Raw genomic sequence first — 57671 nt, forward strand, 5'->3', positions numbered from 1 at the left:
CGGACGCCGGAACCGGTCGTGATGCGCCGAGCCGCCTACGCGGTCGCCGTGCACACCGCTCGCGTGCTCACCGAGATCACCGGCGGGGTCTCCGGTCGGCGGGTCGCGCTGCTGGTCGGGGCCGGGAACAACGGCGGCGACGCGCTGTGGGCCGGTGCCTTCCTCCGCCGCCGCGGGGTCGGCGTCACCGCCGTGCTGCTCGCCCCGGAGAAGGCGCACGCCGCCGGGCTCGCCGCGCTGCGGCGCGCGGGCGGCCGGGCGGTGCCCGCCGAGGGCTCCAGCGCGGACACCTCCGGGATCGGCGCGGAGGCGGCGGACGCCGTCGAGCGGGCCGACGTCGTCGTCGACGGGATCGTCGGGCTGTCCGCGCGCGGACCGCTGCGGCCGACCGCGGCCGAGCTGGTGCGGCGGGTCGTGGTGCCGGTGGTGGCCGTCGACCTGCCCAGCGGTGTCGACCCGATGACCGGTGCCGTCGACGGGCCTGCCGTGTCGGCCGACCTCACCGTGACCTTCGGCGGCCGCAAGCCGTGCCACGTGCTGGGGGCGGGCGCGGTGCACTCGGGCGAGGTCGAGGTGGTCGACATCGGGCTCGACGACCACCTGCCGGAGCCCGAGCTGCACGTGCTGCGACCTGCCGAGATCGGCGCGGCCTGGCCGGTGCCGGGACCGGACGACGACAAGTACAGCCAGGGCGTGGTCGGCGTCGCGGCCGGTTCGGCGACCTACCCGGGGGCTGCGGTGCTGGCCAGCGGGGCCGCGGTGCAGGCGACCGCGGGCATGGTCCGCTACGCCGGTCCGGCGGCCGACGTGGTGCGCTCGCGCTGGCCGGAGGTGGTGGCCACCGGCGCGGTCGGCGACGCCGGGCGGGTGCAGGCGTGGGCGGTCGGCCCGGGGATCGGCCTCGGGGCGAGCGGGCGCGACGTCCTGCAGCACGTCCTGGAATCCGGGCGGCCGGTGTGCGCCGACGCCGATTCGATCACCCTGTTCGCCAACGACCCGACGCTCTGGGACGCGCGGGACCCCGACGCCCCGCTGGTCCTGACGCCGCACGCGGGCGAGTTCGCCCGGCTGGCCGGGCAGGAGCCGGGCCCGGACCGGGTCGGGGCGGCGCGCGAGGTCGCCGCGCGCTTCGACGCGGTGGTGCTGCTGAAGGGCAACACGACGATCATCGCCGCCCCCGACGGCCGCGTGCTGGTCAACGACTCCCAGCACGCCTGGCCCGCCACCGCGGGCTCCGGCGACGTCCTGACCGGCCTGATCGGCGCCCTCCTGGCCAGCGGCGTGGAACCCTGGCTGGCCTGCGGCTACGCCGCCCACGTGCACTCCCTGGCCGCCGACCTGGCGGCCCACGGCGCCTCCGACGACCCGGCCGACCCGGGAGCCCCGATCGGCGCGTCCGCCCTCCTCGCGGCGGTCCCGCTGGCGATCCGCAAGCTCCGCCGAGCCGCCCTGACCTGATCCGGCCCCCGGCAGCAGCCTCCACGTGCTGCCGCGAACGCTGATGCCACCCCCACAGTCCGTGGCCACCAGCCCCCGAACCGCGACCACAGCCGCCGGAGGGGTGGTGACGACTGCTGCCGATCTCGGTCGCCGCACGCTGCGGAGGGACTGCTGCTGGGGCGTCGGAGGGGTGGTGGGGACTGCAGTAATGAGTCCGTCCGCTCGCCGCGGAGGGACCGCTGCGACGGCCGTGCGAGGGGTGGTGACGACTGCAATTTCGATTGAAATTGCCCACGTCGCCACTGGAGGCTCCGTCGAGAACGATGGCAATTTCGATTGAAATTGCAGCACACCCAAGCCGACCACCCACCGCTTTGAACCCAAACCCGGCCCCGCACCCCAACGGCACCTCTCCTCGCCAACCCCACCCCGCTATCACCACCGCACCCCAGGTGCCGCCCGCGGCCCCCGGGCAGTACGCCGATGGGGGTGCGGGGCTGTGTGCGACGATGACCGTGCCATGAGTGACCAGCCCGCGCACCGCGCCGACCTGCGCATCGACGTCGGCGCGATCCGCCACAACGTGAGGGTGCTCTCGGCGCGTGCCCGCGAGTCGGGTGCCCGCACGATGACCATCGTGAAGTCCGACGGCTACGGTCACGGCGCGGTGACCGTGGCGCGCGCCGCGCTCGAATCCGGCGCCGACTGCCTCGGCGTCGCCTCCCTCGACGAGGCGCTGCAGCTGCGCGCCGCCGGTATCACCGCTCCGGTGTTCTGCTGGCTCTACGCCGTCGGGGACGACTTCGCGCCCGCGATCGCCGAGGACGTCGAGCTGTCCGCGTCGTCGCTGGCGGTCCTCCAGCGGATCGAGGCGGCCGCCGCCGCGCAGGACCGCACCGCGCGCGTGCACCTCAAGATCGACACCGGGCTGTCCCGCAGCGGCTGCCCGGCCGACCTCTGGCCCGCGCTGGTGGAAGCCGCTGCGAACGCCGAGGCAGACGGGCACGTCGAGGTCGTGGCGGTGTGGTCGCACCTGGCCTGCGCCGACGAGCTCGGCCACCCCTCCATCGACCAGCAGGCCGAGCGGTTCCGGCGCGCGCACGAGCAGGCGCGCGCGGCGGGCCTGGACCCGATCCGGCACCTGGCCAACTCGGCCGCCGTGCTCACCCGCCCCGACCTGCACTTCGAGCTGGTCCGCCCGGGCATCGCCGTCTACGGGCTGGACCCGGTGCCGCAGGACGGCGACCACGACCTGCGCCCCGCCATGACGTTCCGCTCCTCGGTGGCGCTGACCAAGCGGATCGCGGCGGGCGAGAGCGTCTCCTACGGCCACACCTGGACCGCGGACCGGTCCACCGGGCTGGCGCTGGTGCCGGTCGGTTACGCCGACGGCGTGCCGCGCACCCTGTCCGGCCGGATGTCGGTGTGGCTGGCGGGCAAGCGGCGCCCGGTGGTCGGCCGGGTCTGCATGGACCAGCTGGTGGTGGACTGCGGCGACGACGAGGTCCGCGAGGGCGACGAGGTGCTGCTGTTCGGTCCGGGCGACCGCGGCGAGCCGACGGCGGCGGAGTGGGCCGACACGATCGGCACCATCCACTACGAGATCGTCACCGGCATGTACCGCCCGCGGGTGACGCGCACCGTCGAGGACGACCTGGAGGCACCATGAGCCTCCGCCCGGCCGCAGATCCCGCGCGTTTCCCCTGCTCAAGTGTCGTGAGTGCTTTGCGGGGCTATAGCACCACGAAGTACTCACGAGCTGACGTGGCGGATCTCGTGCGGTCCGGCGCCGGGCGTTCGCGGCTGGGGGCGGCGTGAAACCGGTCTGGCAGGCGCTGGCCTGGACGAGCGGTGTGCTGGGTGCCGCGATCACCGGCGCCGCGGTCGGCGTCGTCGCGCACAGCACGAGAGTCGCCGCGAAGCGCAACCCGGACGACCCGCACGCCGACGAGCCGCTGGGGCGGCTCCGCCCGGACCGGCAGTCCACCGTGGCCGCCGACGACGGGGTTCCGCTGGCGGTGCAGGAGATCGAGCCCGCCGACGGCGGGGAGCCGGAGCTGACCGTCGTGCTGGTGCACGGGTTCGCGCTCGACTCCCGCTGCTGGCACTTCCAGCGCCGCGACCTGCCCGAGCTCACCGACCCGCGGGTCCGGGTGGTGCAGTACGACCAGCGCAGCCACGGCCGCTCCGGGCACTCCTCCAAGCGCAACAGCACCATCGAGCAGCTCGGCCGGGACCTCGACGCGGTGCTGCGCGCGATGGCGCCGAAGGGCCCGATCGCGCTGGTGGGGCACTCGATGGGCGGCATGACGATCATGGCGCTGGCCGAGCAGCGCCCGGAGCTGTTCCGCGACCGGGTGCGCGCGGTGGCGCTGATCGGGACCGCGGCCGATTCGGTCGGCGCGGCCGGGCTGCCCCGCACCTGGCTCTCGCGCGTCAACCCGGTGCCTCGCGGGCTGGCGCTGCTGTCCAGCGTCCAGCCCGACCTGGTGGAGCGCACCCGGCGGGTCGGCGACAAGATCACCTGGAGCCTGGTCCGCTCGCTGGCGTTCGGGGACCGCGCGATCTCGCCCGCGGTGGTGGACCTGGTGGCGGAGATGATCGGGGCCACCACGGTCGAGGTCGTCACCGACTTCCTGGAGACGATCGGCCTGCACGACCGCAAGACCGCGCTCGCCGCGCTGCGGACCTGCGAGGTGCTGGTGCTCAGCGGGGACGCCGACCGGGTCACCCCGTTCTCCCCGCACGCCGAGGTGCTGGCCGCCGAGCTGCCGGACGCGACGTTGGTGCGCGTCGAGGGCGCGGGTCACCCGGTGATGCTGGAGCGGCCGGAGTTGGTCACCGAGCAGTTGACCGCGCTGCTGCGCAGGGCGGTCGGGAAGTGAGTGCTGCGTTGCGGACTGCGGAGTTCCCGAAGGAATCCGACACGCTGGAGTTCGGCCGTCGGCTGGGCGCCGTGCTGCGCGCCGGCGACCTGGTGCTGCTGGACGGCCCGCTCGGCGCGGGCAAGACCGTGCTCGCGCGGGGGATCGCGGCGGGCATGGGCGTCACCGGCCGGGTCACCTCGCCGACGTTCGTGATCGCGCGGGTGCACCGGCCGGAGTCCGGGGACGGCCCGGTGCTGGTGCACGTCGACGCCTACCGGCTGGGCGGGCTGGACGAGATCGACGACCTGGACCTGGACACCGACCTCACCGAGGCCGCCGTGGTGGTGGAGTGGGGCGAGGGCCTGGCGGAGCGGCTCGCCGACAGCCACCTGCTGCTGCGGATCCGCCGCCGCCCCGACGACGTCCGCGAGATCACCCTGGAACCGCACGGGGAGTCCTGGGACGCGCGGCTGGCCGAACTGCTCGGCCGGTGAGCGAGTTCTTAGCCGGGATCCCCGGGCCCCTCGCGCTGATCGCCGCCGCGGCGGTGCTGTTCGCCGAATCAGGCTTGGTGGTCGGGGTGTTCCTGCCCGGTACCGGCACCGTCCTGGCGCTCGGCCTGCTGGCCGGGCAGGGCGTGGTCGAGGTGTGGCTGGCCGCGGTCTGCGCCTCCGCCGCGACGGCGCTGGGCTGCCAGCACAGCTTCTACCGGGGTCGCCGCGGCGGCCTGCTGCGCCGCGAGCTCGTGAAGCGGTTCGGGGAGGAGCGGCTCACCCGACTGGAGTCCTCATTGGACGGACGCGCTGAGGTGACGGTGGCGGTGTCGCAGTGCTTCGCGGCCGTCCGCACCCTGGTACCCCGACTCGCGGCGCGCACGGACATGACCCACCTCCGCTTCACCCTCTGCAACCTCCCGGTCGCCATCACCTGGGCGACGACCCTGGTCCTCCTCGGCGCCTGGTCCGGCGACGCCTACGAGCGCGTGGAAACCCTGGCGGGCCTGGCCGGGCTCCCCGTCCTGGCCGTCGCCGCGGCGGTGGCGCTGGGGATCTGGTGGCTCCGCCGCCGGAACCGCATCCGCGCCTGAGGTACCCGGTCGACGCCCGTGAGCGTTTCTGGGGCTATAGCACCACAAAACACTCACGGGCAGCTGAGCGTCACGGGATGCGGGTGGCGGTGCCGGTGACGCGGATGCGGTCGTGGTCCGGTGCGACCTCGACGTCGAGGACGCTGGGACGGCCCATGTCGTCGCCCTGGTGGATGCGGAACGTCGTCGGCGGGGTGATCAGGCCGAGGTGCTTGAGGTAGCCGCCGAAGGCCGCCGCGGCCGCGCCGGTCGCCGCGTCCTCCACCACGCCGCCCGGCGGGAACGGGTCGCGGGCGTGGAAGAGCACCGGGCTCTCGCGCCAGACCAGCTGCAGCGTCGTCCAGCCCTGGTCGGACATCAGCTTGCCGAGGCGGTCGAAGTCGTACGACAGCGCCGCAAGCTTGTCCCTCGTGGACACCGCGAGGACGAGGTGGTCGTTGCCGCCGAAGGCGATCCGGGGCGGCAGGGCCGGGTCGAGGTCGTCGCGGGACCAGCCGAGCGCGGCCAGGGCCTCGTCGAGGACCGCGGGCTCGACCTCGCGGATCGAGGTGGGGACGCTGGTCAGCGTCGCGGTGTGCCGCCCGGAGTCGTCGACCTGGGTGTCCACCGGCACCGGCCCGGCCTGCGTGTGCAGCTCGAACCTCCCGGCGCCGTCGCGTTCGGCGAGCGCGACGGCGGTGGCGATCGTCGCGTGCCCGCAGAAGGTGACCTCGGCCTTCGGGCTGAAGAACCGGATGTCGTGCTCGCGGTCGCCGCGGGGGAACAGGAACGCGGTCTCGGAGTACCCGAGGTCCGCGGCGATCGCCAGCATCTCCGCATCGGTCAGCCCGACGGCGTCGAGCACCACCCCCGCCGGGTTGCCGCCGCGCGGATCGCTGCTGAACGCGACCAACCGTGCTATTCCCGCCTCTCCGCGATTCTCAGTGGTGGTTGCGTTGGGGGTGTTGTCTTGCGTTGTGGGGGTTTCTTGTGGCTGGGTTGCGTCACGGTCCCCTGAGGTGCGGTTGGGTGGGACTGAGGTTGGCGCGCGGTCGTTCATGCCGCCTCCAGCGCAGGCACCCACCGGCTTATTCCCCGTGCCGCGATCATGGGCTGAAACCCCCTGAGATCGGGGAAATCTGGGACCGCGGCTCCGCTCCTTGGGGCGAGGGACCCGCGATTTCAATGGAAATCGGATGTCCGACTTCCATTGAAATCGCACCAACCCCGGTCGGACCAACCCCGGTCGGACCCACCCCGGTCGGAGGGCCGGGGTCGGAGGGGTGCGGTCGGAGGGGGTGCGTTGGGTGTCGGCAGGTGGTCTGGAGGTCCTGGCGAGCCGCAGTTTCACTTGAAACTGCAGTTTCCCCGCACGGGGGAGCACAGTTTCAAGTGAAACTGCAGGCGGGAACGGCCGGGGTCAGGCGGTGTTGCTGACTCGGAGCTCCTCGGAGAGGTCCTTGGCCAGGCGCTGCATCAGGGGGATGACCTCGTCCGTCGAGATGCGGGTCATGCGACCTTCCGGGCCGCTGATCGAGATCGCCGCGCCCGCCGGGGCTCCTGGGACCGCCACCGCGTAGCAGCGGACGCCGACCTCCTGCTCGCCGTCGTCGAGGGCGTAGCCCTGCTGGCGGATGCGGGCCAGCTCCTCCTGCATCGACTCGACGGTGGTGATGGTGCGCTCCGTCTGCGGGTGCATCGTCGTGCGGGACAGCAGCTGGGCCACGGTGTCCGGCGGCATGGTGGCCATCACCGCCTTGCCGACCGCCGTGGCGTGCGCGTCCACGCGGCGGCCGACCTCGGTGAACATCCGCATCGAGTGCTGCGAGGGCACCTGCGCGACGTAGACGATCTGCTCGCCGTCGAGGACCGCCATGTTGGAGGTCTCACCGGTCGCCTCGGTGAGCTCGGCCAGGTAGGGGCGGGCCCAGGAGCCGAGCGCGCGGCTGGCGGTCTCGCCGAGGCGGATCAGCCGGGGGCCGAGCGCGTAGCGGCGGGACGGCTGCTGCCGGGCGTAGCCGTTGCTCACCAGGGTGCGGATGATCCGGTGGATCGTCGGAAGCGGCAGGCCGGACTTCTCGGCCAGCTCGGACAGGGCGACCTCACCACCGGCGTCGGCCATGAGTTCGAGCAGCTCGAAGGTGCGTTCGACGGACTGCACCCCGCCGCCCTGGCTTGCCCGCTGCGGGCCAGTGGTCATCGCAGAACTCCCTCTTCGCCCCTTCGGCCTGCGCCGAAGTCTAGTCCGTGATGGGTGCTACAGCTCATGTTGCTTCGAACGCTATATGGAAACTAACATCCACGATGCAGAAAAACATTACGGGCGTACCGCAAGCGGAACGGCCGCCGCGCAGCCTCGGGTGCGCGACAGCCCGCCACGCGGCAAGGTGAGCCATCAGCCACCGTCTGGAACCCGGCAGCAGAAAGAGGTGGACTTCTCATGTCCGAAACGGCAGCAGGAGTGCAGGTGCTCGGCGGCGCCGTCGAGCGCGGGGACGAGATCCTCACCAAGGAAGCGCTCGAGTTCGTGGCCGGTCTGCAGCGCGCCTTCGGCGCTCGCCGCGACGAGCTGCTCGAGCGTCGCAAGCAGCGCCGCGCGGAGGCCGCCGCCAAGGGGCGGCTGGACTTCCTCGAGGAGACCCGGCACATCCGCGAGGGCGACTGGAAGGTGGCCGCGCCGCCGGCCGACATCGCCGACCGCCGCGTGGAGATCACCGGCCCGACCGACCGCAAGATGGCGATCAACGCGCTGAACTCCGGCGCCAAGGTCTGGCTGGCCGACCTCGAGGACGCCAACACCCCGCACTGGAGCAACGTCGTCTCCGGCCAGGTCAACCTCTACGACCTGGTGCGCAAGCAGATCGAGCTGACCACCCCGAAGAAGACCTACAAGCTGCGCGACGACATCAAGCACGCGGTGCCGCTGGTGCGCCCGCGCGGCTGGCACTTCGACGAGAAGCACATCCTCGTCGACGGCAAGCCCACCGTCGCCGCCTTCGTGGACTTCGGCCTGCACTTCTTCCACAACGCCAAGGAGCTGCTCAGCCGCGGCAGCGGGCCGTACTTCTACCTGCCGAAGATGGAGAGCCACCTCGAGGCGCGGCTCTGGAACGACGTCTTCACCCATGCGCAGAAGGAGCTCGGCATCCCGCACGGCTCGGTGCGCGCCACGGTGCTGATCGAGACCTTCCCGGCCGCGTTCGAGATGGAGGAGATCCTCTACGAGCTGCGCGACCACTCCGCGGGCCTCAACGCCGGTCGCTGGGACTACCTGTTCAGCGTCATCAAGACCTTCCGCGACTCCGACAAGTACATCCTGCCGGACCGCAACGCCGTCACCATGACCGCGCCGTTCATGCGCGCCTACACCGAGCTGCTGGTGCGCACCTGCCACAAGCGCGGCGCGTTCGCCATCGGCGGCATGGCCGCGTTCATCCCGACCAAGGACCCGGCCACCAACGAGAAGGCGATGGCCAAGGTCCACGACGACAAGAAGCGCGAGGCCGGTGACGGCTTCGACGGCTCCTGGGTCGCCCACCCCGGCCTGGTGCCGATCTGCTTCGAGGAGTTCGACGCGGTGCTGGGCGACAAGCCCAACCAGATCGACCGCACCCGCGACGATGTCGCGGTGACCGCCGACCAGCTGCTCGCGGTCGCCGAGACGCCGGGTGAGAAGACCATCGAGGGTCTGCGCGCCGCGGTCGACGTGGGTGTCCGCTACATCGTGTCCTGGCTGGGCGGCAACGGTGCGGCGGCGATCCACAACCTGATGGAGGACGCCGCGACCGCGGAGATCTCCCGGTCGCAGATCTGGCAGTGGCTGCACAACGACGTGGTGCTGGCCGGTGGCGAGCGGGTCACCGCGGACCTGGTGCGCGAGACGCTGGCCGACACCGAGAAGCAGCTGCGCGCGGAGGAGGGTTTCCCGGTCGAGAACCTGGGCCGGGCGGTCGAGCTGTTCGAGCAGGTGGCGGTGGCCGACGAGTTCGTCGACTTCCTGACGCTGCCCGCCTACGAGCAGATCGACTGATCGAACTGCGGCGACAGGGGCCGTGCGCCATCCGGGGGCGCGCGGCCCCGTCGCCGCAGCCGAGCTGGGCAGCCGGGGACGCCTCCCGGCTGCCGTACCGAAGGGAGCGCAAGTGGCCAGAACCTCGCTGGAGACCGCCGAGGTCAACCGTCGGCTCGCCCGGCTTTCCGCGGTGGACGAGCACATCGCCGCCACCTACCCGGGAGCGCGGGCGGTGCGGCAGCCGGTGCACACCTGCTACGTGCCGGCGAACAAGGTCGACGCCGACACGGTGCGGCTGTGGGAGCGGGAGGCGCTGGCCGCGCTCGACCGGGACGCGGCCCGGCCGGAGGACCTGACCGAGATCCTCGGCCTGGACGCCGAGATCGCCCGCGCCGTGCACCCCAGGGTGCGGGCCAAGCTGCAGAACTCCCCGGTGGAGGACCTGCGCATCGACTTCGAGGACGGCTACGGCCGCCCGGGCGACGAGGTGGAGGACGCCGACGCCGAGCGCACCGCCGGGGTGGTCGCGGGCTGGCTGCGCGAGGGCACCGCCCCGGCGAACTTCGGGCTGCGCGTGAAGTCCTTCGACACCCCGGAGCTGCGCGCCCGCTCGGTGCGCACGCTGGACGTCTTCCTCACCGCGCTGCTGCGCGAGCACGGCGGTCTGCCCGACGGGTTCCTGCTGACCTTCCCGAAGGTCGTCGACGTCGCGCAGGTCGAGGTGTTCGTCGAGTTCCTGGCGCTGCTGGAGCAGCAGCTGGGCCTGCCGGAGCGGGCGCTGGGCTTCGAGATCCAGGTGGAGACCACCCAGTCCATCGTGGACTCCGAGGGTCGCCTCGCGCTGCCGCGCTTCCTGCGCGCGGGCGCCGGTCGGGTCACCGGCCTGCACTTCGGCACCTACGACTACACCGCCAGCTGCGGCCTGACCGCCGCGCACCAGCACCTCGCGCACCGCGCCTGCGACTTCGCCCGCCACGTGATGCAGGTGTCGGCGGCGGGCACCGGGGTGTTCCTCTCCGACGGCTCGACGAACGTGCTGCCGGTCGGCGACCAGGTCCACCACGGCTGGCGCACCCACTACGAGCTCACCCGCCGCTCCCTGGAGCACGGCTTCTACCAGGGCTGGGACCTGCACCCGGCGCAGCTGGTGACCCGCTACGCGGCGGTGTTCGCGGCGTTCCGCGACTCGGCGCCCGCGGAGGCGGCCCGCCTGGCGGCCTACACCTCGGCCAGCGGCGGGGCGGTCCTGGACGAGCCCGCGACGGCCCGCGCGCTGGCGGCGTCCTTCGTCCGAGCCCTGGACAACGGCGGCATCGACGCGGCCGAGGTCGAGCAGATGACCGGCCTGCCGGAAGCGGAGATCCGCAAGCTCGGCAGGCTCTGACGACTCCGCGCGCACTCCCCGCTTGACCGGCGGGGAGTGCGCGCGAACGATCCCGGCATGACCGTTGTCCAGGTGGCGACCTGCCAGTTCCCGGTGAGCGCGGACATCCGGCACAACGCCCGGCACATCGCCCGGCAGCTGCGCGCGGCGGCACGGCGGGGCGCGGACGTGGCCCACTTCCCGGAGGGCGCGCTGTCCGGGTACGCGGGCGTCGACTTCGACGGCTTCGCCGGGTTCGACTGGGAACTGCTCCGCTCGGCCACCGCCGAGCTGATGGACCTGGCCCGCGAGCTGGGGATCTGGGTGGTGCTGGGCTCCGCGCACCAGCTCTCCGGCGACCGCAAGCCGCACAACAGCCTCTACGTGATCGACGCCGCCGGTACGCTCGTCGACCGCTACGACAAGCGGTTCTGCTCCGGGCCCCCGGACGGCTCCGCCGGCGATCTCGCGCACTACAGCCCCGGCGACCACCTCAGCACCTGGGAGATCAACGGGATCCGCTGCGGGGCGCTGATCTGCTACGACTACCGCTTCCCCGAGCTGTACCGGGAGTACCGGAAGCTGGGCGTGCAGCTGGTGTTCCACTCGTTCCACGCGGGCAACGTCCCGCCGGAGCGGGTGGCGGCGATCGAGTCCGCGATCGGACCGGAGCTCCGCGGCGTCAACCGCGCACCGACCCTCACCTTCCCCGGCGTCACGATGCACCCGTCGATGACGGCGGCCGCGGCCAGCAACCACGTGTGGATCAGCTGCCCGAACTCGTCGGCCGCGGAGAGCCTGTGGCCCGCGTTCTTCGTCCGCGCCGACGGCGTCACCACCGGGCGGCTGCGCCGGAACGCGCCCGGCGTGCTGATCTCCGAGGTGGACACCGGAGCGGACCTGTACGACTCGACCGCCGCGTGGCGCGACCGGGCGATCGCCGGTGTCCTGCACAGCGGCGAGGTCGTCGACGACGTCCGCTCGCGGGACCGGACCTCGCTGTGACCGTCCCACGTCGTGGGCCGGAGGTGGACAGGGCGTGTTCGGTGTGCGCCGATGGGGTCATGCGGATCAGGGGCGCTGTGTTGCAGGAGTGCGGTCGTCCGGGGCCTTGGGCCGAGTCCCGGCCGCTGGCGGTCGCGGAGCTGGAGCTCGACGAGCCCGGGCCGGGCGAGCTGCTGGTGCGGCTGGAGGCCGCCGGGGTGTGCCACTCGGATCTGTCCGTTGTGGACGGAAATCGGGTGCGGCCGGTGCCGATGCTGCTCGGGCACGAGGCCTGCGGGGTGGTCGCGAAGGCCGGGCCGGGTGTTGATCTCGCCGAGGGGCAGCGGGTGGTCCTGTACTTCGTGCCCCGGTGCGAGGAGTGCGACGCCTGCCGGGCCGGTGGGCGGGTGCTGTGCTCGCCGGGGTGGGCCGCCAACGGTGCGGGCACGCTGCTCTCCGGTGCCCGCCGGTTGCACTGGGACGGGCAGGACGTGCACCACCACTGCGGGGTTTCCGGGTTCGCCACGCACGCGGTGGTGGACCGGCACTCGGTGGTGCCGATCGGCGACGACGTTCCGCCGGACATCGGTGCGCTGCTCGGCTGCGCGGTGCTGACCGGCGGCGGCGCGGTGAAGAACGCCGGTCGGCTGGAACCCGGCGAGGACGTCACGGTCGTCGGCGTCGGCGGGGTCGGGATGGCCGCGGTGCTGGTCGCGCTGGCCTGCGGGGCCGGGCAGGTCACGGTGGTGGATCCGTTGCCGGGCAAGCGTTCTCGCGGACTGGAGCTGGGCGCGGCGAAGGCGCTGACGCCGGAGGAGGCGGTCGGCTCCGGGCACCGGAGCTCGCTGGTGGTCGAGGCCAGCGGCAACGCGCGGGCGTTCGAGACGGCTGTGTCGGTGACCGCCCCGGGCGGGCGCACCGTGTCGGTCGGGCTGGCCTCGCCGGAGGCGCGCAGCAGCATCTCGCCGCTGGCGCTGGTCAGCGAGACCCGCACGATCATCGGTTCGTTCCTGGGTTCCGGGCTGCCCGCGCAGGACATCCCCGAGTACGCCGACCTGTGGCGCGCCGGGAAGCTGCCGGTGGACCAGCTGGTGTCGGGCACGATCGACCTGGACGACATCAACCGCGCGATGGACGAGCTCGCCGCGGGCCGCGCGATGCGCCAGGTGATCCGCTTCTCGTGAGTGCGAAAACCGGCTCCAGGCGGTTTTCGCACTCACGACCCCTGCGCGACGGCGGAGCCCGAGTCTCGCGACCGCCGTCGATTACCCGCGAGGTAGTGCGCGGACCGCGCGGGACCGGCTAGCGTCGGAGCATCCGCACTCGCTCTTGGGGGATCACATGGCCGAGAAGTCCCACGCCGACATCGTCGCCGCGCTCGCCGACCGGCTGGGCGAGAACCAGGTCTTCGGCGAACCGGTGCAGCAGGGCGACACCACGCTGTTGCCGGTGGCGAGCATCCGCATCGGCGGCGGCAGCGGCGTGTCGGTGCGCCCGGCCGGGGCGTTCGCGGTCTCGGCGGACGGATCGGTGGCCTGGCACCCGGCGGTCAGCGTGAACCGCATCGTCTGGGGCGGTCAGCTCGCCCTGGCGGCGGTGCTCGTCGCCGTCGCGATCGCCTTCCGCCGCAAGCGCTGAGCAGCTCCGGTCGTGAGTGCGGAGACCGGCTGGAGCCGGTTTTCCCGCTCACGAGCCTCAGGCGGTGGTGGTGCGGGGGTCGACGCCGGACCAGGTGATCAGGTTCGCCGCCACCTCTTCCACCGTCGGGCGGGACTTCGGGTCCGGGGCGAGGCAGGCGTCGACGGTGCGGGACAGCGCCGCGGGCAGGCGGCGGTGGGTGCGCAGCGGTGCCGCGACCCGGTCGCGCTGCGGGTAGTAGCGGGTGCCGTTGGTGCTGTGCTCGCGGTGCGAGACGTCCGCCCACGGGGTGGTGCCGGACAGCGCCTCGTACAGCGTGATGCCCAGGCCCCAGGTGTCGGCCGCCGGGGTCATCTCCTCGCCCGCGGCCTGCTCCGGCGAGAGGTAGTCGAACGTGCCCGCCGAGCTCCGCTCGCCGATGCGGCAGCTCAGGCTGAGGTCGAGCAGCACCGCGCGGCCGCCCACCTCGACGATGTTGGACGGCTTCACGTCCAGGTGCACCCAGCCGCGGCGGTGCAGGTAGGTCAGCACCGAGCACAGCTGGATGCCCAGCACCGCCGCGTCGATCGGCCGCAGCCTGCCGTGCTCGTCGATCAGGTAGCTCAGCGTGTGCCCGGGCAGGGTTTCGGTGATCACCACCGGCCGCGCGGGCTCCGCGGTCTGCACGATCTCGTAGCCGCGCACCAGGTGCGGGTGCGTGAACTGGGTCAGCAGCACGCCCTCGTTGCGCAGCCAGCCCACCGCGCGCTGGTCGTCGGCGCGCTCCGGGCGGACCGTCTTCGCGACGCAGCGGCAGGACCGCTCCTCGCTCCAGACGTCGTAGACGTCCAGGCGGCTGCCGCGGCGCAGGTGGTCGACGACCTTGTACCCGGGCGCGAGGAGCTCACCCGGTGCCAGCGGCGCTTCCCCCGCACCCCACTCCTGGTCCGGTTCGCCGTAGTAGTACGAGCTCAACGAGTCGATCAACACCGGCGCTGCGATCAGCTGTGACTGCGGCGCCGGTAGTGGCCGCGGCTGCTGTCCCGGCGACGGCGGTAGTTGTCGCTGGAGTCCCGACGGCGCCGGTAGTCGTCGCTGCTGTCCCGACGGCGCCGGTGGTCGCTGCTGTCGTAGCGCCGACGCCGGTGGTCGTCGCTGGAGTACCGACGCCGGTGCCCGCTGCTGGAGTGGCTGCGGCTGTGGTGCTTGGCCGGGGACACCATCTTGAACAGCTTGGAGAGGTCCATCGCTCCCACGCTCCCGGATCGTTCGGCGGGCGCGTCGGCGCGCCCCTGTGATCATTGTTCCGGGATTCCGGCGCGGGGTCGAGGAGTTTTAGCCGTTTCGTGGGTACGAAGCGCTGCAGATCGCCAGTGCTATTAGCCGTTGCACGGCCCGTTCCCGGCGAGAACGCCGTGAACGGGCCGTTCTCAGCAGGTCACAGCGGCTGCTGGACCGCGGCCGCGGCGTCGACGATGCCGTAGCCGTACAGCGGGGTGAACAGTCCGCGAGCACCCACCACCGGCGTGCGGGCGGTGCGCATCAGCGCCTGCTCGATGCCGTCGGCGTTGCGGCCCTGCGCGCCGAGCAGCGCCGCGACGCCCGCGACGTGCGGGGCGGCCATCGACGTCCCGGCCAGCGAGTCGTAGTCGCTCTGCCCGCAGTCCGGCGAGCCCGTGCCGCGCGGGACCGGCGCCCAGACGTCGCCGTCGCAGCCCTGCAGCGAGGAACCGCCCGGGGCGGCAACGGCTTTGGTGTCCAGCTTGATGCCGAGGTTGGAGTACACCGAGTGCAGTTCGGCCGGGTCGGTCGCCGCGACGCACAGCGCGCCGGGCTCCCAGGACGGGGTGTCGCACAGCGGCGCGGTCTCGTTGCCCGCGGAGGCGACCACGACCACGCCCTTCTCCCGCGCGTAGGCGATGGCGTCCTTGGTCTCGGTGGTCAGCCCGAGCAGCGTCAGCACTTGCGAACCGGGTAAGGCGCCCAGGCTGAGGTTGATCACGTTCGCGCCGTTGTCCGCCGCCCAGCGGATGCCCGCGCCGATCTCCGCGAAGCTGCCGGAACCGCCCTCCAGCGCCTTGACCGGCATGATCCGCGCGTCCGGCGCGACCCCGGCGATGCCGGTGCCGTTGCCCGTCACCGCCGCCGCGATGCCCGCGACGTGCGTGCCGTGGACGTCGGCGGGCTGGCCGACCCCGTCGACCCCGCGCCAGTCGCCGTTGCCGCACGGCGCCGGGCGTTCGCCGCAGCCCGCGAAGGTGGCGCCCGGCACCAGCTTCGGCGCCAGCTCGGGGTGCCCGAGGTCGACGCCGGTGTCCACCACGGCGATGACCTGGCCCGCTCCGGTGCTGGTCGCCCAGGCCTCCGGCGCGCGGAGCTGCGCGAGCCCCCACTGCTTCTCGCTGAGCGGGTCACCGGCCTGCTGCGCGGTGGCGGTGCTCTGGGTGGCCAGGACGGACAACCCGACCAGTGCGGCGGTCATCAGGGCCCGAATCCGCATCGCGTCTCCCAACGTCGGCACATCGTTGGCCGGATCAACGAATGCCGACCGCGGCCCGATGCGTCCGAGGCGGAAGAACGGCCGTTCGGCGCAGCGAGTTCCGACGAGTGGAGCACGTCGCAGGTCGGGGCCCGTGAGTGCTTTCCGGTGCCATAGCCCCACGAAGTGCTCACGGACCCCGACCTGCACAAAGGCACCCCCGGCCTGGGACGGCCGGAGGTGCCTTCCGGGGGCGCTCAGCGCACGGACTCCGAGGAAAAGTCCTCCTTCGCGGACTTGCGCGGTTCCGGGACCGGGCCGGGGGCTTCGCCCGGGGCGGTGGCGATCACCGCGACCGTGTCGCCGCCCACCGTCGCCTCGGACTCCGCGGGCTTCTTGCGCCAGGCGTTGAACAGCAGGTTCAGCAGCAGGGCCGCGATGCAGCCGGTGCTGATGCCCGAGTCGAGCACGGTCCGCAGCGCGGACGGGAAGTGCTCGTAGAAGTGCGGCGCGACCACCGGGATCAGCCCGATGCCCAGCGCGCCGGCCACGATCAGCGAGTTGAACGGGTCGGCCAGGTCGGACTTGCCCAGCGTGCGGATGCCGCTGGTGGCCACCGAGCCGAACAGCACCAGCGCGGCGCCGCCGAGCACCGGCTGCGGCACCAGCGAGACGACCGCGCCGACGATCGGGAACAGGCCCAGCAGCACCAGCACACCACCGGCGGTCGCGACCACGTACCGGCTGCGCACCCGGGTCAGCGCCACCAGGCCGATGTTCTGCGCGAAGGCGCTGCAGGTGAACCCGCCGAACACGGCGCTGAGCGCGCTGCCCGCGCCGTCCGCGCGCAGGCCCGCCGCGATGGTCCGCTCGTCGGCGGGCCGGTCCACGATCTCGCCGAGCGCCACCATGTCCGCGGTGGTCTCCATCATCGCCACCAGCATCACGATGCAGATCGAGATGGTCGCGGTGAGGTCGAACATCGGCGCGCCCAGCGCGAACGGCACGGGCAGGTTGAACACCGGCGCCGACTCGAAGGTGGTGGTGTTGATCATCCCCATCGGCCAGGCGATCAGGGTGCCCGCGACCAGGCCGATGAGCAGCGCGATCCGGTTCCAGAAGCCCTTCAGGAAGCGGTTGAACAGCAGCACCAGGACGAACGTCACCGCGCCGAGCGCGATCTTCTCCGGTGCGGCGTAGTCGGGAGCGCTCGAATCGGTCCCGGCGATCCACTTGATGCCCACCGGCATCAGCGCCAGACCGATGAGCGTGATCACGGTCCCGTTGACCACCGGCGGGAAGAACCGCACCATGCGGGAGAAGTAGGGGGCGATCAGGAAGGCCAGCAGGCCCGCGATCAGCACCGACCCGTAGATCACCGACAGCGACTGCTGCTGACCCTGCTGCGCGACGATGGCCAGCATCGGCGCGACCGAGCCGAACGTGACGCCGTTGACGAACGGCAGCCGGGCCCCGATCTTCCAGATGCCCAGCGACTGCAGCATGGTGGCCAGACCCGCGGTGAACAGGCTCGCCCCGATCAGCAAGGTCATCTCGATCGGCGGCAGGCCCATCGCCTCGCCGACGATCAGCGGGGGCGCCACCACACCGGCGTACATCGCCGCGATGTGCTGGACGCCGTACGCCATCATGCGTACCGGGGGCATCACCTCGTCCACCGGGTGGACGTCGGTGGGTTTTCCGTTGCGGGTGCCGCGGTTGCGACGGGTCTTGAAGAGGGCCATGGGTGACTCCTGGGCCGCAGGATCAGATCAAGTCACTATCAATGCCGGGAATTTTCTTCTTGTTGCCGGGAAATCAACTTTCTTTCCACAGTGGATCTGCGGAGTTTCCGAGCGGCTGCCCGGAGTTCGGGTAGCAGCAAGGGCCACCAGGAATACCCCCGGTGGCCCCTCGGTGCAGGATCGGCGGTGATCCTTCAGAACCGGATTCCCCCTGCTGCCGGGGAATCCGGGTGTTCGCGTCCTCGATGCGGCTCTTCGCCCTTGAAGCGGTGCCCGCCGCCAGGGCGGGCACCGGCGCCGATCAGAACTGCGGGAGGCTGTACCAGGCCTGCGGGGCCTCGTCCACGTCGTCGCGCTTGACGACGCCCTCGATGAGGCCGTACGGGCGGTCCGCGGCGAAGAACACCTCGTTGTTGTTCTCCAGCCCGCAGTACTCCAGGTCCACCAGGAAGTGGTGCTTGTTCGGCAGCGACAGCCGGACCTCGGCGACCTCCGGGTGCTTCTCCATCGCGGCCTTGCCCATCTCGTACAGGCTCTGCTGCAGCGCGAGGCTGTGCGTGGTGGCGAAGGCCTCCAGCATGGTGGCCCGGATCGACTCGAAGCTCTTGCCCCAGTCCACGTCGGTGTGCAGGTAGCGCCAGCGGGCGGTCACCGCGGTGGCCAGGATCCGGTCGTTGGTCTCGGCCAGCGTCGTGTACTTGTCCTTGGGGTAGCCCCAGAACTCCGAGCCGGTGGACTTGAGCACGATCAGGTCCTTGAGTCCGGACACCACGTGCGCCTGGTCGCCGTCGATGGTGACCGCGGTGGTGCGCTTCTCGTCGGTGGAGCGGGCGAAGGAGTGGTCGTGGCCGGTGCCGCCGACCGGGATGCGCTCCCAGCTGTACTCGTCGATGAGGATGCGCGCCCCGGTGATGCCGTCCGCGGTGCCGACGAAGTGCCGGCCCAGCCGCAGCGCGAAGTCCTCGATCTCGCCGATCGGGGCTTCCTTGGCGAAGGCGTAGACCGTGTTCTTCTGCGTGTCGGTGGGCAGCACCTTGCTGTTGTCGCCGGTCAGGTGCGCCCCGTCGAGGTCGCCGCGCAGCGAGGAGCTGACGTTGAGGTCCTTGATGGTGTGCCGCGGGGTGTCCCGGTTGACCGACACGATGCGGACCTCGGCCTTGCCGTACTGGTTGGGGCCCATGACGATGCCCATGAGGTGATCAGCTCCCTCGGTAGGTGGAAAAGGCGAACGGGCTGAGCAGGATCGGAACGTGGTAGTGCTGCTCCGGATCGGCGATCCGGAAGGTGATCTGCACCTGCGGGTAGAACGAGGCGGTGCCCTGGCCCTCGAAGTACGCGCCGGTGTCGAAGGTGAGCCGGTAGTCCCCGGCGGCCAGCCGCTCCGGGCCCAGGTCCTTGATCCGGCCGTCGTCGTCGGTGCGCCCCTCGGCGAGGGGCTCCCACTCGGCCCCCTTCGCGGCCTCCAGCCGGATCGCGACGCCGACCGCGGGCTTGCCCCGCGCGGCGTCGAGCACGTGCGTGGTGACGGCACTCATCCTTCGATCACCTTTGCCAATCTCAGACGTGCGATCTTGCGGAGTTCGTCCTCGACGATCCGCAGCTCGGTCTCCGGCTCGTTGTCCAGGCGGGAGTGCAGGATCTCCAGCAGCTCCGCACCGCTGCGGCCGCTGGCGCAGACCAGGTAGACGTGCCCGAACCGGCGTTCGTAGGCCTCGTTGCCCTCGCGCAGCGCGCGGGCCAGCTCCGCGTCGTCGCCGACGCCGGCCTGCTCGCTGCGGGAGAACTTCGACGAGGTGTCGGAGCCCTGGACCCGGTCGCCGATGCGCGGGTGCGCGGCCAGCGCCTGGTCGATCTCCTCGCGGGTCAGCGCCGGGGCGGCGGCGTCCGCGGCCCGGTAGATCGCGTCGGCGTCGGCGAACGGGCGCTGGTCGGCGATGTCGGCGGCCCAGCGCGGGATGTCCAGGCAGGCGAGCAGCTGCTCGACGAGTTCCGCGCGGGGCAGGCCGTTGAGCCGGTCCGGTGTGGTGGTTGTTGACATCGCAAACTCTCACAGGATGTGTGCGGCCCCGAAGGTTCTCGGGGGAGGCGGCGGACGTGAGGTCCGAGCATGCCTGGGCTGTGCGGCGGCTGCTGGTCAGAGCTCCGGTGCGGCAAAAGCTACGACCGGGTTGAGCCGGGTGTCAACACTTTGTTGAAAAAACCTGGTGGCGCGTTGTGCGAACGGCACAACCGGAGCGCTTCGGGCGAGGTCGGCGCGGCAGGCCGCCCGGAGAGCAGAACACCCCGGCGCGCTCGCGGCGCGTCGGGGTGACGTGGTGGGGTCGCCGGGGTCCTGCGCTCGGTCCGGGGCTCTTGAGCTGGCGCTTTCGCGCGAAATCGCCGCCTCGCCCGCGTGCGGAACGCCGATCTCGCGCGAAAGCGGCGTCAGCTGCGGTCGGCCTGCTCCCGGTTGAGGTAGTTGTAGACCGTGAAGCGGCTGACGCCGAGCGCCTTGGCCACCGTCTCGACGGACTTGCGCATGTTGAACGCGCCGCGCTCCTCCAGCAGGCGGACCGCGCGCTGCTTGTCCGGGCGCGGCAGGTCCGGCAGGTGGCCGCCCAGCTCGGTCTCGACCGCGCGGATGATCCGGTCCAGGGCGCTGGTCAGCTCCTCGCCGGGCAGCCGCACGGCGATGGCGGGCGCGCCTTCCCAGTACAGGACGATGTCGCCGGGCTGGTGCTGGTCCGCCGGTACGGCGGTGCCGCCGACGTGCTCCAGCAGCGGGGCGATCGCGTTGGCGAGCGGATGCACGCTGACCAGCCTAAACCTCGTCGTCGTGGGTGCCGTCGACGGTCACCTGCAGGGTGATCCGGTTCGCACCCGTGTCCAGCGCGGTCTCGACCACCTTGGCCAGCGCGGGCAGCAGGGTCTCCCGGTCGCCGGTGATCGAGGTGCCCAGCGGGCCGAAGTCGGGCTCCAGCCCGGCGGCGCGCAGGCAGTCGCGGGCGGCCACGGCGTGCGCCGGTGGCTCGCCCTCGCCCTCGAAGGGCTCGGTGGTGAACTCAGCTCGCAGCATCATTGGCGGACCTCCCTGCCCGCACCGTAGTCGTCCCGGCGGCGGCGCGGTTCTCGGCTCTGCGGCGCGCTGTTCGTGACCCGCGGGTAACTCCGGGGGTGCCGTTGACCGGGTCGGGGGTTCTCGCTAATCTATCGCTGTACGAAACAAGACTTCCGCATCATGAAATCTCATGAGGCGAGATCTCCGAATCTTTCTCCCGAGGGGGTGCCCATGGATCCGAACCGGTACGAGGTCAACCTCTCGATCCTGTTCACCGAACTGGACGTGCTGGACCGACCCGCGGCGGCCAAGGCGGCCGGTTTCGACGCGGTGGAGTTCTGGTGGCCGTTCCCGGAAGCGGTGCCCGCCGACCGCGACGTGGACCGGTTCGTGCAGGCCATCGAGGACGCCGGGGTTTCCCTGGTCGGCCTGAACTTCTTCGCCGGGGACATGCCCGCGGGCGACCGCGGCGTGCTGTCCAACCCCGACCGGGCCGGTGAGTTCGCGGACAACGTGGACGTCGTCGTCGGCATCGGCGAGCGCCTCGGCTGCCGCGCCTTCAACGCCCTGTACGGCAACCGGATCGACGGCGTCGACCCGGCCGCGCAGGACCAGGTCGCCACGGAGAGCCTGGTCCGCGCCTCGAAGGCCGTGTCGCGCATCGGCGGTGCGGTGCTGATCGAGCCGGTCAGCGGCATGCCCGCGTACCCGCTGAAGACCGCCGCCGACGCCATCGCGGTGATCGACCGGGTGCGCGCCGCGGGCGGGGACGACAACCTGCGCCTGCTGTTCGACATCTACCACCTGGTGGTCAACGGGGACGACCCGGACGCGGCGCTCGACGCCTACGCCAAGTCGGTCGGCCACGTGCAGATCGCCGACGCCCCGGGCCGCAACGAACCGGGCACCGGCGAGATCGACTTCGACCGCTTCTTCAACCGCCTCGACGCCGCGGGCTACAACGGCTACGTCGGCCTCGAGTACAAGCCGAGCGGAGCCAGCGCCGACAGCTTCAGCTGGATCAAGCGCTGAGAATTACCGGTTGCCAGGCTCATTTTGCGTGGCGGTGCCGGTCGGAACCTCAGACGCCGCCTGACTGCGGGATCCCGTTCTGATGTATGCCCAATACACGGCGAACGGGCTGTCCTCGCCAGGTGACGTCTGAGAACCCGCGGCGGCGCGAGCGGCGAGGGTGGGCTAAGCGGCTGCGCCGCTTCAAAGACAAGAGATCAACGAACTGGCATTGAGCCAACGGAGGTAACTCCCATGAGCAAGGTCGGTTTCATCGGGCTCGGGATCATGGGCGGCCCGATGGCGGCCAACCTGGTCAAGGCCGGGCACGAGGTCGTCGGCTACAACCGCAGCCAGGCCAAGGTCGACAAGCTCGTCGCCGACGGCGGCAAGGCCGCGGCCAGCGTCGCCGAGGCCGTGCGCGACGCCGAGATCATCTTCACCATGCTGCCGGACTCGCCGGACGTCGAGGCCGTCGTGCTCGGCGAGGACGGCGTGCTGGCCAACGCCAAGTCGGGCGCGCTGCTCGTCGACTGCAGCACCATCCGCCCGGACGTCTCGCGGCGCGTGGCCGAAGCCGCCGCCGAGAAGGGCGTTCGCGCGCTGGACGCGCCGGTCAGCGGCGGTGAGCCCAAGGCCATCGACGGCACGCTGTCCATCATGGTCGGTGGCGAGGCGGACGCCTTCGCCGCGGCGCAGGACGTGCTGAACGCGGTCGGCACCACGATCGTCCACGTTGGACCGTCCGGTGCCGGGCAGACGGTGAAGGCCGCCAACCAGCTCATCGTGGCGGGCAACATCGGCCTGGTCGCCGAGGCGCTGGTGTTCCTGGAGGCGCACGGCGTGGACACCGAGGCCGGGATGAAGGTGCTCGGCGGCGGGCTGGCCGGCAGCACCGTGCTGGACGCCAAGAACGAGAAGATGCGCAACCGGGAGTTCGCGCCCGGCTTCCGCCTCGAGCTGCACCACAAGGACATGGGCATCGTGCAGGCGGCCGCGCGCGACGCGGGCCTGACGATCCCGCTCGGCTCGCTGGTCAGCCAGCTGGTCGCGGCGGCCGTCGCGCAGGGCGACGGCAAGCTCGACCACTCCGGTCTGCTCAAGCAGATCACGCAGCTCAACGGTCGCGACTGAGCACCGATCGTGAGTGCGGAAGCCGCCTGGAGCCGGTTTTCGCACTCACGACCCCGAGACCGCGGTGCTGCGCGGGAAACTCTCGTCTCCTGCGGCAGACCCCGCGCAGCACCGCCACTCACCCGCAGGGTGGTCAATTTCGCGAGAAATCGACATTCACCCGGGTGAACGTCGATTTCCCGCGAAATTGCGCGGACTCGCCCGACGGGCGATCGCGAAGAGCAAGACGGTCACGGGTCAGCGGTCCGAGCGCCGCCAAGCAACCAGAACCGCCGACCCGTTCCCAACAAGGTGCGCGCAGCACCCGAGAGGAAGTCTTACACCATGGCCAAAGTCCCTGTCATGCAGGCCGTCGTCGACGTGCTCAAGTCCGAGGGCGTGGACGTCACCTTCGGCTGCCCCGGCGCCGCGATCCTCCCGCTGTACGCGGCGATGGAGGACAGCGGCATCAAGCACCTGATCGTCCGCCACGAAGAGGGCGCCACCCACATGGCCGACGGCTGGGCCCGCACCAACGGCAACGTCGGCGTGGCCATCGGCACCTCCGGCCCGGCCGGGACCAACATGATCACCGGCCTCTACACCGCGATCGCCGACTCCATCCCGATCCTGTGCATCACCGGCCAGGCGGTCTCCAGCAAGCTGCACCAGGAGGCGTTCCAGGCGGTCGACATCGTCGACATCGCCAAGCCGGTCACCAAGTGGGCGGTGCAGGTCAAGGAGGCCGCGCAGGCGCCGTGGATCTTCCGCGAGGCGTTCCGCATCGCCCGCTCCGGCCGCCCCGGACCGGTGCTGATCGACCTGCCGCTGGACGTGCAGAAGCAGGAGATCGAGTGGGAACCGGCGCTGGACGCCCCGCTGCCGATCCCGGCCGTCGAGCCGCACCTGCCGCGGGTGGAGCGCGCGCTGGACATGCTGCTGGAGGCCGACCGGCCGCTGATCCTCGCCGGTGGCGGCGTGATCCTCGGCGACGCCCACGAGCAGGTGCGCGAGCTGGCCGAGCTGCTGGGCATCCCGGTGCAGATCACGCTGATGGGCAAGGGCTCCTTCCCGGAGGACCACGAGCTGTTCGCCGGCATGACCGGCATCCAGACCAGCCAGCGCTACGGCAACCAGTCGTTCCTGGAGTCCGACCTGGTGCTGGCGCTGGGCGCCCGCTTCGGCGACCGGCACACCGGTGCCCTCGACGTCTACCGCGGTGACCGCAAGTTCATCCACGTCGACATCGAGCCGACCCAGATCGGCAAGGTGTTCGGCCCGGACCTGGGCATCGTCTCGGACACCCGGCTGTTCCTGGACGCGCTGCTCGACGCCGCGCGCAAGCGCGGGGCGAGCAAGGACTACTCGGCGTGGGTGGCCAGGGTCGGCGTGCTCAAGCAGACCCTGACCCGGCCGGACGACTACGACACCGTGCCGATCAAGGCCCCGCGGGTGTACCGGGAGATCAACCAGATCTTCCCGCCGGAGACCTACTTCGTCACCGCGATCGGCCTGTACCAGATCTGGGGCGGCCAGTTCCAGAGCGCGCACCTGCCGCGGCACTACCAGGTGTGCGGCCAGGCCGGTCCGCTCGGCTGGGAGATCCCGGCGGCGATCGGCGTGAAGTCCGCGGAGCCGGACGCCGAGGTGGTCGCGGTGGTCGGCGACTACTCGTTCCAGTTCCTGGTCGAGGAGCTGGCGGTGGCCGCCCAGTACGACGTGCCGTTCGTGATCATCATGCTGAACAACGAGTACCTGGGCCTGATCCGCCAGGCCGAGGGCGACGCGTTCGGGATGAAGACCGAGGTCGACATCCACTACGACGAGCACGGCACGGACAACGTCAAGATCATGGAGGCCTACGGCTGCTCCGGTCGCCGGGTGTTCGAGCCGGGCGACCTGGCCGACACCATCGAGTGGGCCCGCAAGGAGGCTGTCGCCACCAGCCGCCCGGTCCTGGTCGAGGTGATGATCGAGCGCGAGGCCAACACGGCTCGGGGCATCCGCATCGACGCCATGATCGAACCGGAGCCGGTGCCCAACGCCTGAGCGCCTGTTCCTGGACTCACCTTGCGTGGCGGTGCGGGTAGCGGAACCTCAGCGTCCGCCTGGACTGCGGGTGCCCAGCCTGATGTATGCCAATACACGGCGGCTGGGCCGTCCTCGCCAGGCGAACGCTGAGAACCCGCGGCGGTGCCGGTTGCGAGGGTGGGCTAAGCGGCTGCGCCGCTTCAAAACAGAAGAAACTCGGGGTGCGGTGGAGCGGTCGGCCCGCTGGGAACCGGGCCGAACGGTCCTGTCACACACTCCCGCACCCCGTGCGGGGCCTCCAGGGCAGCCCCGCGAGGGGAGCGCTCGCCGGAACGCGCGGTGGTGTTCCGGCGAGCGCCGTCCCCACTTTCCCCAGACGGGGTGGTCGGGTGGAATACCCGATGACCCTCGGTGTTCCCCGCCGTGCACGTGCCGGGCGTCTCGGCGGGGACACCACCCCCTTGCACACAGGAGTTCGCTTTGCCTGGACCCGTCCTGATCGCGCCGGACAAGTTCAAGGGCTCGCTGACCGCGCCGGAGGTGGCCGCCGCGGTGGCGGCCGGCCTGCGCCGGGTCCGGCCCGAGGTGGAGGTCCGGTCCGCGCCGGTGGCCGACGGCGGGGACGGGACCGTGCAGGCCGCGGTGGCCAGCGGTTACGTGCCGGTGCCGGTCCGCGTTGCGGGGCCGGTCGGCGAGCCGGTGGACACCGAGATCGCGGTGTTCGACGACACGGCCGTGGTCGAGCTGGCCTCGGCCTCCGGGCTGGCGCTGCTGGACCCGGACGAGCTCGCCCCGCTGGCGGCGTCCAGCGAGGGCACCGGCGAGGCGGTCCTGGCGGCGCTCGACGCGGGCGCGCGAACCGTGGTGCTCGGCGTCGGTGGCAGCGCGTGCACCGACGGCGGCGCCGGAATGCTCACCGTCCTGGGGGCGCGGGTTTTGGATGCTGCGGAGCACCCGTTGCCCCCAGGCGGTGGACCACTGGCCCGGGTGGCCTCCGTGGACCTCTCCGGCCTGGACCCGCGGCTGGCCGAGGTCGAGGTGATCCTCGCGTCCGATGTGGACAACCCGCTGCTCGGCGAGCGCGGCGCGGCCCACGTCTACGGCCCGCAGAAGGGCGCCGACCCCGATCAGGTGCGCTTGCTGGACGAGGCCCTGGCGAACTGGTCCCGCGCGGTGCTCGCGGCGGGCGGCCGCGACGTGGCGGACCAGCCGGGAGCCGGTGCGGCCGGTGGTGTCGGCTACGCGGCCCTCGCGGTGCTCGGCGCCCGGATGCGCCCCGGTGTGGACGTGGTCCTGGAGCTGATCGACTTCGACCGCCAGCTGTCCGGTGCGGGCCTGGTGATCATCGGCGAGGGCTCCATCGACGAGCAGACCCTGAACGGCAAGGGCCCGGCCGGGGTGGCCGCCCGGGCCCGCGCGGCGGGCGTCCCGGTGGTGGCCGTGGCGGGACGTTCGGAGCTCCCGCCGGAGCGCCTCCGCGAAGCGGGCATCGAGGCGGTGTACGCCCTCACCGACATCGAACCGGACCCCCAGCGCTGCATCCGCGAAGCAGCAACCCTCCTCCCCGACCTGGCGGAGCGAATCGCCGAGAACCACCTGTAGCGCGTTCGGACGCGATTTCCATGGAAATCGGATGTGCGATTTCCATTGAAATCGCGTCCTTCACCGCTCCACCAGGGCCTTGACGTGTGCGGACGCCGTTTCGACGGCCTGGACGTCGGCCGGGGTCCAGTCGCGTTCGGTGCGGCTGTGCACCGAGATCCAGCCGACCAGCGCACCGCCGATCTCGACCGGCGCGAGCATCTGGGCCCGGACGTCGTCGGCGTCGGCCTGCGGATCAGCGCGAAAGTTCGGTTGCACCAACGTCTTCCGGTGCTCGTCCAGCCACCTGGCGGTGTTCAGCGCGTCGGGGCGCGGATCGTGCTGGATCGGGGCCACGCCGGGACCGGTGTCCTCGGCTGCGGCGCGGTCGACGTCGAGGCGTTGCGACGGCAGGTCGAGGCGCACGGCCGTCCGGTCAGCGCCGGTCGCCGCGCGGAGCTGGGCGCAGATCTCCTTCAGCGCCGCGCGCGTCGAGCCGGACAGCAGCACGCTCCCGCGGTCGATGCGCAGACCGCCGAGCAGGTCCAGCGCCTTCCACAGCGTTGCGGAAACGCTGTCCAGCACGGGAATTCCGAGCTTCGGCTCCAGGTCGGCGGCGACGAACGCGCCCCGCAGGTTCGTGCACACCAGCGCCACCGCGTGCGCACCGGGCGCGGCGGCTTCGACCATCTCGGCCAGCCGCTGCTCGGGCACCTCGCCGAAGGTGAAGTTGTCGGTGATCTCCAGCCGCTCGTCGGCCACCACCTCGACGCCCTCGGCGGCGTAGGTCTCCGCGATGCGCGCGGTCACGTCGCCGGTGTACGGCGTGACCAGGCCCAGCCGCCGCACGCCGAAGGCGCGGAAGGCGTCGCGCAGCGCCAGCGTCGAGGTCGTCGCCGGAACCCCGCAGACCTGGGACAGCGCTTCACCGACCTGCCGGTCGTAGTCGAAGCCGAGCCAGGACCCGGCGGTCCCGTTCCACACCACGACGTCCACCGCGGCGTCCCGGAGCAGCTCGGCCGCGGCCGACATCCGGTCCACGGAGAACTGGCTGCTCTGCTCGTCGGCCAGGGAGATCGCGGTGACCGGCAACCGGCTGAAGTGCGCGGTCACCTCGTCCGCGCCGGTCAGCAGCCGGTAGGTGACGGGTTCCAGCACGGTGTTCGACGACGGGGTCAGCATTCCGATGCGGGGCATGGCACTCCTCAAGTCGCTCGGTGTGGTCGAGGGCGAGCGCCGCGGCACGATCTTGCGTCGAGGGGCATACCGAACAGCGCGCCGCGCGAGCTGTCAAGACGTGCGCGGCGGAGCGTCCGGGGGGCTGAATCGATGCGTGGTCGGCACACTCTTGACTAGCCCGGCTCGGTCGCCGAGTATTTCGAGAATCGGTAAGTATACTTCACAATGTGGAAGTTCTGCCCGCTTCCCGGCCGCGGGGTCTTGACCGGAACCGCCGAAAGTTCAACACTTTGTTGAACAGCTGAGCTCAGGAGGTAACCGAGTTGTCCGAGGCAGCCACCGGGACGTTCGACGTCGTGTTCCGCGCGCGACGGCTCATCGGCCCGAACGGGGAGACGTCCGGCAGCGTCGGCGTCCGCGACGGCCGCATCGCCGCCGTCGAACCGCTCGACGCCCAGCTCGACGCCGCCCGCACCGTCGAGCTCGCCGAGGACGAGGTGCTGCTGCCGGGGCTGGTCGACACCCACGTGCACGTCAACGACCCCGGCCGCACCGAGTGGGAGGGCTTCGACACCGCCACCCGGGCCGCCGCGGCGGGCGGTGTCACCACCATCCTCGACATGCCGCTGAACAGCCTCCCGCCGACCATCGACACCGGCGCGCTGGAGATCAAGCGCAAGACCGCCCGCGAGAAGGCGCACATCGACGTCGGCTTCTGGGGCGGCGCGGTGCACGGCAACCTCGCCGAGCTGCGCGGGCTGCACGAGGCCGGGGTGTTCGGCTTCAAGTGCTTCCTGCTGCACTCCGGCGTCGACGAGTTCCCGCCGCTGAACCCGGCCGAGCTGGACGAGGCGCTGCGCGAGCTCGCCCGCTACGACGCGTTGATGATCGTGCACGCCGAGGACTCCGACGCCATCGAGCACGCGCCCACCGCGCACGGCGAGACCTACGGCGACTTCCTGAACTCCCGCCCGCGCGGGGCCGAGAACGTGGCCATCGCGCAGGTCATCGAGCTCGCCCGGCGGATCGGCGGCCGCGTGCACATCCTGCACCTGTCCTCGTCGGACGCGCTGCCGATGATCGCCTCCGCGCGCGCCGACGGCGTCAAGGTCACCGTCGAGACCTGCCCGCACTACCTGAGCTTCAGCGCCGAGGAGGTCCCCGACGGCGCGACCCAGTTCAAGTGCTGCCCGCCGATCCGCGAGGCGCGCAACCGGGAACTGCTCTGGCAGGGCCTGGCCGACGGGATCATCGACTGCGTGGTCAGCGACCACTCGCCGTGCACCCCGGAGCTCAAGCGGTTCGACATCGGCGACTTCGGCGTCGCGTGGGGCGGGGTGTCCAGCCTCCAGCTGGGCCTGCCCGCGGTCTGGACGCAGGCGCGGGTGCGCGGTCACAGCCTGGCCGACGTGGTGCAGTGGATGTCCCGCAAGCCCGCCGAGCTCGCCGGTGTGCGCCGCAAGGGCTCCATCGCGGTCGGCAACGACGCGGACTTCTGCGTGTTCGCCCCGGACGCGGCCTTCGTGGTGGACGTGGACAAGCTCCACCACCGCAACCCGGTGTCCCCGTACCACGGCCGCCCGCTGGCGGGCGTGGTGCGCGAGACCTGGCTCCGCGGCACGCAGATCGTCGGCCCCGACGCGCCGACCACCCCGCAGGGCCAGCTCCTCACCCGCTGACCTCGTCTGCGGTCGTGAGTGCGTAACAGTGTTCGAACACTGTTACGCACTCACGACCCCTGATCACCGCTTGCGGCGCGCCTCGGGGTTGAGCGCGCGGACCATCTCCACGGCGGCCACCAGAGGTAGGCCGGGGAGCTCCTTGCGCACCTCGCGGACCGCCTGCACCTCGCGCTCCAGCGGGTCGATCCCGGCCTTCTCCAGGACCTGCCGCGTCCAGCGGATCTTCGGGTCCTCGGCGACGCTCGCCCCGTCGAGAATCCGCAGCGCCCGCTGCAGGCCCGGCACGTCCTCGGCGGCAGCGGTCTCCAGCGCGCGCCGAACGGCCTCCCGGCCGTCGTCCAAGTCGTTGAGCACGATGAAGTGCGTTTCGCGCTTCTTCCCGAACATCTGAGCTCCCCTCCGGACTCGCTTCGGCGAGGATCTTCCCAAGCCGTCGGGCGCGCGTCCGTTTCGCCCAACCGCGCGATCCGGCCGCCGCACGTCCGCGCTGCTCCGACCGCAGGCACTTGATCCGGGCATGTTGACCTTCGCGGACGGATCGGACAAGGTCGAACATCAACAGCGCAGACTCGCACAACATCACACGAGAAGCGTCGCCCCGGAGGGCTTCATGCGGACTACGGCACGTCCCGGCGTTGTTCTCATCGCGTTGACCCTCGCCGCCGGGCTGCTCGCCCCGGCCGCGCAGGCCCAAGCCCCGGACGTCGAGTCCTACCTGGAAGATCCGCAGCGCACGGGCGAGAACCAGGAGCCGCAGCACGCCCTCCTCCGCCCGTACGACGACGCGGCGCAGGCGCTGCGCTCCGCCCGCCAGGACATCGAGGCACCGGCCGACGAACCGACGTCGTGGACGCTCCCGCTCGACGGGCAGTGGCGCTTCCGCTACGCCGACCACCACCGCGAGCTCCCCGCGAACTGGCAGCGCGGCGGGGCGGACTGGCCGGAGATCGCCGTGCCCGGCGTCTGGCAGCAGCAGGGCTACGACCGGCCGATCTACCGCAACGTGCCGTCCGAGGTCGCGCCCTACGACCCGCCGAAGGTGCCGGACGACATCAACCCGACCGGTGCCTACGTGCGCGATTTCGAGGTCCCGGCGAACTGGGACGGCCGTCGCCAGCTGCTCCGCTTCGAGGGTGCGACCAGCGGCTACTTCGTGTGGGTCAACGGGCGGTACGTCGGCTACGACCAGGGCGGCTACACCCCGGCCGAGTTCGACGTGACCCGGCACCTGCGGCCGGGCACCAACACCGTCGCCGTCCAGGTGCACCGCTGGGGATCGGGCTCGTACCTGGAGAACATGGACTTCTGGCACCTGTCCGGGATCTTCCGCGGCGTGCACCTCTACAGCGTGCCCCGCACCCACGTCGAGGACGTCACCGTCCGCACCGAGCTGGACGACGACCACCGCAACGCGACGCTGCGCCTCGGCGTCGACCTGCGCCACGTCCCCGGTGGCAGCACCGGCGCCCACGAGGTCCGCGCGACGCTGCACGACCCAGCGGGCCAACCGGTGACCAGCTTCAGCGCCCCGATCGACGTCTCGGGCTCCGCGAGCGTCGAGCTGGCGCAGCAGATCGCGAACCCGAAGCTGTGGAGCGACGAAACACCGGAGCTGTACACCGTCGTGCTCGAACTGCTGGAGCGCGGGCAGGTCGTGCACGTGACCCAGCAGCCGGTCGGGTTCCGAGAGGTCGAGGTGCGCGGGAAGCAGCTGCTGCTCAACGGGAAGGCCGTGGACCTGCGCGGGGTGAACCGCCACGAGCACGACCCGCGCACCGGTCGCGCGATCGGGCGCGAGCGGCAGCGCCAGGACGTCGAGCTGATGCGGCAGCACAACATCAACGCCGTCCGCACCTCGCACTACCCGAACGACCCGTACTGGTACCGGCTCGCCGACCGCTACGGGATCCTGCTCGCCGACGAGGTCGACGTCGAGACGCACTACCGGGAGGACTGCCAGGACCAGGCCGACGACTGCCTGGCGGACCGCCCGGAGTGGCAGGCGGCGTTCGCGGACCGCTTCCACGCGATGCTGGAGCGGGACAAGAACCACCCGAGCGTGATCATCTGGGACACCGGCAACGAGGCCGGGCTGGGCGAAGCGCACCGCGCGATGGCCGAGCACGCCCGCGCCGCCGACCCCACCCGACCGCTCTACCACCAGTCCAACTCCCCGGACGGCGACGCGCCCTTCGCCGACATCTGGGGGCCGCGCTACCCGTCCCCGCAGCGGCTGGAGGAGATCGCCCGCGAGACCACCAAGCCCGTGGTCATGGGCGAGTGGCTGCACGCGATGGGCAACAGCCTCGGCCACTACGAGGACATGTGGCGGACCATCCGCCGCGAACCCGCGCTGCAGGGCGGATTCGTCTGGGACTGGGTCGACCAGGGCCTCTACCGTCCACTGAGGACCACCCCGAGCAGCATCCCGGTGCACTACGGCGGCAACCCGAAGGTCGTGCCCGGCGTGTCCGGCAACGCGCTCGAACTCTCCGGCCTGGACGACTGGGTGGAGGCCTACCGCGATCCCCGGCTGGACGTCGCAGGCCGGGCGGTGACGCTGGACATCCAGGTCAAACCCCTGTCCTGGGGCGGTTCCGGGGCGTTCCTGACCAAGGGCGACAAGCAGTGGGCCCTGCAGATGCCCGACGCCGAGCACATCGAGTTCTTCGTCTTCGGCGAAGGCGGCTGGCACACCGCGCGGGCCGCCGTCCCCGCCGACTGGTGGGGCAACTGGCACCGCATCACCGGAACATACGACGGCAGCGAGGTGCGCCTGCACGTCGACGGGGTGGAAGTCGCCTCGACGCCCTACTCCGGCGAGATCGCGCACAACACGGGCTACACCGCATCCATCGGCCGCAACCAGGAGAAGCACGGCGACGCCTTCGCCGGTCGCACCGCGCACGCGGTGGTCGACTCGGCGCGCATCTACGACACGGCTCTCACCCCGGCGGAGATCGCCGAGGACCCGGCCGAGCGCGCGGTGCTCGCGCTGGACTTCGACACCGAGGAGCAGCGCGGCGAGTTCCTCGACTACGGCGCGACGAACTTCCTCGCCAACGGCGTGATCAACGCCGACCGCACGCCCCAGCCCGAACTGGCGCAGATGGCCTACAGCCACGCGCCGATCCGCTTCGAGGACACCGGCGAGCCCGGCCGCTTCGCGGTGCGGAACCTGAACCACACGCTGAGCACCAGCGCCTACGACCTCAGCTGGCGGCTCGTCGAGGGCGGCGCCGAGATCGCCTCCGGCGGCATCGACGCCGAAGTCGGACCGGGGCAGTCGCAGGACGTCCGGCTCCCGCTCCCGCCCGCCGGGCGGACCGAGCGGTTCCTGGTGCTGGAGGCGCGGCAGCGCGCCGACGCGCCCGGCGTGCCGCAGGGGCACGTGGTGGCTGCGGAGCAGCTGCGCGCGGGCGGGAGCGAAGCACCGGCGCCGCCGGTCGGCGGCGGGGAGGCGAAGCCGGTGTCGGTGACCGAGCACGGCGGAGCCGTCGAGGTCGCGGGGGAGGGCTTCGCCCACACCTTCGACCGCGCGACGGGGACGCTGTCCGGGATGACCGCCGCCGGGCAGCAGGTGCTGACCGGCGGGCCGGTGCTCGACGTGTTCCGCGCGCCGACCGGCAACGAGTGGAGCAACTGGAGCGGCCTGAACGCCGAGGCGAAGTTCCGCGAGGTCGGCCTCGACCGGCTGCGCACCCAGGTGCGGTCCTTCGAGGTCACCCAGCCCGCCCCGGACCAGGTCCGGGTGGCGGTGGACACCGACGTGGCCGCACCCGACGTCGAGGGCGACGGGTTCACCAGCCGCTGGGTGTACACCGTCGACGGCACCGGGGCGGTGACCGTGGACCACGAGGTGGAGGCCTACGGGCCGAGGATGCGCGCGCTGCCGTGGCTGCCGCGGGTCGGGTTCTCCCTCGCGGTGCCCGCGGAGTTCGGGCAGCTCGACTGGTACGGGCGCGGGCCCGGCGAGTCCTACCCCGACCGCGAGGACTCGCAGCACGTCGGCCGCTGGTCGGGGACGGTGGACCAGCAGTGGTTCGACTTCCTGCCGCCGCAGGACAACGGCGTCAAGGTCGACACGTCGTGGGCGGTGCTGTCCGGTGAGAACGGCGGGCTCCAGGTCTCCGGCGGGCCGATGGCGATCGCGGCGGACCGCCACTCCAACGCCGAGCGCACCGACTTCGCGCACCAGCTCCGGCGCGACGACTTCATCACCCTGCACGTCAGCGCCGGGGTGACCGGCCTCGGCGACACCCCGGTCCCGGTCCAGCAGCAGTACCGGGTCCGGCCGGACCAGCAGCACGCGTACTCGGTCACCCTCCGGCCGCGGGTGTGATGCCCCGCGTAACCCCGGTGACCAGCGCTGACGTACGCTGAGTAATCGTGCTCGTCATTGCGCTGGACACCTCGACCCCTGCGGTCACCGCCGGGCTGGTCGCGCTGGACGACGGTGGGCCCCGATCGCTCGCCGAACGCGTCACGATCAACCCGCGCGCCCACGGTGAGCTGCTGATGCCGCAGCTCCTCGACGTCATGACCGAGGCCGGGCACCAGCTGGCCGACGCCGATGCGATCGTCGTCGGTTCGGGGCCCGGGCCGTTCACCGGTCTGCGCGTCGGCATGGTCACCGCCGCAGCGCTCGGCCAGGCGTGCGGCCGCCCGGTGCACCCGGTGTGCAGCCTCGACGCGATCGCCGCGCAGGCCGACGTCACCGGGCAGCTGCTGGTCGCCACCGACGCGCGCCGCAAGGAGGCCTACTGGGCCGCCTACTCCGGCCGGACCCGGATCGACGGCCCGCACGTGCAGCGCCCCGCCGACGTGCCGACCGGGGACTGCACCGCGGTCGCCGGTGAGCTGGCCGACGCCTTCGACCTGCCCGTCGTCGAGCCGCGCTACCCCACGCCGGTCGGCCTGGTCGCGGCGGCGGAGGCGGTGCTCGGCACCGAACCGGCCCCGCTGGTGCCGCTCTACCTGCGGCGACCGGACGCGGAGCTGCCGAGCAAGCGGAAGTCCGTGCTGACCAGGGGTGGGAAGTGACCGACCGCGCGACCGCCGCGCTGCAGGTGCTCAAGCTGCGCCGCAGCGACATCAAGCGCTGCGCGCAGCTGGAGCAGGTGCTCTTCCCCGGCGACGACCCGTGGTCGTGGCAGGCGTTCGCCGCCGAGCTCGACCAGGGCCACTACTACGTCGGGGCCTACCTCGGCGACCAGCTGATCGGCTACGCCGGGCTGGCGGTCGTCGGCCGCGCGCCGCACGCCGAGGCCGAGGTGCACACCATCGGCGTCGACCCCGACCACCAGGGGCGCGGCGCGGGCAAGGCGCTGCTGCGGGCGCTGCTGGCGCGGGCCGACGAGCAGCGGGCGACGACCTTCCTGGAAGTGCGCACCGACAACGAAACCGCGATCGCGATGTACCGCAAGCACGGCTTCGAGATCGTCGGGCTGCGCAAGCGCTACTACCAGCCGTCCGGGGCCGACGCGCACACCATGCGGCGGCCCGCGGCGGGAACGGAGACCGGGGAATGACTGCGGACCGGGTGGTGCTCGGCATCGAGAGCTCCTGCGACGAGACCGGCGTCGGCCTGGTGCGGCTGGCCGCGGACGGCTCGGTCGAGCTGCTGGCCGACGCGGTGGCCTCCAGCGTCGACGAGCACGCGCGCTTCGGCGGTGTCGTGCCGGAGATCGCCAGCCGCGCGCACCTCGCCGCGATGGCGCCGACGATGCGCCGCGCGCTGGACGAATCCGGCCTCGAACTGTCCGATGTGGACGCGATCGCGGTGACCGCCGGGCCGGGCCTGGCGGGCGCGCTGATGGTCGGCGTCGCGGCGGCCAAGGCCTACGCGTCCGCGCTGGGCGTGCCGCTGTACGGCGTCAACCACCTCGGCGGGCACGTCGCCGTGGACACCCTGGAGCACGGCCCGCTGCCGGAGCGCTGCCTGGCGCTGCTGGTCTCCGGCGGGCACTCCCAGCTGCTGCTGGTGGAGGGCATCGCCGACAAGATCACCGAGGTCGGCACCACCATCGACGACGCCGCCGGCGAGGCCTACGACAAGGTCGCCCGCATCCTCGACCTGCCGTACCCGGGCGGCCCGCCGATCGACAAGCAGGCCAAGCTCGGGAACCCGAAGGCGATCGCGTTTCCCCGCGGCCTCACCGGTCCGCGCGACCCGAAGTACGACTTCTCCTTCTCCGGCCTGAAGACGGCGGTCGCCCGCTGGGTGGAGACCGAGCAGCGCGAGGGCCGCGAGATCCCGGTCCCGGACGTGTGCGCCTCGTTCCAGGAGGCGGTGGCCGACGTGCTGACCGCGAAGGCGGTGCGCGCGGCGCGCGACCTGGACGTGGACACGCTGGTGATCTCCGGTGGTGTGGCGGCGAACTCCCGCCTCTCGGAGCTGGCCGCGCAGCGGTGCGCCGAAGCGGGCATCGAGCTCCGCGTCCCGCGCCCGCGCCTGTGCACGGACAACGGTGCGATGATCGCGGCCCTGGGAGCGCACGTCCTGGCCTCCGGCGCGAAGCCCTCGCCCCTCGACATGCCCGCCAACCCGGGCCTCCCGGTCAGCACCATCGTCGTCCAGTGACCCACCCCGATTTCAGTGAGGTTTTTCCAGCCTCGTTCTGCGTGGCGGTGCCGGTGGCGGAACCTCAGCGCCCGCCTGGACTCCGGGTGCCCTGACTGATGTATGACCGATACACGGCGTCAGGGCGGTCCTCGCCAGGCGAACGCTGAGAACCCGCGGCGGTGCGAGTTGCGAGGGTGGGTTATGCGCCTGCGGCGCATGCGACACCTGCCGGTCGGTGCCGGTCGCCCTTCGCAGCTGCGGTCCACGGACAGGGATGAACAAGTTCAATGGAAATCGGAGGTCTGATTTCCATTGAAATCGCGGGAGTTGCCCGCACCCTCCGGCGTGTCCGGTGCCCGACACGCCGGTGATGCACAGTTTCAACTGAAACTGCGCTCCGGCCTGGGGGAGGGGTGCAGTTTCAATTGAAACTGCGGTTCTCCTGGCCGGGGGACGGTTGTCGGGGGATCAGCGGCTGTACCAGAAGGCCTTGACGGTGGCGAGGAATTCGCGGCGGGCGCCGCGCGCCGCGACGCGCTCGAGGCGCCAGTCCGCCGCTGCGTCGTGGCCGACGCCGTGGGCGTCCACGCCGAGGCGGCGGCACATCGCCACCGCGCGGCGGAGGTGGAAGCGCGTGCTGATCACCGTCAGCTCCCGCAGGCCGAACTCGCCCGCCGCCCGGCGGCAGGACTGCCAGGTGTCCACACCGGACTCGTCGAGCACGATCGCGTCCGCCGGGACCCCGTGCGACACGAGGTGGTGGCGCATCACCGCGGGTTCGCTGTAGCCGCGCGATTCGGGGCTGCCGCTGACGATGATCCGCCGGATCTTCCCGGCCTCGTACAGGTCCTTGGCCACGTCGAGCCGTCCCTGCAGGATCAGGCTGGGCGTGCCGTCCCAGCGCACCCCGGCACCGAGCACCAGCCCGACCTCGGTCTCCGGCACGTCCGACGCCGACCGGATGCGGTCCGCGCTGCGCGCGAAGGCCCACGCCGACGGCAACCCCGCCACCACACCGAGCCCGACCAGCCCCACGAGCCCAACCCACAGTCCGCGCACGCGCCAAGTGTGCCATCGCCGCCGAGCGCAGCGCCGCTCCGCGATCAACACGCGGCGGGCCAGTGCCGGTTTCGCGCGAAGTCGCCGCGAACCGCACGGCGGCCGAGCAGGGGTGCCGGTCCCCGGCGGGAACCGGCACCCCGCCGATCACACCGGGTTCAGCACCGGCTTGCCGTCCTCGACCACGAACGACTTCGCGGTCTCGGCCGGGGCGTCCTTCTCCGACACCTTCGCCAGCACGCGGTAGTCCGCGCGCAGCTCGCCCTCGGTGAACTTGGTGCGCACGTAGCCCCGCCGGTTGGCGTAGAACTTCACGTGCGGGTTCTCCGCCAGCACGTCCTCGTTGCCGCCGTCGTCGCCGTCGCCGCCGCTGGTCACCGAGGTCGTGACGAACTCCGTGCCGACGGCGGGGGAGTCGGGCTCGTCGTGGGTCCGCTTGATCTCCGCGGCCCAGTGCCGGTGCACGTCCCCGGTGAGCACCACGCCGTTGCGGACCGCGCTGTCGGCCATCGCGTCGGCGATCCGGTCGCGGTTGGCCACGTAGCCGTCCCAGGCGTCCATGCTGTAGCCCTCCTCGGCGCCCGGGGTGCGGTCGAGCTTGGAGAAGAACACCTGCTGGCCGAGCACGTCCCAGCGCGCGGTGGTCTCGCGGAACCCGTCGATGAGCCACTTCTCCTGCTCGGCCCCGGTGATCGACCGCTTCGGGTCCTCGCGCTCGTCGCAGCCGGACTGCACGCCGTCGCCGCAGGCCTGGTCGTCGCGGTACTGGCGGGTGTCGAGCATGTGGAAGTTGACCAGCGACCCCCACCGGATCCGCCGGTAGAGCTGCAGGTCGGTGCCGGAGGGCTTGGCCGTGCTGCGCAGCGGCATGTTCTCGTAGTACGCCTGGAAGGCCGCCTTGCGCCGGTCCAGGAAGCCGTCGTCGGGCTTCTCCGGGACCTCGTCGGCCCAGTTGTTCTCCAGCTCGTGGTCGTCCCACACCACCACCCACGGCGCGGTGGCGTGCGCCAGCTGCAGGTCGGGGTCGGTCTTGTACTGGCCGTGCCGCTGCCGGTAGTTGGCCAGGGTCCGGGTCTCCGGCCCCAGCACCTCGCGCACGTCCTCGTCCTTGGCGGCGTACTCGTACTGGTAGTCGCCGAGGTGCAGGATCAGGTGCGGGTCGTCCTCGGCCATCCGGCGGTAGGCGGTGAAGTAGCCCTCGCCGTAGTGGGCGCAGGAGGCGAAGCACATGGTCAGCTCGCCGAGCGCGTCCGCGGCCGGGGCGGTGCGGGTGCGGCCCACCGGCGAGATCTCGCCCTCGGCGCGGAAGCGGTAGAAGTACTCCGCGCCGGGCCGCAGGTCCTCCAGCTCGACGTGCACGCTGTGCCCGAGCTCCGGCGCGGCCTGCGCCTCACCGCTCTGCACGACCTTGGTGAACTGCTCGTCCTCGGCGACCTCCCACTGCACCGGCACGACCTTGTCGGGCATGCCGCCCAGGCCGTCGTCGGCGGTCGGCTTCGGCGCCAGCCGGGTCCACAGCACGACCCCGTCGGGCAGCGGATCGCCGGAGGCGACGCCGAGGGTGAACGGATCGGCGAGCCGGCGGACACCGGCACCGGGCATGGCCAGCGCGTTGGCCAGCGCGGATCCGCCGAGCGCGGTGGCCCCGAGCGCGGCGGCCCCGCCGAGGAGCACGGCGCGTCGGCTGACCCGCCTGGATAACGGGACGGGGGATTCGGTCATCGCAAAGCCCTCCAGTTCGAACCGGTCGGGCGCCGGAAACTACCGGAACGAGTGGGGGTTCAGGTGAACTTCTGACGAAATCCCGAGCTGTTCGGCCACCCGGGGGAATGCCGGTTGCTCGCCCGAGGACGACGCTGCGCCCAGCGCCGGGGCACTGGGCGCAGACCGTTCGTCAGGGGGACTCGTGCTTGCTGCGGGGCCGCGGGCCGATCACTTCGGGCGCCAACCGGCTCGGGTCGGCGGACCGGGCGGGCCGGGCGGGCGCGCGGGTCGGGGGCGTCGTTCCCACGGCCGGTTCGCGGGCTTGGAGAGGGCTGGCATGCCTGGCAACTTAGGGCACCGAACGCCACATCCGTGCACCCCCTCCGGCATTGGTGACTTTTCCCGCATGCCGATCTACCTGCGAAGATCACGCAGAGTTGATCACCTGTCACAACGTCCCAGGTCGGGGCGCCGGAGACCGCCGCGGTCGCGCTCCGAACCGGCTCGGGCACGGCGGGTGGCCGCGCCGGGCGGCCGTCGGAGGGCGCCTGCAACACTCCGGCCTTCGGGGGATGCGGGTGGTTGTTGAGCGTTGGCACTCTCGTCGGTAGAGTGCTAGCAGAACGGCGCCGCAGCGCCCCGGCACCCGCGACGGCGGGGAGCCACGGAGCCGTCTTAACCCAGACAACGCTTCGAAGGCCCCAGAAGGTGGAGGTCACACCGTGGCGAGCATCAAGCCGCTTGAGGACAAGATCGTGGTCCAGGCGAGCGAGGCCGAGACGACGACTGCGTCCGGCATCGTGATCCCGGACACCGCCAAGGAGAAGCCCCAGGAGGGCAAGGTTCTGGCCGTCGGCCCGGGTCGCGTCGACGACAAGGGCAACCGCATCCCGGTGGATGTCAAGGAAGGCGACGTCGTCATCTACTCCAAGTACGGCGGCACCGAGGTCAAGTACAACGGCGAGGAGTACCTGATCCTCTCCGCCCGCGACGTGCTGGCCGTCGTCAACTGACGCAACCACGCGCGAGCAGTGCCGCCCCGGCGGTCCCGACCGCGGGACCCCGGGGCGGATTCACGTCCGGGGTGGCGACCCCCGGGACGAGCAGACCAGATCAGGTACCCGTGAAGGGCTGTTGCAACCATGGCTAAGCAGATCACCTTCGACGAGCAGGCCCGGCGCGCGCTGGAGAGCGGCGTCAACCAGCTCGCCGACGCGGTGAAGGTCACCCTCGGGCCGCGCGGTCGGCACGTCGTGCTGGACAAGCAGTTCGGCGGACCGCAGATCACCAACGACGGCGTGACCATCGCCCGCGAGATCGAGCTGAGCGACCCGTTCGAGAACCTGGGCGCCCAGCTCGCCAAGAACGTCGCGACCAAGACCAACGACGTCGCCGGTGACGGCACCACCACCGCCACCGTGCTCGCCCAGTCGCTGGTCCGCGAGGGCCTGCGCAACCTGGCCGCGGGCGCGAACCCGACGGCGCTGAACAACGGCGTGCAGAAGGCCACCGACGCGGTGGTGGAGGCCCTCAAGGCCAAGGCCACCCCGGTCAAGGGCCGCGACAACATCGCCCAGATCGCCACCGTGTCCTCCCGCGACGAGGCCATCGGCGCGCTGATCGGCGAGGCGATGGAGAAGGTCGGCGAGGACGGCGTGATCAGCATCGAGGAGTCCTCGACGCTGGCCACCGAGCTGGAGATCACCGAGGGCCTGCAGTTCGACAAGGGCTTCATCTCCCCGCACTTCGTCACCGACGCGGAGCGCCAGGAGGTCGTCCAGGAGGACGCGCAGATCCTGCTGCACCGGGAGAAGATCTCCAACCTGCAGGACCTGCTGCCGCTGCTGGAGAAGATCGCGCAGAACGGCAAGCCGCTGCTGATCATCGCCGAGGACGTCGAGGGCGAGGCGCTGTCCACCCTGGCCGTCAACGCGATCCGCAAGACCCTCAAGGTCGTCGCGGTCAAGGCCCCGTTCTTCGGCGACCGCCGCAAGGCGTTCCTGGACGACCTGGCGGTCGCCACCGGCGCCCAGGTCATCGCGCCGGAGGTCGGGCTGAAGCTGTCCGAGGTCGGTCCGGAGGTGCTCGGCTCGGCGCGGCGCGTCACCGTGACCAAGGACACCACGACCATCGTGGACGGCCGCGGCAAGGCCGAGGACGTGCGGGACCGGGTGGACCAGATCCGCAAGGAGATCGAGGCCACCGACTCCGACTGGGACCGCGAGAAGCTGCAGGAGCGGCTGGCCAAGCTGAGCGGCGGCGTCGCGGTGATCAAGGTCGGCGCGGCCACCGAGACCGAGCTCAAGGAGCGCAAGTCCCGCATCGAGGACGCGGTCGCCGCGGCCAAGGCGGCGGCCGAGGAGGGCAGCGTGCCCGGCGGCGGGTCCAGCCTGATCCACGCCGCCAAGGTGCTGTCCGACGACCTCGGGCTCTCCGGTGACGAGGCCACCGGCGTGCAGCTGGTCCGCCGCGCGCTGGAGGCCCCGCTGTACTGGATCGCCAGCAACGCGGGCCAGGAGGGCGCCGTCGTGGTGTCCAAGGTCCGCGACCTCGACTGGGGCTCGGGCTACAACGCGGCCACCGACGAGTACGGCGACCTGGTCCAGGCCGGCGTCGTGGACCCGCTGAAGGTGACCCGCTCCGCGGTCGCCAACGCGGCCTCCATCGCCCGCATGGTGATCACCACCGAGAGCGCGGTCGTGGAGAAGCCGGAGGAAGAGGCCGCCGAGGCCGGTCACGGCCACGGCCACGGGCACGGCCACTGACCGGAGGAGTTCCGCCGGTCGCTTCGCGCGGCGGTCCGGCCGCGCACAACTGAGCACGACGAAGATCGGGGCGGTACCCAGTGCGGGTGCCGCCCCGATCTCCTTCCGTCCTGCCCGGAGCCGAATGACGCCCCTCGTGGTCATTCGACTCCGGCACCGAGGCCGCGCGCCTCGATCAGCGCAAGCCGGTCAGCTGGCCGCGACCGCCAGCTGCTGGCGCTTGCGCGCCTTGATGATCACTTCGCGCTCCGACTCCGACAGCCCGCCCCAGATGCCGTACGGCTCCTGCACCGCCAACGCGTGAGCGCGGCATTGGGCGATCACCGGGCAGTGCTGGCACACCTCTTTTGCCTTCGCCTCGCGCCGAGCTCGCGCCGGGCCCCGCTCGCCGTCCGGATGAAAGAAGTACGCGCTGTCCATACCTCGACAGGAGCCCCGTATCTGCCAATCCCAGATATCGGCGTTCGGTCCTGGAAGACGTCGAGTGTCTGCCATTGCGACAACCACCTCCCACCGGTGGATCCCCTCCCTGCTGCGGCGGGCCCGCCGCAGCCTCGCATGATCCAACCGTAAAACCGCGCCAAAACTTGTTCAACCCTTATCGCGTCAAAACTTGTTCATCATTGGAGTGATCTTTTCGGGGGACGTGATCGTCACCGGACCGGCTTGCCCCGCACGGGCCGGAACCGGAATATGTCCCGCGTGACGACGCGGCCGGAACCTGCACCGGGGGAGGACACCCCCGTCCCGATCGACGACGCGGGGCGCCCGGCCACCTCGGACGGCGCCGAGCCGGGCGCGGACGACGAGCCGCGGCTCAGCGTCGCGGCGGTGGCCCGTCGCCTCGGCGTCGCGCCAGCGACCCTGCGCACCTGGGACCGCCGGTACGGGCTGGGCCCCAGCGACCACACCAGCGGTCGCCACCGCCGCTACGGACCGGCCGACATCGCGCGCCTGGAGCAGATGCAGCGCGCTCTGCTGCGCGGCGCCTCGCCGATGGAGGCCGCCCGGTACGCGCGCGCCGTGGCCGCACCGCCGCCGCAGCGGTCGCCGGAGGTCGCCGAGCAGCCGGAGGAGAACGGCGAAGGTCCGGTGCTGCTGTCCGGCGTGCTGGACGGCGCGGGCGACATCAAGCTGGTCGGCTCCAACACCGGAGGTCGCGGCCTCAAGCTCACCGGCGCCGGTCCGGAGGCCCGCGGTCTGGGGCGGGCGGCGCTGGCGCTGGACTCCTGGTCGGTGCAGCGGCTGCTGATCGAGGCGATGAACTCCGAAGGCGTCGTGGCCACGTGGCAGGGCATGCTGCAGCCCGTCCTGCGCGCGGTCAGCGAGCGCCGCCAGCGCTCGGGCTCCGGCATCGAGGTCCTCCAGCTGCTGGTCGACTGCGCCTCCACGGCGCTGCGCTCGGTGATCGCGACCGCTCCGGCCCCGCTCAACCCGCGCCCGGTGGTGCTCGCCCCGGTGCCCGGCGAGGCGCAGGAGCTCGAACTCGTGGCGCTCGCCGCCGCCCTGGCCGCCAACCGCGTCGGGCACCGCCTGTTCGGCGCTTCGCTGCCCCGGGAGGGCCTGGCGGCCGCGGTCCGGCGCTCCGCGCCCGCTGCCGTCGTCCTGTGGGCGGACCAGGCGCACTACGCCTCGCCGCGGGTGCTGGAGGACATCCCGATCACGCGGCAGCGCGCGCGGGCCTTCGTGGCGGGTGGCGGGTGGTCGGCGGAGGCGCTGCCGCCGCACGTGGAACTGCTCGGCTCGCTGGAGACCGCTGTGGCGCGTGTTTCGGAAACCGTCCTGGGATGAGTTAAGCTCGCTGTGTCCTAAATCACATCGATCGTGTCAGGGTGAGTTGTCGGGTTCCGCCGGTCGGGCGAAATCGCGGTCACGACGAGCTGCAATCGGGTGAATACTGCAGGTATGACGGGTGATGGGTGGCTGCGCGGGGTAGTTGCCCACCTCCTTGCTCCGTTCCGGTGAACCGGGGTCGGACGGGGTGGCCGCGAAATTTCTTGACGGATTAAGCACCGGATCGTGTCAAGGTTTGGGCCCCTGCGTCCGATAGGGGAGGTGGAACGTCACTCGCCTGCAGGAAGGAGTTCCCGTGACGACGGTCCTGATCTGCGATGACCGACGTAGCGTCCGGGAAGGGCTCACTCGTGTGATGTCTGCTGTCCCCGGAGTGAGTCGAATCGATTGCGTCGCGCATGGCGACGAGCTGCTGGCCCGCTTCTCGCGGCAGGCCGTGGATGTCGTGCTGGTCGGCACGCAGCGCGCGGTCCCCAACGGGGTCGAGGCCACCCGGCGGCTCGTCTCAGCGCATCCGCAAGCGAACGTGATCGTCTTCGGCGCTCCCGACGACGCGGCCAGCATCGCTGCCGCGATCGCCGGTGGTGCCCGCGGTTACCTCCGCTGGGACGCCTCGCGGCCGGAACTGGTCGCGGCGCTGGCGCACACGCTCGCGAGCACCTCGGTGCCCGCTCCCCGACAGCCGTCCGATCCCGGCGTGCAGCTGACCGAGCGCGAGCTCCAGGTGCTGCGCGGCATGAGCCAGGGGAAGAGCAACGGCCAGATCGGCCGCGAGCTCTACCTCTCGGAGGACACGGTCAAGACCCACGCGCGCCGGCTGTTCCGCAAGCTCGGCGTCCGCGACCGGGCCCAAGCGGTGGCGCACGGGTTCCGCCGCGGTCTCGTCGCCTGATCCGTTCGATCGGAGCGCATCGGCGGGCCGTCCGCGCAGCCGCCGGTGCTCGACGGGGACGTTGGCCCCTGCGCGAGCTGACGTTACGGCAGCGGCTGTGGCTCGCGTCACCGCTCGGAGGTCCGGGAGCGCTTCCGGGTGGGCGGCGTGACGCGAGTCATGGCCCTGTCGAAAGTCGGGGGGAACGGGCCGAAGCGGCACACGGGGCAAAACGGCGATACGCCCCGAAACGCCGCCGCGGCCCCTCCCGGGGTTTCCCGGTTTCCGTCTCGGAGTTCCGAGCAAGATCTCGATGACCAGGCGAAACGCCATCCCGTGCGGTGTCTGGTAGATGTGGATGCGTGACCACGCCCGCCCCTGATCCCGAGTCCCTGTTCAACGAGCGCTCATCGGCCGGTACGGTGAGCTCGGCGCGGCGTGCGGTGCACGCGATGTTCGCCGGGCAAATCCGAGTCGCTTGAACGCGTAACACCAGGGCTGCTGTCTGCGATGACCAACGTGGGGGACGGGCTGGACGCTCTTGTAAGCGCCGCCGTCGACGGCGATCGTCAGTCGATCGAGCGCTTGCTGGCCGAAATCCGTCCTTTGGTGGTGCGGTACTGCCGCGCCAGAGTCGGACGAAACGAGAGGTCGTTCGCTTCGGCGGACGACGTGGCCCAAGAGGTGTGCCTCGCGGTGCTGACCGCGTTGCCCTCCTACAAGGACCAGGGTCGTCCGTTCCTGGCGTTCGTGTACGGCATCGCCGCGCACAAGGTGGCTGATGCGCACCGAGCGTTGGCCCGCAACCGCTCCGAACCCGTGGCGGACGTTCCGGACACCCCGGAGTCCGAAGCAGGTCCGGAGCAGCGGGCGATGCAAGGTGAGCTCTCGGGCAGGATGGCGCAACTGCTTCGCGTCCTCCCGGCCAAGCAGCGGGAAATCCTGCTGCTCCGGGTGGTCGTCGGGTTGTCGGCGGAGGAAACCGCCGAAGCGGTCGGCTCGACGCCGGGCGCGGTACGCGTGGCTCAACACCGCGCGTTGGCCCGGCTGCGAAAGACGCTGTCCGCGGAGGAGGTGGTCTGAATGGCTGAGCGGAAGGGGCCCGAGGGGGAGCAGGCAGGACGCGACCCGGTCGAGTCCGGCCAGCACGAAGACCGTTCGACCCGGGCGGACGAGCGGGACGTGGTTCCCGCCGAGGAGCCCGCAGACGAGGGAACGGAACTGAGCGACAACCATCGGGATTCCGACTCGGCCGAGTCCGAAACCACCCGAAGCGACGCCGATTCGGACGGCGCCGCGGTGCTCGCCTTCCGGCCGCGGCCGGAGGACCAGGACAGCGCGGACGACGCCGGCGAGCTGGTCGACCACGACGACTTGGACGAGCCGATCGACCTGGCCGCACTGCAGGACGACGACGCGCTGCTGGACGCGCTGGGCGGGACGAACCCCGACGTGGCGGTGCCCGCCGCCGGGGAGCGCCCCAGCCTGGAGGCGCTGCTGGTGGCGTGGCGGCATGACGTCGATTCCTCGCCGATCGGCGACCTGGTCGACGTGGAGACCGCGGCCACCGCGATCGCCGAGGGCACGCGCCCGCGCCGACGGCTCAAGCGGCGGCACCTGGTGCCGGTCGCGACGGCGGCTGCCGTGCTGATGATCGGGTTCACCGGTGTCGGTGTGGCGGCCCGCGACGCGCAGCCCGGCGACATGCTGTGGGGCGTCGCGCAGGTGCTCTACTCCGACCACACCCGCGCGGTGCAGGCGGCGAGCTCGGCGCGCGAGGACCTGAACACCGCGGAGAGCGCGATAGAGCGGGGCAACCGCACTGCTGCGCAGGCCGCGTTGGAGGCCGCGCAGCAGCAGATGCGCGTGATCGACGACGAGCACGGCCTGTCCGACCTGCAGGCGGCGCACGCCTCGCTGACCAAGCGGATCGACCAGGGCGAGCAGCCGACCAGCAACGAGTCGACTCCGCAGACGACGCCGCCGACCTCGACGCCGTCGCCGTCGCAGCCGACGCAACCGCCGGAACCGACGGACAGCTCGTCGATCCCGCCGACCTCGTCCACCCCGACGGAGACGACGACCTCGCCCAGCGAGACCAGCGGCAGCTCGGAGAACCCGTCGAGCAGCTGGGGCGGCCTGTTCCCCCAGAACAGCAACACCAGCCACCCGTGATCGGGTAGTGACACGAGAAGAGGGCTCTCGCCGCGGCGAGAGCCCTCTTCTCCTATGCCCGGTTGTTGCCGAATGATCAGCGCGTGGTTTCGCTCTCCGTGACGCCGTCCGCGTAGCCGCGGCAGTACTCCCAGGTGACGTACTCGCTGGGGTTCGGGTCGAAGGCCGGTTCGTGCGGGCGCATGCGGCCGTCGTGCAGCAGCTGCTCCAGGCTCGCCCGCAGGAGCTCCCAGTCGTGGTAGTGGCACTCGCCGCAGTCGGCGCAGTCCACCACGATGCCGCGGATGCCGCGGGGCTCCAGCAGGGCCTGGTAGACCGCGAGGTCGGTCAGGTCGGCGAGCAGTTCGGCGCGTTCCTCGTCACCGAGCGGCGGCCCGTCGTCGGCGTCGTGATCACCGAGTGCCATGCTCGGATCTTCCGGGTCGCCCGCGAACGGGTCTGGGGGCATCGGATCGTGCGGCACGGCCCGCACGGTACCGGCTGCGTCCACCTCGTGGGGCTGTCGGGGCGGTGTTGTCCACCGCTCCGCGCGCGCCGGGGTGGCGTGGCGCACGACTGCCCGGATGCCCCAACCGGCCCCTGACCTGTGGTCTCTATCATTGGGGGAATCCCCGAAGCCGATGCCGCGTTGCCAGACGTAACCGTCGACGACGTGATCGCCGAGGAACAATCCAGCCGCATCCTCCGGTTGTGGACCGTAGCGTGAAGGAAGGCACATCCCTCGCCATGACCAGCGAACTCACCGCACCCGGCCTCCCCTCGAAGTTCGCGACTCTGGGGCTGACCTTCGATGACGTGCTCCTGCTGCCCGACGAGTCCGACGTCATCCCGAGCGGGGTCGACACGTCGACGCAGCTCTCCCGCAACATCCGGCTGCGCGTCCCGCTGCTGTCGGCCGCGATGGACACCGTGACCGAGGCGCGGATGGCGATCGCGATGGCCCGCCAGGGCGGTGTCGGGATCCTGCAGCGCAACCTCTCGGTCGAGGAGCAGGCCTCCCAGGTCGAGGTGGTCAAGCGCTCCGAGGCGGGCATGGTCACCGACCCGGTCACCTGCTCCCCGGACGACACGCTCGCCGAGGTGGACGCGCTGTGCGCCCGCTTCCGCATCTCCGGCGTCCCGGTGACGGACCCGGACGGCACCCTGGTCGGCATCATCACCAACCGCGACATGCGCTTCGAGGTCGACTACACGCGCCGGGTGCGCGAGGTGATGACCGCCGCGCCGCTGATCACCGCGCAGGTCGGCGTCACCGCGGAGGCCGCGCTCGGGCTGCTGCGCCGCAACAAGATCGAGAAGCTGCCGATCGTGGACGGCGCGGGCAAGCTGCGCGGCCTGATCACGGTCAAGGACTTCGTCAAGACCGAGCAGTACCCCGACGCCACCAAGGACCCGGACGGCCGACTGCTGTGCGGCGCCGCGGTCGGCGTCGGCGCGGACTCGCACGAGCGCGCGATGGCGCTGGTGGACGCCGGGGTCGACGTGCTGATCGTGGACACCGCGCACGGCCACTCCCGCTCGGTGCTGGAGACCGTCACCACGCTGAAGAAGGAGCTCGGCAACTCCGTCGACGTGATCGGCGGCAACGTGGCCACCCGCGCGGGCGCGCAGGCGCTGATCGACGCCGGGGCGGACGCGGTCAAGGTCGGCGTCGGGCCGGGCTCGATCTGCACCACCCGCGTGGTCGCCGGGGTCGGCGTGCCGCAGATCAGCGCGATCTACGAGGCGAGCATGGCCTGCCGCCCGGCGGGCGTGCCGATCATCGGTGACGGCGGCATCCAGTACTCCGGGGACATCGGCAAGGCGATCGCCGCCGGGGCCAGCTCGGTGATGCTGGGCAGCCTGCTGGCGGGCACCGCCGAGGCGCCGGGCGAGCTGGTGCTGGTCAACGGCAAGCAGTTCAAGGTCTACCGGGGCATGGGCTCGCTGGGCGCGATGCAGTCGCGCGGCCAGGGCAAGTCCTACTCGAAGGACCGCTACTTCCAGGACGACGTGCTCTCCGAGGACAAGCTGGTGCCGGAGGGCATCGAGGGCCGGGTGCCGTTCCGCGGCCCGCTGGCCCAGGTCGTCGCGCAGCTGGTCGGCGGTCTGCGCTCGGGCATGGGCTACACCGGATCGAGCACGATCCCGGAGCTGCAGGACGCGAAGCTGGTCCGGATCACCGCGGCCGGTCTCAAGGAGAGCCACCCGCACGACATCACGATGACGGTCGAGGCGCCGAACTACACGGTCCGCTGACCCCGCCGACCCGGCCGCCGCGTCCACGGGCGCGGCGGCCGCGTCGTACCCGGGTCGTCGTGGTCGGACGATCACCCAGCGCTAAGGGCCCCCGTTGCGCGTCACTCGGATGCCGCAGAGAGAATGTCGTGTTGGACAGCGGTGCTGGCGAGGAGGGACTGACGGTGCGGGATCAGGTTGAGATCGGCATGGGCCGCACGGCGATGCGCGGCTACGACTTGGACGACGTGGCGATCGTGCCGTCCCGGCGCACCCGCTCCTCGAAGGACGTGTCGCTGGCGTGGCAGATCGACGCGTACCGCTTCGACATCCCGCTGATGACGCACCCGACCGACGCGGTCGTCTCGCCCGCCACCGCGGTGCGCATCGGCGAGCTCGGCGGGCTCGGCGTGCTCAACGCCGAGGGCCTGTGGGCGCGGCACGAGAACGTCGAGCAGAAGCTGTTCGACGTGGTGCGCGCCGCGGAGGAGGACAGCGACCCGGAGGCGGCGATCCGCCTGCTCCAGGAGCTGCACGCCGCGCCGATCCGGCACGACCTGCTCGCCGCTTCGCTGAAGCAGATCAAGGACTCCGGCGTCACGGTGGCCGCGCGGGTCAGCCCGCAGCACGCCGAGGAGCTGACCCCGGACCTGCTCGCGGCCGGTGTCGAGGTGCTGGTCGTGCAGGGCACGATCATCTCCGCCGAGCACGTGGCGCGGGACGGCGAGCCGCTGAACCTCAAGCGCTTCATCGCCGAGCTCGACGTGCCGGTGGTCGCCGGGGGCGTCGGCGACTACCGCACCGCGATGCACCTGATGCGCACCGGCGCGGCCGGGGTGATCGTCGGCTTCGGCCAGTCCCGCTCCGCGACGACCACCCAGGTCCTGGGCATCGGGGTCCCGATGGCGACGGCGATCGCCGACGCCGCCGCGGCCCGCCGCGACTACCTGGACGAGACCGGCGGCCGGTACGTGCACGTGATCGCCGACGGTTCGCTGGCCTACTCCGGGGACATCGCGAAGGCGATCGCCTGCGGTGCGGACGCGGTGATGCTCGGCGAGGCGCTGACCGAGGCCGCGGAGTCCCCGGCGCAGGGCTACTACTGGACCTCGGCGGCCGCGCACCCGAGCCTGCCGCGCAGCGAGATCGTCGGGTTCGCCGGTTCGGACGCGGACCTGGAGAAGCTGCTGTTCGGCCCGAGCAGCGACCCGTACGGCACGCTGAACCTCTTCGGCGGCCTCCGCCGAGCGATGGCCAAGACCGGCTACCGCGACCTCAAGGAGTTCCAGAAGGTCGGCCTCACCCTCCGCGGCTGATCTGAGGGAATTCCAGGCTCGTTCTGCGTGGCGGTGCCGGTTGCGGGGGTGGGCTATGCGCCTGCGGCGCATGCGGTGGTGTCCGCTCGGTGCCGGTCGCCCTTCGCGGCAGCTGTTCACCGCCGAAAGCGGCTGGCGCCGCTTGCCCGATGCAACGCGGGATTGTGAGCGCCAGGCAGGCAGAACGGTGCGATGGCCGGGCGGCGGCGATCTGGTTTCCGACCGGATCTGATGCTCCTGCCGGGAAATCCGCGCGGATGGGGACTAGCTACTGGCGAGTAATTACGTCTAGTCTGTCGCGCATGGCTGGACGTGACGGGGCGCACCGGGAGGACACCGACTTCGACGTGGTCGTGATCGGGTCCGGGTTCGGGGGCAGCGTGGCCGCGCTGCGGCTGACCGAGAAGGGCTACCGGGTGGCCGTGCTCGAAGCGGGGCGGCGGTTCACCGACGACGAGTTGCCGAAGACGTCGTGGGACCTGCGGAAGTTCCTGTGGGCGCCGCAGCTCGGCTGCTACGGCGTCCAGCGGATCCACCTGCTGAAGAACGTCCTGATCCTGGCCGGGGCGGGCGTCGGCGGCGGTTCGCTGAACTACGCCAACACGCTCTACCGGCCGCTGAAGCCGTTCTACAACGACCCGCAGTGGGCGCACATCACCGACTGGGAGGCCGAGCTCGCGCCGTACTACGACCAGGCGACGCGGATGCTCGGCGTGGTGGACAACCCCACCACCACCCCGTCGGACGTGGTGATGAAGAAGGTCGCCGGGCAGATGGGCGTCGGGGACACCTTCCACGCCACGCCGGTCGGCGTCTACTTCGGCACCGCGGGCAAGACCGAGGCCGACCCGTTCTTCGGCGGTGCCGGGCCCGCCCGCACCGGCTGCACCGAGTGCGGCGCGTGCATGACGGGCTGCCGCGTCGGGGCGAAGAACACGCTGGTGAAGAACTACCTGTACCTGGCCGAGGCGGGCGGCGCGCAGGTGTTCCCGCTGACCACGGTCAACCGGCTGGCGCAGGGCGCGGACGGCCGGTGGCGCATCGGCACGGTGCGCACCGGCGCGAAGTGGAACCGCCGCCCGCGCATCTTCCGCGCCGACCAGGTGGTGGTGGCCGCGGGCACCTGGGGCACGCAGAACCTGTTGCACCGCAGCAAGGAACGCGGTGATCTGCCGCGGCTGTCCGCGCGGCTGGGCCGCCTCACCCGCACCAACTCCGAGTCGATCATCGGCGCGCAGATGCCGGAGGTCGACCCCGAGCAGGACTTCTCCAGCGGCGTGGCGATCACCTCGTCGTTCCACCCCGACGAGAACACCCACATCGAGCCGGTGCGCTACACCAAGGGCGCCAACGCGATGGGGCTGCTGCAGACCTTGCCGACCAAGGGCGGCACCCCGGAACCGCGGCTGCGGCAGTGGTTCCGATACCTGCGCAAGCACCCGCTGCACGCGCTGCGCCTGCTGTCGGTGAAGAACTGGAGCGAGCGCACGGTGATCCTGCTGGTCATGCAGAGCCTCGACAACTCGCTGACCACCAAGCTGCGCAAGCGGTTCGGGCGCACGCAGCTGACCTCCGAGCAGGGGCACGGCGCGCCCAACCCGACCTACATCCGGGCCGGGGAGCAGGCCAACGAGCTGGTCGCCGAGGAGATCGGCGGCATAGCGGGCGGCACCTGGGGCGAGCTGTTCGACATCCCGATGACCGCGCACTTCCTGGGCGGCTGCGCGATCGGCGACGACGCCGAGCACGGCGTGATCGACCCGTACCACCGGGCCTTCGGCTACCCGACGCTGTCCATCGTGGACGGTTCGGCGGTGAGCGCGAACCTCGGGGTGAACCCGTCGCTGACCATCACGGCGCAGGCGGAGCGGGCCTTCGCGATGTGGCCGAACAAGGGCGAGACGGACACCCGTCCCGACCAGCACGAGGGCTACCGGAAGGTGGCCCCGGTCGAGCCGAAGTCCCCGGCGGTCCCGGCCAGCGCCCCGGCGGCGCTCCAGCTCCCGATCGTCTGACCCCGGGGGGATGAGGTCTTCCAACCTCGTTCTGCGTGGCGGTGCCGACCGGTGCCGGTCGCCCTTCGCGGCTGCTGTCCACGGACCTGATGGAAGTTCCATTGAAATCGGACGTCCGACTTCAATGGAAGTTGTGGGGCTCGGGCTCGGTGGGGGTGCAGTTTCAATTGAAACTGCGGTTCTGCCGACGGCGGAGCACCAGGGCGGACACCAGGACGGACATCGCGAGCCAGCCGGGCCACGAGGTGAGGCCGCTGGTGAGCGGGTGCGGCGGGTGGTCGGCGTCGGCGAGGACCCACGGGAGCTGGACAGCCGCGGTGCTGACCGCGGTGTGGGCGACGACCGCCGGGATCACCGATGCCGATCGGGCGCGCAGCCAGGCGAAGATCGGCACCACGAGCACGCAGGTGATCAGGAAGGCGGCGATCGCCACCGGCCACGGGGTGCTCGGGTACTGACCGCCCAGCAGCAGCGTGGGCAGGTGCCAGAGGGCGAACACGAATCCGGTGGTCAGCACGGCGAAAACCGGTCCGCGCGGGCGCAAGCGCGGGAACAGGTAGCCCTGCCAGCCGAGCTCCTCGCCGAAGAACAGCGGTAGCGAGACGAGCATCTGCACCAGCAGCGAACCGGCCCAGGCCGCCAGCGCGGTGAGCGGAATACCCCGCTGTCCAACGGTTTCCGGTGCGAACTGCTGGCGGAACCCGGAGAGGTCCGCGAGATCCGGGTGGTAGGTTCCCGCCGCGGTGCCGATGCCGAGCGCCAGCAGCGTCAGCACCAGCGGGCAGGCGAGGGCCAACAGGCAGTCCAGCGCGGTGCGCCGGTTCCAGGTCAACCCGAGCGTCGCGCGGACGGGCGTCCCGGGTTCCCAGCGGCGCAGCGCGACCAGGGCCGCCAGGGCAGGCGTCAGCATCGCGGCACCGATGCAGATCTGCTCCAGCGCGCCCATTCCCACATCGCTGCTCGTGCGCTGAAAACCGGTGACCAGCAACGGAATCATCGCGAGCCACATGCCTGCGCAAGCGAGCAGGACGAAGGTCAGCACGGGTCGGATCTTCGATCTCACCCCGGTGAAGCTAGGTCGCCGCCGACGGGGGCGGCAGGGCGTCGGCACCCGGGCGAAAGGTGTCGTGAACACCACCGCGCGCGGACCTCGACTTCGGCAAGATCGGCGCTGTCGGTGAAACCGGAGGAGATGACGATGGATTTGCGCTCGGCGGTGCGCGGGTTGGGCGTCCTGCTGCCCGCGCTGGTGACCGCGCTGGCGGCCCTGATCGTCGTGCCGCTGTTCGCGGTGTCCGGACTGCTGGTCGTGCTGGGCGCCGGGGTCTTCCTGCTCCCCGCCGCCGCGGCCGCCCTGCACCGCTGGACCGAGTGGGAGCGGCGGCGCGCCGGGCGCTACCTCGGCACCCCGGTCGCCCCGATCCGCTCGGCGTCCGGGTTCAAGGAGGTCGTCCGCTCGCCGATGACCTGGCGGGACCTGCGCTGGCTCGTGGTGCACGCGCTGTTCGGGCTGGTCACGGGCCTGCTGGGGTTGGTCGCGGCGCTCGGGGTGCCCGCGACGTTGGCGTCGGTGGTCCTCTGGCCGGTCATCCCCGACGTCACGTTGCTGGGCGTGCTCCCGTCGGACTGGGGCACCGCGCTCGGGCTCGGCGCGGTGCAGCTCGCGCTGACGGGTGCGTTGCTGGTGTGGGCCGTGCCCGCGTTGGCGAAGGCGCAGGCCCGGGTCTCGCTGCGGCTGCTGGCCCCGTCCGAGGCGGAGCGCTTGGCGGATCGGGTCGACGAGCTCGCCGAGACCCGGGCCGGAGCGCTGGAGGCGCACGGCGCGGAGCTGCGGCGCATCGAACGCGATCTGCACGACGGCACGCAGGCCCAGCTGGTCTCGATCGCGCTGCGGTTGGGGATCGCGGAGAAGACCGCCACCTCCGATCCGGAGGCCGCGCTGCGGCTGGTGCGCGAGGCCCGCGACGGGGCCGAGGAAGCGATGGCCGGGCTGCGCGACGTCGTGCGGACGCTCTACCCGCCGATCCTCGCCGACCGCGGGCTGGCCGGGGCGGTGTCCGCGCTGGGCGCGCGCTGCCCGGTGCCCACCGAGGTCTCCGTCGGCGAGCTCGGGGAGGTACCGGCCGCGGTCGAGGCCGCCGCGTACTTCGCGGTCGCCGAATCGCTCACCAACGTCGCCAAGCACTCCGGCGCGCAGCGCGCCGCGGTGTCGGTGCGTCGGGAGGGCGGCGAGCTGCGGATCGAGGTCGGCGACGACGGCGCGGGCGGGGCGGTGGAGTCCGGCGGCACCGGGCTGACCGGCATCCGGCAGCGGGTCGCCGCGCTGGACGGCCGCACCGCGGTGCACAGCCCGGCCGGCGGCCCGACCCGGATCGAGGTGGTCCTGCCGTGCGGGTTCTGATCGTCGAGGACAACGTCATCCTGGCCGAGGGCCTGAAGCTGCTGCTGGCCGCGGCGGAGATCGAGGTGGCCGGGGTGCACGCCGACGCCGGGGCGTTCCTCGAAGCCGTGACGACCGATCCGCCGGACATCGCGGTGGTGGACGTCCGGTTGCCGCCCTCGTTCCGCGACGAGGGGGTGCGGGCGGCGCTGCGCGCCCGCGAGCTGCACCCCGAGCTGCCGGTGCTGCTGTTCTCGCAGTACGTCGAGGAGACCTACGCGCGCGAGCTGCTCTCCGACGGCCGCGGCGCGGTGGGCTACCTGCTCAAGGACCGGGTCTCGCGGGTGGACGAGTTCGTCGACTCGCTGCGCCGGATCGCCGCCGGGGCCACCGTGATGGACCCCGAAGTCGTCTCGCAGCTGATGACCCGCCGCCACGACCCGCTGGCCGCGCTGACGCCCCGCGAGCGCGAGGTGCTCGCGCTGATGGCGGCCGGGTACGCCAACGGCGAGATCGCCCAGTGCCTGGTGGTCACCGAGCGGGCGGTGCTCAAGCACGTCGGCAACATCTTCGCCAAGCTGGACCTGCCCGTTGGCGACTCCGGCCACCGCCGGGTGCTCGCCGTGCTGGCGCATCTCGGCGGCTGAGAGCCTGTTGGTGCTCGTGTTGCGAAGGTGGTCGCTCATCGGAACCTGAGTGCTTCCCCGGACTGCGGGTGCCCCTCCTGAGGTATGCCCAATGCACGGCGGAGGGGCCGTCCTCGCCGGGAAAGCACTCAGAACCCGCGGGCGGTCGCCCTGCGTGCGTACTCAAAGCGGCTGCCGCCGCTTGTAAAGGCGCGGACAGCTTCGCTGGCAGCTCTACCGGGGCCGATGCCGCTGTGGCATCGGTTACCTGGGACAATGGCCGCAGCTCACCGGCTCAGCTAGGAGGTCGCGACGACGTGTCCGGTTCCGCAAGCAACAGCGCCCAGGGGCCTGTTCTCGTTGTCGACTACGGCGCCCAGTACGCGCAGCTGATCGCGCGCCGGGTGCGGGAGGCGCAGGTCTACTCCGAGGTCGTCCCGCACGACACCCCGGTCGAGGAGATCCAGCGGCGCAACCCCGCCGCCGTGGTGCTCTCCGGCGGCCCGTCGAGCGTCTACGCCGACGGCGCCCCCCAGGTCGACCCGGCGCTGTTCGAGGCCGGTGTCCCGGTCTTCGGCATCTGCTACGGCTTCCAGGCGATGACCTCGGCCCTCGGCGGCACGGTGGAGCACACCGGCACCCGCGAGTACGGCCGCACCGAGCTGGAGGTCAGCGGGGACGGCGGCACGCTGCACGCCGAGATGCCCGGCCACCACCCGGTGTGGATGAGCCACGGCGACTCGGTGAGCAAGGCGCCGGAGGGCTTCACCGTCACCGCCGCCACCAAGGACACCCCGGTCGCGGCGTTCGAGAGCGTCGAGCGGCAGCTGGCGGGCGTGCAGTACCACCCCGAGGTGGTGCACTCGCCGCACGGCCAGGAGGTGCTGCGCCGCTTCCTGCACGACATCGCCAAGGTCCGCCCGCAGTGGACCACCTCGTCGATCGTGGACGACACGGTGGCGGCGATCCGCGAGCAGGTCGGCGAACGCCGCGCGATCTGCGCGCTGTCCGGCGGGGTGGACTCCGCGGTGGCCGCCGCGCTGGTACACCGCGCCATCGGCGACCAGCTGACCTGCGTCTTCGTCGACCACGGCCTGCTGCGCGCCGGGGAGCGCGCGCAGGTGGAGCGCGACTTCGTCGCGGCCACCGGCGTCCGGCTGGTCACCATCGACGCGGCGGACCGGTTCCTCGGCGAGCTGGCCGGGGTGACCGACCCGGAGCAGAAGCGCAAGATCATCGGCCGGGAGTTCATCCGCGTCTTCGAGCAGGCCGCCCGCGACCTGCAGGCCGAGGCCGGTGAGTCCGGCGAGCACATCGACTTCCTGGTGCAGGGCACCCTCTACCCGGACGTGGTGGAGTCCGGCGGCGGCTCCGGCGCGGCGAACATCAAGAGCCACCACAACGTCGGCGGCCTGCCCGACGACCTGCAGTTCGAGCTGGTCGAGCCGCTGCGCGCGCTGTTCAAGGACGAGGTGCGCCGGGTCGGCCTGGAGCTGGGCCTGCCGGAGACGATCGTGCACCGGCAGCCGTTCCCCGGCCCGGGCCTGGGCATCCGGATCATCGGCGAGGTCACCGCGGACCGGCTGGAGACGCTGCGCGCGGCGGACGCGATCGCCCGCGAGGAGCTGACCGCCGCAGGTCTGGACCGCGACATCTGGCAGTGCCCGGTGGTCCTGCTGGCCGACGTCCGCTCGGTCGGCGTCCAGGGCGACGGCCGCACCTACGGCCACCCGGTGGTCCTGCGCCCGGTCTCCAGCGAGGACGCGATGACGGCGGACTGGACCCGCCTGCCCTACGACGTCCTGGAGCGCATCTCCACCCGGATCACCAACGAGGTGGCGGAGGTCAACCGGGTGACCCTGGACGTGACGTCCAAGCCCCCGGGCACCATCGAGTGGGAGTGATCCCGCAGAGCTGACAGGGCCCCTCCCGCCGAACCGGCGGGAGGGGTTCTTCGTCTTCGCTACTGCTCGACGCGGACCCAGTCGACGAGGTAGCGGACCTCGCCGGTGGCGATCCGGTCCACAGTGGACTGCGGGAGGCCGAAGTAGGGCTCGGTGACGCCGTTGACGCCGTTCGGGTAGGCGCCGCCGAGGGCGAAGTTCAGGATCAGGAAGTGCGGGTCGTCGTAGGCCCAGGTCCAGCCCCTGGACTCGATGTCCTGCTTGGTGACGCGGTAGGTCTCGACGTCGTCGACGAAGAAGGCGATGCCGTCCGGCGTCCAGTCCGCGCGGTAGACGTGCCAGTCGGCGGGGTTGCCGCCCGGGAACTCCTGGCGCTGGGTGAACGGGGTGTCGCCGTGGTACTCGGGGCCGTGGATCGCCGAGCTCGTCCACGGCTCGCCGACGTGCTCCATCACGTCGATCTCACCGCAGTCCGGCCACGGCTTGCCGTTGTCGATGTTCGCGCCCAGCGACCACCACGCGGGCCACAGGCCGCTGCCGGTGGCGTTCTCCGGGAGCTTGAGCCGCGCCGAGTAGCTGCCGTAGGTGAACTCGACCTTGTCCTGGGTCTTGACCCGGCCGGAGACGAAGTCGTAGGTCTGCCCGTCCGGGGCCTGCGTGCCCGGCTTGTAGCGGGGGTGCAGCGCGAGCGCGCCGTTCTCCGCCCCGGTGGCCGGGTCGTGCTCGACGTAGATGGTCTCGGGCGAGTCGACGTAGGCCTGCTGCTCCTGGTTGACCGTGCCGAAGTTCTCCCCGGTGACCTCGACCGTCCACTTCGAACGGTCCAGCTCGGTTCCGGAGAAGTCGTCGAAGAACACCTCGGCGCGGGGTGCGGCGCTGGCCTCCACCAGCGGCACCGCGCCCAACACCGCGAGCGCGGCGGCGCTCGCGAGCAACTTGTTCCGAACCATCACCGCTCCTCACCGTCAGAACCGCTTCTTGAGCGATTGAGTATCGCGGTGCGGTCCGAGGGGCGGGCGGGATTGGCGAGTTCTGGCCGGGTGCTCAGCTGCGGGTGCGCAGGGAGGCGACCA

The 57671-nt window shown here is 71.7% G+C and carries 51 protein-coding genes (2 of these 51 running past the window's edge); 31 read left to right on the top strand and 20 right to left on the bottom strand.

Annotated features, from left to right (window positions below; translation table 11 throughout):
* The 5 genes from F1721_RS14430 to F1721_RS14450 form a co-directional block, all read left to right on the top strand.
* A protein-coding gene (locus F1721_RS14430) for an NAD(P)H-hydrate dehydratase (protein WP_150067170.1) crosses the window boundary here: on the top strand, positions 1-1458 show its 3' portion. It extends 57 nt beyond the left edge of the window; the window shows 1458 of its 1515 coding nt (coding positions 58-1515); its start codon lies beyond the left edge, outside the window; its stop codon occupies positions 1456-1458.
* A gap of 502 nt (positions 1459-1960) precedes the next feature.
* The gene (alr, locus tag F1721_RS14435) at positions 1961-3109 is read left to right on the top strand and encodes an alanine racemase (protein WP_150067171.1); all 1149 of its coding nucleotides are present in this window, start codon (positions 1961-1963) and stop codon (positions 3107-3109) included.
* A gap of 145 nt (positions 3110-3254) precedes the next feature.
* Positions 3255-4325, top strand: coding sequence for an alpha/beta fold hydrolase (locus F1721_RS14440; RefSeq protein WP_150067172.1), 1071 nt, complete (start codon positions 3255-3257; stop codon positions 4323-4325).
* Positions 4322-4801, top strand: coding sequence for a tRNA (adenosine(37)-N6)-threonylcarbamoyltransferase complex ATPase subunit type 1 TsaE (tsaE, locus tag F1721_RS14445; protein ID WP_246154877.1), 480 nt, complete (start codon positions 4322-4324; stop codon positions 4799-4801). The genes F1721_RS14440 and tsaE overlap by 4 nt, the downstream gene beginning before the upstream one ends.
* Positions 4798-5394, top strand: coding sequence for a DedA family protein (locus tag F1721_RS14450; RefSeq protein ID WP_150067173.1), 597 nt, complete (start codon positions 4798-4800; stop codon positions 5392-5394). Before tsaE ends, F1721_RS14450 begins: the two co-directional genes overlap by 4 nt.
* A gap of 70 nt (positions 5395-5464) precedes the next feature.
* On the opposite strand, the gene F1721_RS14455 is transcribed toward F1721_RS14450, so the two are convergent.
* Positions 5465-6286: a PhzF family phenazine biosynthesis protein gene (locus F1721_RS14455; protein ID WP_246154879.1), complete on the bottom strand. Its 822-nt coding sequence runs from the start codon at positions 6284-6286 to the stop codon at positions 5465-5467.
* 507 nt (positions 6287-6793) lie between these two features.
* On the bottom strand, positions 6794-7573 hold the full coding sequence (locus F1721_RS14460) for an IclR family transcriptional regulator (protein ID WP_150067175.1): 780 nt from the start codon (positions 7571-7573) through the stop codon (positions 6794-6796).
* Between the two features lie 240 nt (positions 7574-7813).
* Between F1721_RS14460 and aceB the strand changes: the two genes are divergently transcribed.
* From aceB to F1721_RS14485, 5 genes are all read left to right on the top strand, one after another.
* Positions 7814-9403 (top strand): malate synthase A, encoded by a 1590-nt coding sequence (aceB, locus tag F1721_RS14465; RefSeq protein WP_150067176.1) that lies wholly within the window; start codon positions 7814-7816, stop codon positions 9401-9403.
* A 112-nt stretch (positions 9404-9515) separates the two neighbouring features.
* Positions 9516-10769, top strand: coding sequence for a DUF6986 family protein (locus F1721_RS14470; protein WP_150067177.1), 1254 nt, complete (start codon positions 9516-9518; stop codon positions 10767-10769).
* A gap of 57 nt (positions 10770-10826) precedes the next feature.
* Positions 10827-11753: a carbon-nitrogen hydrolase family protein gene (locus F1721_RS14475; protein WP_150067178.1), complete on the top strand. Its 927-nt coding sequence runs from the start codon at positions 10827-10829 to the stop codon at positions 11751-11753.
* Between the two features lie 59 nt (positions 11754-11812).
* Entirely contained in the window at positions 11813-12916 is a 1104-nt protein-coding gene (locus F1721_RS14480) for an alcohol dehydrogenase catalytic domain-containing protein (protein WP_150067179.1), read from the top strand.
* Between the two features lie 157 nt (positions 12917-13073).
* Positions 13074-13370, top strand: a complete 297-nt coding sequence (locus F1721_RS14485) for a hypothetical protein (protein WP_150067180.1) — start codon at positions 13074-13076, stop codon at positions 13368-13370.
* Positions 13371-13427: 57 nt separating this feature from the next.
* Here F1721_RS14485 and F1721_RS14490 read toward each other — a convergent pair whose 3' ends face one another.
* The 9 genes from F1721_RS14490 to F1721_RS14530 form a co-directional block, all read right to left on the bottom strand.
* Complete coding sequence (locus tag F1721_RS14490) at positions 13428-14339, bottom strand: serine/threonine-protein kinase (protein WP_150067181.1); 912 nt, start codon at positions 14337-14339, stop codon at positions 13428-13430.
* A gap of 11 nt (positions 14340-14350) precedes the next feature.
* Positions 14351-14596, bottom strand: coding sequence for a hypothetical protein (locus F1721_RS14495; RefSeq protein WP_150067182.1), 246 nt, complete (start codon positions 14594-14596; stop codon positions 14351-14353).
* 191 nt (positions 14597-14787) lie between these two features.
* Positions 14788-15849 carry a S8 family serine peptidase gene (locus tag F1721_RS14500; RefSeq protein ID WP_211840479.1) on the bottom strand — a complete coding sequence of 354 codons (1062 nt, stop codon included), beginning with the start codon at positions 15847-15849 and terminating at the stop codon, positions 14788-14790.
* Between the two features lie 236 nt (positions 15850-16085).
* Positions 16086-17573: a nucleobase:cation symporter-2 family protein gene (locus F1721_RS14505; protein WP_170301484.1), complete on the bottom strand. Its 1488-nt coding sequence runs from the start codon at positions 17571-17573 to the stop codon at positions 16086-16088.
* Between the two features lie 301 nt (positions 17574-17874).
* Positions 17875-18765, bottom strand: coding sequence for a factor-independent urate hydroxylase (gene pucL / locus F1721_RS14510; protein ID WP_150067183.1), 891 nt, complete (start codon positions 18763-18765; stop codon positions 17875-17877).
* Positions 18766-18772: 7 nt separating this feature from the next.
* Positions 18773-19108 (bottom strand): hydroxyisourate hydrolase, encoded by a 336-nt coding sequence (gene uraH / locus F1721_RS14515; protein ID WP_150067184.1) that lies wholly within the window; start codon positions 19106-19108, stop codon positions 18773-18775.
* Positions 19105-19611, bottom strand: a complete 507-nt coding sequence (gene uraD / locus F1721_RS14520; protein ID WP_150067185.1) for a 2-oxo-4-hydroxy-4-carboxy-5-ureidoimidazoline decarboxylase — start codon at positions 19609-19611, stop codon at positions 19105-19107. Before uraD ends, uraH begins: the two co-directional genes overlap by 4 nt.
* A gap of 386 nt (positions 19612-19997) precedes the next feature.
* Entirely contained in the window at positions 19998-20363 is a 366-nt protein-coding gene (locus F1721_RS14525; RefSeq protein ID WP_150067186.1) for a helix-turn-helix domain-containing protein, read from the bottom strand.
* A gap of 10 nt (positions 20364-20373) precedes the next feature.
* Complete coding sequence (locus tag F1721_RS14530; RefSeq protein WP_150067187.1) at positions 20374-20631, bottom strand: thiamine-binding protein; 258 nt, start codon at positions 20629-20631, stop codon at positions 20374-20376.
* 210 nt (positions 20632-20841) lie between these two features.
* Between F1721_RS14530 and F1721_RS14535 the strand changes: the two genes are divergently transcribed.
* From F1721_RS14535 to F1721_RS14550, 4 genes are all read left to right on the top strand, one after another.
* Positions 20842-21642: a hydroxypyruvate isomerase family protein gene (locus F1721_RS14535; RefSeq protein WP_150067188.1), complete on the top strand. Its 801-nt coding sequence runs from the start codon at positions 20842-20844 to the stop codon at positions 21640-21642.
* 234 nt (positions 21643-21876) lie between these two features.
* Complete coding sequence (locus F1721_RS14540; RefSeq protein WP_150067189.1) at positions 21877-22755, top strand: 2-hydroxy-3-oxopropionate reductase; 879 nt, start codon at positions 21877-21879, stop codon at positions 22753-22755.
* A 324-nt stretch (positions 22756-23079) separates the two neighbouring features.
* Positions 23080-24783 carry a glyoxylate carboligase gene (gene gcl / locus F1721_RS14545; protein WP_150067190.1) on the top strand — a complete coding sequence of 568 codons (1704 nt, stop codon included), beginning with the start codon at positions 23080-23082 and terminating at the stop codon, positions 24781-24783.
* A gap of 462 nt (positions 24784-25245) precedes the next feature.
* The gene (locus F1721_RS14550) at positions 25246-26367 is read left to right on the top strand and encodes a glycerate kinase (protein ID WP_150067191.1); all 1122 of its coding nucleotides are present in this window, start codon (positions 25246-25248) and stop codon (positions 26365-26367) included.
* 60 nt (positions 26368-26427) lie between these two features.
* Here F1721_RS14550 and F1721_RS14555 read toward each other — a convergent pair whose 3' ends face one another.
* Positions 26428-27543: an aspartate racemase/maleate isomerase family protein gene (locus F1721_RS14555; protein WP_150067192.1), complete on the bottom strand. Its 1116-nt coding sequence runs from the start codon at positions 27541-27543 to the stop codon at positions 26428-26430.
* Between the two features lie 305 nt (positions 27544-27848).
* On the opposite strand from F1721_RS14555, the gene allB reads away from it, so the two are divergent.
* Positions 27849-29204 carry an allantoinase AllB gene (gene allB / locus F1721_RS14560; protein WP_150067193.1) on the top strand — a complete coding sequence of 452 codons (1356 nt, stop codon included), beginning with the start codon at positions 27849-27851 and terminating at the stop codon, positions 29202-29204.
* Positions 29205-29267: 63 nt separating this feature from the next.
* Here the strand turns inward: allB and F1721_RS14565 are convergent, their stop codons facing one another.
* Positions 29268-29594 (bottom strand): hypothetical protein, encoded by a 327-nt coding sequence (locus F1721_RS14565; protein ID WP_150067194.1) that lies wholly within the window; start codon positions 29592-29594, stop codon positions 29268-29270.
* Positions 29595-29817: 223 nt separating this feature from the next.
* Between F1721_RS14565 and F1721_RS14570 the strand changes: the two genes are divergently transcribed.
* From F1721_RS14570 to tsaD, 4 genes are read left to right on the top strand one after another with little or no spacing between them, the layout of a single operon-like run.
* Complete coding sequence (locus F1721_RS14570) at positions 29818-33549, top strand: glycoside hydrolase family 2 TIM barrel-domain containing protein (protein ID WP_150067195.1); 3732 nt, start codon at positions 29818-29820, stop codon at positions 33547-33549.
* 47 nt (positions 33550-33596) lie between these two features.
* Positions 33597-34250: a tRNA (adenosine(37)-N6)-threonylcarbamoyltransferase complex dimerization subunit type 1 TsaB gene (gene tsaB, locus F1721_RS14575; RefSeq protein ID WP_150067196.1), complete on the top strand. Its 654-nt coding sequence runs from the start codon at positions 33597-33599 to the stop codon at positions 34248-34250.
* A gap of 20 nt (positions 34251-34270) precedes the next feature.
* A complete protein-coding gene (rimI, locus tag F1721_RS14580; protein ID WP_150067425.1) occupies positions 34271-34738 on the top strand; it encodes a ribosomal protein S18-alanine N-acetyltransferase in 468 nt (155 codons plus the stop codon).
* Positions 34735-35790, top strand: a complete 1056-nt coding sequence (tsaD, locus tag F1721_RS14585; RefSeq protein WP_150067197.1) for a tRNA (adenosine(37)-N6)-threonylcarbamoyltransferase complex transferase subunit TsaD — start codon at positions 34735-34737, stop codon at positions 35788-35790. Before rimI ends, tsaD begins: the two co-directional genes overlap by 4 nt.
* Before the next feature lie 450 nt (positions 35791-36240).
* On the opposite strand, the gene F1721_RS14590 is transcribed toward tsaD, so the two are convergent.
* Complete coding sequence (locus F1721_RS14590) at positions 36241-36831, bottom strand: SanA/YdcF family protein (RefSeq protein ID WP_150067198.1); 591 nt, start codon at positions 36829-36831, stop codon at positions 36241-36243.
* Between the two features lie 147 nt (positions 36832-36978).
* On the bottom strand, positions 36979-38553 hold the full coding sequence (locus tag F1721_RS14595) for an alkaline phosphatase D family protein (protein WP_150067199.1): 1575 nt from the start codon (positions 38551-38553) through the stop codon (positions 36979-36981).
* 704 nt (positions 38554-39257) lie between these two features.
* Between F1721_RS14595 and groES the strand changes: the two genes are divergently transcribed.
* Both groES and groL read left to right on the top strand, forming a co-directional pair.
* On the top strand, positions 39258-39548 hold the full coding sequence (gene groES, locus F1721_RS14600; protein ID WP_010316109.1) for a co-chaperone GroES: 291 nt from the start codon (positions 39258-39260) through the stop codon (positions 39546-39548).
* Between the two features lie 129 nt (positions 39549-39677).
* Positions 39678-41300: a chaperonin GroEL gene (gene groL, locus F1721_RS14605; RefSeq protein ID WP_150067200.1), complete on the top strand. Its 1623-nt coding sequence runs from the start codon at positions 39678-39680 to the stop codon at positions 41298-41300.
* Positions 41301-41489: 189 nt separating this feature from the next.
* Here groL and F1721_RS14610 read toward each other — a convergent pair whose 3' ends face one another.
* Positions 41490-41795: a WhiB family transcriptional regulator gene (locus F1721_RS14610; protein WP_093155089.1), complete on the bottom strand. Its 306-nt coding sequence runs from the start codon at positions 41793-41795 to the stop codon at positions 41490-41492.
* A 198-nt stretch (positions 41796-41993) separates the two neighbouring features.
* Here F1721_RS14610 and F1721_RS14615 point away from each other — a divergent pair, with 198 nt between their 5' ends.
* The 4 genes from F1721_RS14615 (at position 41994) to F1721_RS14630 (ending at position 46140) form a co-directional block, all read left to right on the top strand.
* Entirely contained in the window at positions 41994-43091 is a 1098-nt protein-coding gene (locus tag F1721_RS14615; RefSeq protein WP_150067201.1) for a MerR family transcriptional regulator, read from the top strand.
* Positions 43092-43389: 298 nt separating this feature from the next.
* Entirely contained in the window at positions 43390-43986 is a 597-nt protein-coding gene (locus F1721_RS14620; RefSeq protein WP_029536209.1) for a response regulator transcription factor, read from the top strand.
* Between the two features lie 489 nt (positions 43987-44475).
* Positions 44476-45048 (top strand): sigma-70 family RNA polymerase sigma factor, encoded by a 573-nt coding sequence (locus tag F1721_RS14625; protein WP_093155087.1) that lies wholly within the window; start codon positions 44476-44478, stop codon positions 45046-45048.
* Positions 45049-46140, top strand: coding sequence for an anti-sigma-D factor RsdA (locus F1721_RS14630; RefSeq protein WP_150067202.1), 1092 nt, complete (start codon positions 45049-45051; stop codon positions 46138-46140).
* Positions 46141-46216: 76 nt separating this feature from the next.
* On the opposite strand, the gene F1721_RS14635 is transcribed toward F1721_RS14630, so the two are convergent.
* Positions 46217-46588, bottom strand: a complete 372-nt coding sequence (locus tag F1721_RS14635; protein ID WP_150067426.1) for a DUF5319 domain-containing protein — start codon at positions 46586-46588, stop codon at positions 46217-46219.
* Positions 46589-46866: 278 nt separating this feature from the next.
* Here F1721_RS14635 and guaB point away from each other — a divergent pair, with 278 nt between their 5' ends.
* From guaB to F1721_RS14650, 3 genes are all read left to right on the top strand, one after another.
* Positions 46867-48378: an IMP dehydrogenase gene (gene guaB, locus F1721_RS14640; RefSeq protein ID WP_150067203.1), complete on the top strand. Its 1512-nt coding sequence runs from the start codon at positions 46867-46869 to the stop codon at positions 48376-48378.
* Positions 48379-48542: 164 nt separating this feature from the next.
* Complete coding sequence (locus tag F1721_RS14645) at positions 48543-49673, top strand: GuaB3 family IMP dehydrogenase-related protein (RefSeq protein ID WP_150067204.1); 1131 nt, start codon at positions 48543-48545, stop codon at positions 49671-49673.
* 302 nt (positions 49674-49975) lie between these two features.
* Positions 49976-51688: a GMC family oxidoreductase N-terminal domain-containing protein gene (locus tag F1721_RS14650; RefSeq protein ID WP_150067205.1), complete on the top strand. Its 1713-nt coding sequence runs from the start codon at positions 49976-49978 to the stop codon at positions 51686-51688.
* Between the two features lie 163 nt (positions 51689-51851).
* Here the strand turns inward: F1721_RS14650 and F1721_RS14655 are convergent, their stop codons facing one another.
* Positions 51852-52751 (bottom strand): CPBP family intramembrane glutamic endopeptidase, encoded by a 900-nt coding sequence (locus F1721_RS14655; RefSeq protein ID WP_246154887.1) that lies wholly within the window; start codon positions 52749-52751, stop codon positions 51852-51854.
* 135 nt (positions 52752-52886) lie between these two features.
* On the opposite strand from F1721_RS14655, the gene F1721_RS14660 reads away from it, so the two are divergent.
* The 3 genes from F1721_RS14660 (at position 52887) to guaA (ending at position 56598) form a co-directional block, all read left to right on the top strand.
* On the top strand, positions 52887-54089 hold the full coding sequence (locus F1721_RS14660) for a sensor histidine kinase (RefSeq protein WP_246154888.1): 1203 nt from the start codon (positions 52887-52889) through the stop codon (positions 54087-54089).
* Positions 54077-54715: a response regulator gene (locus F1721_RS14665; RefSeq protein WP_150067207.1), complete on the top strand. Its 639-nt coding sequence runs from the start codon at positions 54077-54079 to the stop codon at positions 54713-54715. The genes F1721_RS14660 and F1721_RS14665 overlap by 13 nt, the downstream gene beginning before the upstream one ends.
* A 296-nt stretch (positions 54716-55011) precedes the next feature.
* Positions 55012-56598 carry a glutamine-hydrolyzing GMP synthase gene (gene guaA, locus F1721_RS14670; RefSeq protein WP_150067208.1) on the top strand — a complete coding sequence of 529 codons (1587 nt, stop codon included), beginning with the start codon at positions 55012-55014 and terminating at the stop codon, positions 56596-56598.
* Between the two features lie 59 nt (positions 56599-56657).
* Here guaA and F1721_RS14675 read toward each other — a convergent pair whose 3' ends face one another.
* The gene (locus F1721_RS14675; protein ID WP_150067209.1) at positions 56658-57548 is read right to left on the bottom strand and encodes a glycoside hydrolase family 16 protein; all 891 of its coding nucleotides are present in this window, start codon (positions 57546-57548) and stop codon (positions 56658-56660) included.
* A 94-nt stretch (positions 57549-57642) separates the two neighbouring features.
* Positions 57643-57671: the end of a hypothetical protein gene (locus tag F1721_RS14680; RefSeq protein ID WP_150067210.1), read on the bottom strand. 169 nt of this gene lie beyond the right edge of the window; the window shows 29 of its 198 coding nt (coding positions 170-198); its start codon lies beyond the right edge, outside the window — the gene reads right to left on this strand; the stop codon is at positions 57643-57645.

The sequence above is a fragment of the Saccharopolyspora hirsuta genome (genome assembly GCF_008630535.1).
GTDB lineage: Bacteria > Actinomycetota > Actinomycetes > Mycobacteriales > Pseudonocardiaceae > Saccharopolyspora > Saccharopolyspora hirsuta.

Bases quoted from the DNA above. Each gene is read 5' to 3' on its own strand.
- alr (WP_150067171.1), top strand. From the start codon at position 1,961: ATGAGTGACCAGCCCGCGCACCGCGCCGACCTGCGCATCGACGTCGGC.
- F1721_RS14460 (WP_150067175.1), bottom strand. From the start codon at position 7,573: ATGACCACTGGCCCGCAGCGGGCAAGCCAGGGCGGCGGGGTGCAGTCC.
- aceB (WP_150067176.1), top strand. From the start codon at position 7,814: ATGTCCGAAACGGCAGCAGGAGTGCAGGTGCTCGGCGGCGCCGTCGAG.
- F1721_RS14475 (WP_150067178.1), top strand. From the start codon at position 10,827: ATGACCGTTGTCCAGGTGGCGACCTGCCAGTTCCCGGTGAGCGCGGAC.
- F1721_RS14480 (WP_150067179.1), top strand. From the start codon at position 11,813: ATGCGGATCAGGGGCGCTGTGTTGCAGGAGTGCGGTCGTCCGGGGCCT.
- F1721_RS14485 (WP_150067180.1), top strand. From the start codon at position 13,074: ATGGCCGAGAAGTCCCACGCCGACATCGTCGCCGCGCTCGCCGACCGG.
- F1721_RS14495 (WP_150067182.1), bottom strand. From the start codon at position 14,596: ATGGACCTCTCCAAGCTGTTCAAGATGGTGTCCCCGGCCAAGCACCAC.
- F1721_RS14500 (WP_211840479.1), bottom strand. From the start codon at position 15,849: ATGCGGATTCGGGCCCTGATGACCGCCGCACTGGTCGGGTTGTCCGTC.
- F1721_RS14505 (WP_170301484.1), bottom strand. From the start codon at position 17,573: ATGGCCCTCTTCAAGACCCGTCGCAACCGCGGCACCCGCAACGGAAAA.
- pucL (WP_150067183.1), bottom strand. From the start codon at position 18,765: ATGGGCATCGTCATGGGCCCCAACCAGTACGGCAAGGCCGAGGTCCGC.
- uraH (WP_150067184.1), bottom strand. From the start codon at position 19,108: ATGAGTGCCGTCACCACGCACGTGCTCGACGCCGCGCGGGGCAAGCCC.
- uraD (WP_150067185.1), bottom strand. From the start codon at position 19,611: ATGTCAACAACCACCACACCGGACCGGCTCAACGGCCTGCCCCGCGCG.
- F1721_RS14530 (WP_150067187.1), bottom strand. From the start codon at position 20,631: ATGATGCTGCGAGCTGAGTTCACCACCGAGCCCTTCGAGGGCGAGGGC.
- F1721_RS14535 (WP_150067188.1), top strand. From the start codon at position 20,842: ATGGATCCGAACCGGTACGAGGTCAACCTCTCGATCCTGTTCACCGAA.
- F1721_RS14540 (WP_150067189.1), top strand. From the start codon at position 21,877: ATGAGCAAGGTCGGTTTCATCGGGCTCGGGATCATGGGCGGCCCGATG.
- gcl (WP_150067190.1), top strand. From the start codon at position 23,080: ATGGCCAAAGTCCCTGTCATGCAGGCCGTCGTCGACGTGCTCAAGTCC.
- F1721_RS14555 (WP_150067192.1), bottom strand. From the start codon at position 27,543: ATGCCCCGCATCGGAATGCTGACCCCGTCGTCGAACACCGTGCTGGAA.
- F1721_RS14565 (WP_150067194.1), bottom strand. From the start codon at position 29,594: ATGTTCGGGAAGAAGCGCGAAACGCACTTCATCGTGCTCAACGACTTG.
- F1721_RS14570 (WP_150067195.1), top strand. From the start codon at position 29,818: ATGCGGACTACGGCACGTCCCGGCGTTGTTCTCATCGCGTTGACCCTC.
- tsaD (WP_150067197.1), top strand. From the start codon at position 34,735: ATGACTGCGGACCGGGTGGTGCTCGGCATCGAGAGCTCCTGCGACGAG.
- F1721_RS14595 (WP_150067199.1), bottom strand. From the start codon at position 38,553: ATGACCGAATCCCCCGTCCCGTTATCCAGGCGGGTCAGCCGACGCGCC.
- groL (WP_150067200.1), top strand. From the start codon at position 39,678: ATGGCTAAGCAGATCACCTTCGACGAGCAGGCCCGGCGCGCGCTGGAG.
- F1721_RS14610 (WP_093155089.1), bottom strand. From the start codon at position 41,795: ATGGCAGACACTCGACGTCTTCCAGGACCGAACGCCGATATCTGGGAT.
- F1721_RS14615 (WP_150067201.1), top strand. From the start codon at position 41,994: ATGTCCCGCGTGACGACGCGGCCGGAACCTGCACCGGGGGAGGACACC.
- F1721_RS14625 (WP_093155087.1), top strand. From the start codon at position 44,476: ATGACCAACGTGGGGGACGGGCTGGACGCTCTTGTAAGCGCCGCCGTC.
- F1721_RS14630 (WP_150067202.1), top strand. From the start codon at position 45,049: ATGGCTGAGCGGAAGGGGCCCGAGGGGGAGCAGGCAGGACGCGACCCG.
- F1721_RS14635 (WP_150067426.1), bottom strand. From the start codon at position 46,588: ATGCCCCCAGACCCGTTCGCGGGCGACCCGGAAGATCCGAGCATGGCA.
- guaB (WP_150067203.1), top strand. From the start codon at position 46,867: ATGACCAGCGAACTCACCGCACCCGGCCTCCCCTCGAAGTTCGCGACT.
- F1721_RS14650 (WP_150067205.1), top strand. From the start codon at position 49,976: ATGGCTGGACGTGACGGGGCGCACCGGGAGGACACCGACTTCGACGTG.
- F1721_RS14660 (WP_246154888.1), top strand. From the start codon at position 52,887: ATGGATTTGCGCTCGGCGGTGCGCGGGTTGGGCGTCCTGCTGCCCGCG.
- F1721_RS14675 (WP_150067209.1), bottom strand. From the start codon at position 57,548: ATGGTTCGGAACAAGTTGCTCGCGAGCGCCGCCGCGCTCGCGGTGTTG.